Annotated in this window: 48 protein-coding genes and 1 riboswitch (2 of these 49 cut by a window edge); of the genes, 27 read left to right on the top strand and 21 right to left on the bottom strand. The window is 75.5% G+C overall.

All coding sequences use genetic code 11. The annotated features are described in order from the left end of the window. The 3 genes in view from ACQP04_RS20760 to cobG are tightly spaced (each overlapping or abutting the next) and all read right to left on the bottom strand, a layout consistent with a single transcriptional unit that may run on beyond the window. A protein-coding gene (locus ACQP04_RS20760; protein ID WP_433502218.1) for a precorrin-2 C(20)-methyltransferase crosses the window boundary here: on the bottom strand, positions 1–1,076 show its 5' portion. The gene continues 460 nt to the left of window position 1, outside the view; the window shows 1,076 of its 1,536 coding nt (coding positions 1–1,076); the start codon lies at positions 1,074–1,076; the stop codon falls past the left edge of the window. Further along, entirely contained in the window at positions 1,077–1,706 is a 630-nt protein-coding gene (locus tag ACQP04_RS20755) for a precorrin-8X methylmutase (protein ID WP_433502217.1), read from the bottom strand. It lies immediately after the preceding gene. Beyond that, a complete protein-coding gene (cobG, locus tag ACQP04_RS20750) occupies positions 1,703–2,944 on the bottom strand; it encodes a precorrin-3B synthase (protein ID WP_433502216.1) in 1,242 nt (413 codons plus the stop codon). Before cobG ends, ACQP04_RS20755 begins: the two co-directional genes overlap by 4 nt. A 93-nt stretch (positions 2,945–3,037) precedes the next feature. After that, positions 3,038–3,160, top strand: a riboswitch (cobalamin riboswitch). A gap of 60 nt (positions 3,161–3,220) precedes the next feature. On the opposite strand from cobG, the gene cobN reads away from it, so the two are divergent. From cobN to ACQP04_RS20735, 3 genes are all read left to right on the top strand, one after another. Continuing rightward, positions 3,221–6,877, top strand: coding sequence for a cobaltochelatase subunit CobN (cobN, locus tag ACQP04_RS20745; protein ID WP_433502215.1), 3,657 nt, complete (start codon positions 3,221–3,223; stop codon positions 6,875–6,877). A 70-nt stretch (positions 6,878–6,947) separates the two neighbouring features. Further along, entirely contained in the window at positions 6,948–7,142 is a 195-nt protein-coding gene (locus ACQP04_RS20740; protein ID WP_433502214.1) for a hypothetical protein, read from the top strand. Positions 7,143–7,181: 39 nt separating this feature from the next. Continuing rightward, positions 7,182–7,676 (top strand): hypothetical protein, encoded by a 495-nt coding sequence (locus tag ACQP04_RS20735; protein WP_433502213.1) that lies wholly within the window; start codon positions 7,182–7,184, stop codon positions 7,674–7,676. A gap of 55 nt (positions 7,677–7,731) precedes the next feature. On the opposite strand, the gene ACQP04_RS20730 is transcribed toward ACQP04_RS20735, so the two are convergent. Beyond that, the gene (locus ACQP04_RS20730; protein WP_433502212.1) at positions 7,732–8,157 is read right to left on the bottom strand and encodes a MarR family winged helix-turn-helix transcriptional regulator; all 426 of its coding nucleotides are present in this window, start codon (positions 8,155–8,157) and stop codon (positions 7,732–7,734) included. Between the two features lie 102 nt (positions 8,158–8,259). Here ACQP04_RS20730 and ACQP04_RS20725 point away from each other — a divergent pair, with 102 nt between their 5' ends. From ACQP04_RS20725 to ACQP04_RS20710, 4 genes are read left to right on the top strand one after another with little or no spacing between them, the layout of a single operon-like run. Then, positions 8,260–9,348 (top strand): substrate-binding domain-containing protein, encoded by a 1,089-nt coding sequence (locus ACQP04_RS20725; RefSeq protein WP_433502211.1) that lies wholly within the window; start codon positions 8,260–8,262, stop codon positions 9,346–9,348. Between the two features lie 50 nt (positions 9,349–9,398). Then, positions 9,399–9,683, top strand: a complete 285-nt coding sequence (locus tag ACQP04_RS20720; RefSeq protein WP_433502210.1) for an FmdB family zinc ribbon protein — start codon at positions 9,399–9,401, stop codon at positions 9,681–9,683. Positions 9,684–9,727: 44 nt separating this feature from the next. Then, positions 9,728–10,975, top strand: coding sequence for a formamidase (gene fmdA, locus ACQP04_RS20715; RefSeq protein ID WP_433502209.1), 1,248 nt, complete (start codon positions 9,728–9,730; stop codon positions 10,973–10,975). Further along, positions 10,972–12,000 carry an alpha/beta fold hydrolase gene (locus ACQP04_RS20710; RefSeq protein WP_433502208.1) on the top strand — a complete coding sequence of 343 codons (1,029 nt, stop codon included), beginning with the start codon at positions 10,972–10,974 and terminating at the stop codon, positions 11,998–12,000. The genes fmdA and ACQP04_RS20710 overlap by 4 nt, the downstream gene beginning before the upstream one ends. Before the next feature lies 1 nt (position 12,001). Here ACQP04_RS20710 and ACQP04_RS20705 read toward each other — a convergent pair whose 3' ends face one another. Together ACQP04_RS20705 and ACQP04_RS20700 are read right to left on the bottom strand one after the other, a co-directional pair. Further along, complete coding sequence (locus tag ACQP04_RS20705; RefSeq protein ID WP_433502207.1) at positions 12,002–13,633, bottom strand: RecQ family ATP-dependent DNA helicase; 1,632 nt, start codon at positions 13,631–13,633, stop codon at positions 12,002–12,004. Positions 13,634–13,662: 29 nt separating this feature from the next. Next, a complete protein-coding gene (locus ACQP04_RS20700) occupies positions 13,663–15,048 on the bottom strand; it encodes an MFS transporter (protein ID WP_433502206.1) in 1,386 nt (461 codons plus the stop codon). Between the two features lie 171 nt (positions 15,049–15,219). On the opposite strand from ACQP04_RS20700, the gene ACQP04_RS20695 reads away from it, so the two are divergent. The 7 genes from ACQP04_RS20695 (at position 15,220) to ACQP04_RS20665 (ending at position 22,744) form a co-directional block, all read left to right on the top strand. Then, positions 15,220–16,017: a PIG-L deacetylase family protein gene (locus tag ACQP04_RS20695; RefSeq protein WP_433502205.1), complete on the top strand. Its 798-nt coding sequence runs from the start codon at positions 15,220–15,222 to the stop codon at positions 16,015–16,017. Then, positions 16,014–16,772 carry an AzlC family ABC transporter permease gene (locus tag ACQP04_RS20690; protein ID WP_433502204.1) on the top strand — a complete coding sequence of 253 codons (759 nt, stop codon included), beginning with the start codon at positions 16,014–16,016 and terminating at the stop codon, positions 16,770–16,772. The genes ACQP04_RS20695 and ACQP04_RS20690 overlap by 4 nt, the downstream gene beginning before the upstream one ends. Beyond that, on the top strand, positions 16,765–17,076 hold the full coding sequence (locus ACQP04_RS20685) for an AzlD domain-containing protein (protein ID WP_433502203.1): 312 nt from the start codon (positions 16,765–16,767) through the stop codon (positions 17,074–17,076). Before ACQP04_RS20690 ends, ACQP04_RS20685 begins: the two co-directional genes overlap by 8 nt. After that, positions 17,073–17,567: an N-acetyltransferase family protein gene (locus ACQP04_RS20680; RefSeq protein WP_433502202.1), complete on the top strand. Its 495-nt coding sequence runs from the start codon at positions 17,073–17,075 to the stop codon at positions 17,565–17,567. The genes ACQP04_RS20685 and ACQP04_RS20680 overlap by 4 nt, the downstream gene beginning before the upstream one ends. A 175-nt stretch (positions 17,568–17,742) precedes the next feature. Then, positions 17,743–20,829 carry an ATP-binding protein gene (locus ACQP04_RS20675; RefSeq protein ID WP_433502201.1) on the top strand — a complete coding sequence of 1,029 codons (3,087 nt, stop codon included), beginning with the start codon at positions 17,743–17,745 and terminating at the stop codon, positions 20,827–20,829. 101 nt (positions 20,830–20,930) lie between these two features. Then, a complete protein-coding gene (locus tag ACQP04_RS20670; RefSeq protein ID WP_433502200.1) occupies positions 20,931–22,346 on the top strand; it encodes an FAD-binding oxidoreductase in 1,416 nt (471 codons plus the stop codon). A gap of 83 nt (positions 22,347–22,429) precedes the next feature. Continuing rightward, positions 22,430–22,744, top strand: coding sequence for a hypothetical protein (locus tag ACQP04_RS20665; RefSeq protein ID WP_433502199.1), 315 nt, complete (start codon positions 22,430–22,432; stop codon positions 22,742–22,744). 3 nt (positions 22,745–22,747) lie between these two features. Here ACQP04_RS20665 and ACQP04_RS20660 read toward each other — a convergent pair whose 3' ends face one another. Further along, positions 22,748–23,806 carry a tartrate dehydrogenase gene (locus ACQP04_RS20660; protein ID WP_433502198.1) on the bottom strand — a complete coding sequence of 353 codons (1,059 nt, stop codon included), beginning with the start codon at positions 23,804–23,806 and terminating at the stop codon, positions 22,748–22,750. A 388-nt stretch (positions 23,807–24,194) separates the two neighbouring features. Between ACQP04_RS20660 and ACQP04_RS20655 the strand changes: the two genes are divergently transcribed. Further along, positions 24,195–25,817, top strand: a complete 1,623-nt coding sequence (locus ACQP04_RS20655; RefSeq protein WP_433502197.1) for a flavin-containing monooxygenase — start codon at positions 24,195–24,197, stop codon at positions 25,815–25,817. Here the strand turns inward: ACQP04_RS20655 and ACQP04_RS20650 are convergent. The 4 genes from ACQP04_RS20650 to ACQP04_RS20635 form a co-directional block, all read right to left on the bottom strand. Then, positions 25,790–27,046 (bottom strand): MFS transporter, encoded by a 1,257-nt coding sequence (locus tag ACQP04_RS20650; RefSeq protein WP_433502196.1) that lies wholly within the window; start codon positions 27,044–27,046, stop codon positions 25,790–25,792. The two genes, ACQP04_RS20655 and ACQP04_RS20650, sit on opposite strands and share 28 nt — an antisense overlap. A 52-nt stretch (positions 27,047–27,098) precedes the next feature. Continuing rightward, positions 27,099–28,667, bottom strand: coding sequence for an FAD-dependent monooxygenase (locus tag ACQP04_RS20645; RefSeq protein WP_433502195.1), 1,569 nt, complete (start codon positions 28,665–28,667; stop codon positions 27,099–27,101). 45 nt (positions 28,668–28,712) lie between these two features. After that, positions 28,713–31,445 (bottom strand): AAA family ATPase, encoded by a 2,733-nt coding sequence (locus ACQP04_RS20640; protein WP_433502194.1) that lies wholly within the window; start codon positions 31,443–31,445, stop codon positions 28,713–28,715. A 93-nt stretch (positions 31,446–31,538) separates the two neighbouring features. After that, complete coding sequence (locus tag ACQP04_RS20635) at positions 31,539–32,150, bottom strand: TetR/AcrR family transcriptional regulator (protein WP_433502193.1); 612 nt, start codon at positions 32,148–32,150, stop codon at positions 31,539–31,541. A gap of 78 nt (positions 32,151–32,228) precedes the next feature. On the opposite strand from ACQP04_RS20635, the gene ACQP04_RS20630 reads away from it, so the two are divergent. After that, positions 32,229–32,984 (top strand): AfsR/SARP family transcriptional regulator, encoded by a 756-nt coding sequence (locus tag ACQP04_RS20630; protein WP_433502192.1) that lies wholly within the window; start codon positions 32,229–32,231, stop codon positions 32,982–32,984. A gap of 7 nt (positions 32,985–32,991) precedes the next feature. On the opposite strand, the gene ACQP04_RS20625 is transcribed toward ACQP04_RS20630, so the two are convergent. From ACQP04_RS20625 to ACQP04_RS20605, 5 genes are all read right to left on the bottom strand, one after another. After that, positions 32,992–34,152, bottom strand: coding sequence for an FAD-dependent monooxygenase (locus ACQP04_RS20625; protein ID WP_433502191.1), 1,161 nt, complete (start codon positions 34,150–34,152; stop codon positions 32,992–32,994). Next, entirely contained in the window at positions 34,149–35,096 is a 948-nt protein-coding gene (locus tag ACQP04_RS20620; RefSeq protein WP_433502190.1) for an NAD-dependent epimerase/dehydratase family protein, read from the bottom strand. Before ACQP04_RS20620 ends, ACQP04_RS20625 begins: the two co-directional genes overlap by 4 nt. Positions 35,097–35,151: 55 nt before the next feature. Beyond that, positions 35,152–35,991, bottom strand: coding sequence for a class I SAM-dependent methyltransferase (locus ACQP04_RS20615; protein WP_433502189.1), 840 nt, complete (start codon positions 35,989–35,991; stop codon positions 35,152–35,154). Beyond that, on the bottom strand, positions 35,991–37,403 hold the full coding sequence (locus ACQP04_RS20610; RefSeq protein WP_433502188.1) for an FAD-binding oxidoreductase: 1,413 nt from the start codon (positions 37,401–37,403) through the stop codon (positions 35,991–35,993). Before ACQP04_RS20610 ends, ACQP04_RS20615 begins: the two co-directional genes overlap by 1 nt. Before the next feature lie 189 nt (positions 37,404–37,592). Further along, a complete protein-coding gene (locus ACQP04_RS20605) occupies positions 37,593–38,969 on the bottom strand; it encodes an RNA polymerase sigma factor (RefSeq protein ID WP_433502187.1) in 1,377 nt (458 codons plus the stop codon). Positions 38,970–39,293: 324 nt separating this feature from the next. Here ACQP04_RS20605 and ACQP04_RS20600 point away from each other — a divergent pair, with 324 nt between their 5' ends. Next, positions 39,294–40,175 carry an inositol monophosphatase family protein gene (locus tag ACQP04_RS20600; RefSeq protein ID WP_433502186.1) on the top strand — a complete coding sequence of 294 codons (882 nt, stop codon included), beginning with the start codon at positions 39,294–39,296 and terminating at the stop codon, positions 40,173–40,175. 15 nt (positions 40,176–40,190) lie between these two features. On the opposite strand, the gene cei is transcribed toward ACQP04_RS20600, so the two are convergent. Continuing rightward, on the bottom strand, positions 40,191–40,832 hold the full coding sequence (gene cei, locus ACQP04_RS20595; protein WP_433502185.1) for an envelope integrity protein Cei: 642 nt from the start codon (positions 40,830–40,832) through the stop codon (positions 40,191–40,193). Between the two features lie 329 nt (positions 40,833–41,161). On the opposite strand from cei, the gene ACQP04_RS20590 reads away from it, so the two are divergent. Beyond that, complete coding sequence (locus ACQP04_RS20590; RefSeq protein ID WP_232872866.1) at positions 41,162–41,464, top strand: DUF4193 domain-containing protein; 303 nt, start codon at positions 41,162–41,164, stop codon at positions 41,462–41,464. A 93-nt stretch (positions 41,465–41,557) separates the two neighbouring features. Here ACQP04_RS20590 and ACQP04_RS20585 read toward each other — a convergent pair whose 3' ends face one another. Then, positions 41,558–42,046, bottom strand: coding sequence for a DUF3093 domain-containing protein (locus ACQP04_RS20585; protein ID WP_433502184.1), 489 nt, complete (start codon positions 42,044–42,046; stop codon positions 41,558–41,560). A 62-nt stretch (positions 42,047–42,108) separates the two neighbouring features. On the opposite strand from ACQP04_RS20585, the gene dut reads away from it, so the two are divergent. The 4 genes from dut to ACQP04_RS20565 all read left to right on the top strand — a co-directional run bounded on the left by dut (position 42,109) and on the right by ACQP04_RS20565 (position 48,013). Further along, the gene (gene dut, locus ACQP04_RS20580) at positions 42,109–42,585 is read left to right on the top strand and encodes a dUTP diphosphatase (RefSeq protein WP_433508407.1); all 477 of its coding nucleotides are present in this window, start codon (positions 42,109–42,111) and stop codon (positions 42,583–42,585) included. Beyond that, entirely contained in the window at positions 42,582–45,983 is a 3,402-nt protein-coding gene (locus ACQP04_RS20575; protein ID WP_433502183.1) for a DUF3710 domain-containing protein, read from the top strand. Before dut ends, ACQP04_RS20575 begins: the two co-directional genes overlap by 4 nt. An 870-nt stretch (positions 45,984–46,853) precedes the next feature. Next, positions 46,854–47,234, top strand: coding sequence for an OB-fold nucleic acid binding domain-containing protein (locus ACQP04_RS20570; protein ID WP_037051928.1), 381 nt, complete (start codon positions 46,854–46,856; stop codon positions 47,232–47,234). 44 nt (positions 47,235–47,278) lie between these two features. Then, positions 47,279–48,013 carry a DUF3159 domain-containing protein gene (locus ACQP04_RS20565; protein WP_433502182.1) on the top strand — a complete coding sequence of 245 codons (735 nt, stop codon included), beginning with the start codon at positions 47,279–47,281 and terminating at the stop codon, positions 48,011–48,013. A 61-nt stretch (positions 48,014–48,074) separates the two neighbouring features. Here ACQP04_RS20565 and ACQP04_RS20560 read toward each other — a convergent pair whose 3' ends face one another. Next, positions 48,075–48,743 (bottom strand): potassium channel family protein, encoded by a 669-nt coding sequence (locus ACQP04_RS20560; protein WP_433502181.1) that lies wholly within the window; start codon positions 48,741–48,743, stop codon positions 48,075–48,077. Positions 48,744–48,765: 22 nt separating this feature from the next. Next, on the bottom strand, positions 48,766–49,428 hold the full coding sequence (locus ACQP04_RS20555; protein ID WP_037051936.1) for a potassium channel family protein: 663 nt from the start codon (positions 49,426–49,428) through the stop codon (positions 48,766–48,768). Between the two features lie 126 nt (positions 49,429–49,554). Between ACQP04_RS20555 and ACQP04_RS20550 the strand changes: the two genes are divergently transcribed. The 4 genes from ACQP04_RS20550 (at position 49,555) to ACQP04_RS20535 (ending at position 56,439) form a co-directional block, all read left to right on the top strand. Next, positions 49,555–51,663: an APC family permease gene (locus ACQP04_RS20550; protein ID WP_433502180.1), complete on the top strand. Its 2,109-nt coding sequence runs from the start codon at positions 49,555–49,557 to the stop codon at positions 51,661–51,663. Further along, positions 51,647–52,861 carry a class I SAM-dependent RNA methyltransferase gene (locus ACQP04_RS20545; protein WP_433502179.1) on the top strand — a complete coding sequence of 405 codons (1,215 nt, stop codon included), beginning with the start codon at positions 51,647–51,649 and terminating at the stop codon, positions 52,859–52,861. The genes ACQP04_RS20550 and ACQP04_RS20545 overlap by 17 nt, the downstream gene beginning before the upstream one ends. Before the next feature lie 61 nt (positions 52,862–52,922). Beyond that, on the top strand, positions 52,923–53,792 hold the full coding sequence (locus ACQP04_RS20540) for an FAS1-like dehydratase domain-containing protein (RefSeq protein ID WP_433502178.1): 870 nt from the start codon (positions 52,923–52,925) through the stop codon (positions 53,790–53,792). A 214-nt stretch (positions 53,793–54,006) separates the two neighbouring features. Then, entirely contained in the window at positions 54,007–56,439 is a 2,433-nt protein-coding gene (locus tag ACQP04_RS20535; RefSeq protein ID WP_433508406.1) for a Tex family protein, read from the top strand. A 70-nt stretch (positions 56,440–56,509) separates the two neighbouring features. Here ACQP04_RS20535 and ACQP04_RS20530 read toward each other — a convergent pair whose 3' ends face one another. Next, on the bottom strand, positions 56,510–57,223 hold the full coding sequence (locus tag ACQP04_RS20530) for a tyrosine-protein phosphatase (RefSeq protein ID WP_433502177.1): 714 nt from the start codon (positions 57,221–57,223) through the stop codon (positions 56,510–56,512). A gap of 360 nt (positions 57,224–57,583) precedes the next feature. Here ACQP04_RS20530 and ACQP04_RS20525 point away from each other — a divergent pair, with 360 nt between their 5' ends. Then, a protein-coding gene (locus ACQP04_RS20525) for a DEAD/DEAH box helicase (protein ID WP_433502176.1) crosses the window boundary here: on the top strand, positions 57,584–57,671 show its 5' end (the start). It continues 1,724 nt past the right edge of the window; 88 of the gene's 1,812 nt are visible here — the first part of the coding sequence; the start codon lies at positions 57,584–57,586; its stop codon lies beyond the right edge, outside the window.

Here is a 57,671-nt window from a genome sequence, read left to right as displayed (position 1 = left end):
GCCACCTCGAGCACGGCGGTGGCCATCGCGAACACGCCCGGGTCGCCCGCGCTGACCACGGCCACGTTGCGGCCCGACGCAGCCACGTCCAGCGCGTGCGCGGCCCGCTCGGCCTCGACGCGGTTGTCGCTGGCGTGCCGGGTCTGCCGCGGGTTCGGCGGCACCCGGTCGAGGTAGGGGCCGTAGCCGACGAGGTCGTCCGCCGCGGCGAGGGCGGCCGCGACCTGCGGGGTCAGCCAGTCCCGCCCGGCCGGCCCGGTCCCGACGACGACGACCTCGCCGCGCCCGGTGACGCGCTCCTCGGACACGGGTTCGGGCTCCGTCTCGGCCCGCTGCTCGGCGTCGTCGGGGATGCTCGCGGCCACCTCGCCGGGCAGCACCGCGATCGAGAAGTACGGCACCGACTCCGGGTCGATGTCCGCAAGCGCGCCGGTGCGTTGCCCGTCCATCGTGGCCCGCTCGACGAACTGGGCGCGGCCGAGCTTGCCGGCGTCGGCGAAGGCCTCGCGGACCGTGGTGAAGGTCCGCCCCAGCTTCATGACGGCCGCGGAGTCGGTGGCGCACAACCGCTCGGCCAGCACCTCCCGGGGCAGCGTGCCGGGCAGGATCGTCAGGATCTCGTCCCGCTCCACCAACGGCTGCCCGAGCGCGGCCGCGGCGGCGCTCACCGACGTCACGCCGGGCACCACCTCCGCGCGGAACCGGCCGGCCAGCCGCTTGTGCATGTGCATGTAGGAGCCGTAGAAGAGCGGGTCTCCCTCGGCCAGCAGCACGACGTCCCGGCCCGCCGCGAGGTGCGCGGCGAGGCGCTCGGCGGCCTCGGCGTAGAACTCGTCGATCGCGCCCTGGTAGCCGCCCGGGTGGTCGACGGTCTCCGTGGTCACCGGGTAGACCAGCGGCTCCTCGATCTGGCCGCCGCGCAGGTGCGGCTCGGCGATCCGCCGGGCGATCGAGCGGCCGTGCCGGGCCGAGTGATAGGCGATCACGTCCGCGGCGCCGATGAGCCGGGCGGCCTTGATCGTGACGAGGTCGGGGTCGCCGGGGCCGAGGCCCACCCCGTAGAGGGTGCCGGTCATCTACAGCTCCTGCTCGCTGGCCAGGGCGTTCAGCGCCGCCGCGGTGATCGCCGAGCCCCCGCGCCGGCCGTGCACGACGAGGTACTCGAGGTCGGTGCGCGCGGCGAGCGCCTCCTTGGACTCCGCGGCGCCGATGAAGCCCACGGGGATGCCGAGGATCGCGGCCGGGCGGGGCGCGCCCGCGTCGATCATGTCGAGGAGGTGGAACAGCGCGGTCGGGGCGTTGCCGATGGCGACCACGGCGCCGTCGAGCTTGTCCCGCCACAGCTCCAGCGCCGCGGCCGAGCGGGTGTTGCCCAGCTCCCGGGCGAGGTCCGGCACCCGGGGGTCCCGCAGCGTGCAGACGACCTCGTTGTCCTTCGGCAGCCGGGCCCGCGTGACGCCGGAGGCCACCATCATCGCGTCGCACAGGATCGGCGCGCCGTCCTGCAGGGCCTTCCGGGCGGCCGTGACGACGGCGGGGGAGAAGCCGACGTCGCCGGTCAGGTCGACCTGGCCGCAGGCGTGGATCATCCGGACGACCACGTAGGCCACCTCGGGCGGGAGGGCCGACAGGTCGGCCTCGGCCCGGATCGTGGCGAAGCTCCGCCGGTAGATCTCCGCGCCGTCGCGGATGTAGTCGCTGGTCATGCGGGGTGTTCTCCGGTCGGTGCGAGGACGCTGAGCGCGGTGGACAGGTCGGGGACGGTGCGGTCGTCGAGGCGGTAGGTGCCGTCGGGCAGGGCGACGACGTCGAGGTGCGCCTCGTGCGGTGCCCCGCACCGCCGCTCGCACCCGACGACGTGGGCGCGGGGGAGATCGAGCGCCCGGCCCAGCACCTCCCGGACGTCCGCCCGGACGTCCGCGTGCGACTTCGCGCAGCCCGGCCGGCCGGCGCAGGCGCTGAGGGCCAGGGCGGGCGCGTCGGCCGTGAGCACGAAGCCGTGGGCGCGCAGGCGTTGCCGGGCGTCGGGCGCGGGATCGGGCAGCACCAGCGTGCGCCACGGGGTCACGATCGTCTCGGGTGCCGCGGCGGCGAGCCCCCGCAGCTGGGCGGCCGAGATCTCGCCCAGGACGGGGGCGACGCCGAGGGCCTCACCGCCGTCGTCACGGGGGATCGGGCCGATCGGAGCCCGCGACTCGCCGAGCTCGCGACTCGCGGTGCCGGAGCTCGCGATCCGCGGTGCCGGATCTCCCGACCCGCGGGCGAGGGCGGCGGCGATCCGGGCCGGGGCGTCCGGGACCTCGGTGGCGCGCCAGGCCCCGGCACAGCCGGACCGCTCCTCCTCGCGGAGCGTGAGAAACACCTCAGCGGCGGCGACGAGCAGGCCGGGCGCGTCCGCCGGGACGCAGGACACCGCCGTCGGCACCCCGGCGACCTGCAGGAACCCGTGATCCCGCGCCTCCGCGACCCAGCACAGGTCCGGGCGCTCGGCGGCGACGTCACCTCTCCCGTCGTCCAGGGCGAACAGGAACCGGCCGGGCAGCGCGGCGAGCGCCGGGCGGGCGCAGAGGGCCTCGTCGAGCGCACGGGCCAGGCCCCGGACGTCCGCCCGCCCGCCGGTCAGCCCGGACAGCGGTGAGGCCAGGACGTTGCGCACCCGCTCGTGCGACGGCGCCGGGATCAGGCCGACCGCGGCGAGCCGCGAGACGAGCCGCGGGTCCTCCCGGTCCAGGCCCCTGAGCTGCAGGTTCCCCCGCGAGGTGAGGTGCACCGCGCCGTCGCCGAGCTCCTCGGCGCACGCCGCGAGGACCCGCAGCTGGGCCGCCGCGACGACCCCGCCCGGCAGGCGGACGCGGGCCAGGGCGCCGTCCGCCGCGTCGTGCGGCGCGAGCACGCCGGGGCAGGCGTCGGCGCGCGAGCGGGCGGCGGGCGCAGGGGTGGGCACGGCAGCACTGTAAACACGAACCGGACCGCTTGACGCGGAGTGATCCCGTTGCGGAGAGTGGGCCCGGAACAACCGCATACGGCGAGCGGGACCCAGGAAGACCGGTGCGAGTCCGGCGCGGTCCCGCCACTGTCACCGGGGAGCAGACCCCGCACGGACGGCCACGGGGAGACCTGGAAGGCCGGGGCGAGCGCGGATCCGGGAGCCAGGACACTGACCCGCCCGCCGCGCACCACCCACGACCCGGGACGCGGATCCCGCAGGAGAGGACCTTCGATGAGCGCTGCCCCGACCCCCCACGGCCCGGGGCGGATCCTGCTGCTCTCGACCTCGGACACCGACCTCCTGTCCGCCCGGGCCTCCGGCGCCGACTTCCGCCTGGCCAACCCCAACCGCGTGCTGCTCGACGAGCTGCCGGCGATGGTCGCCGAGGCCGCCGTCGTGGTCGTGCGGGTGCTGGGCGGGTACCGGTACTGGGAGGAGGGGCTGGACCTCCTCCGCGCCTCCGGCACCCCGCTCGTCGCGCTCGGCGGCGAGATGGCTCCCGACGCCGAGATGATGGAGCTGTCGACGGTCCCCGCCGGCGTCGCGGCCGAGGCGCACACCTACTTCGCGCAGGGAGGAGCCGGGAACCTCCGCCAGCTGCACGCCTTCCTGTCCGACACCGTGCTGCTCACCGGCGAGGGATTCGCGCCGCCGGTCGCCCTGCCCGAATGGGGAGTACTGGAGCGTTCCGCGGCGCCCGCGCAGGGGCCGACCGTCGCCGTGCTCTACTACCGCGCCCAGCAGCTCGCCGGGAACACCGCGTACGTCGAGGCCCTCTGCCGGGCGATCGAGGCCAAGGGTGCCACCCCGCTGCCGATCTTCTGCGCCTCGCTGCGGCAGGCCCCGGCCGAGCTGCTGAAGACGCTCCGCCAGGCCGACGCCATGATCGTCACGGTCCTCGCGGCCGGGGGGACCAAGCCCGCGTCGGCGCAGGCCGGCGGCGAGGACGAGGAGTGGGACGTCGCGGAGCTCGCCGCGCTCGACGTCCCGATCCTGCAGGGCCTCTGCCTCACCTCCAGCCGCGCCGCCTGGGACGAGAACGACGACGGGCTGTCCCCGCTCGACGTCGCCACCCAGGTCGCCGTGCCCGAGTTCGACGGCCGGCTGATCACGGTGCCGTTCTCGTTCAAGGAGGTCGACGCGGACGGCCTGTCCGTCTACGTCCCGGACGAGGAGCGCGCGGCCCGGGTCGCGGGGATCGCGGTGCGGCACGCCGACCTACGGCGGATCCCCAACGCGGACAAGAAGATCGTGCTCATGCTGAGCGCGTACCCGACCAAGCACGCGCGGATCGGCAACGCGGTCGGGCTGGACACCCCGGCGTCGACGGTCGCGCTGCTGAAGGCCATGGCGGCGGCGGGCTACGACGTCGGGGACTTCCCCGGCGTCGAGGCGGGGGACGGCGACGCACTGATCCACGCCCTGATCGAGGCGGGCGGCCAGGATCCGGACTGGCTCACCGAGGAGAAGCTGGCGGGCAACCCGATCCGCATCTCCGCGGCGCAGTACCAGCGCTGGTTCGACACCCTGCCGGAGGACTTCCGTTCCGGGGTGATCGAGCACTGGGGCGCGGCACCCGGCGAGCACTACGTGCAGAACGGTGACATCGTCGTCGCGGCGCTGCGGTCCGGGAACGTCACGCTGATCGTCCAGCCGCCCCGCGGCTTCGGCGAGAACCCGGTGGCGATCTACCACGACCCGGACCTGCCGCCCTCGCACCACTACCTCGCGGCCTACCGCTGGCTCGCCGCCCCGGTCGCCGACGGGGGCTTCGGCGCCGACGCGGTGGTCCACATCGGCAAGCACGGCAACCTGGAGTGGCTGCCCGGCAAGACGCTCGGCATGTCCGCGTCCTGCGGCACCGACGCGGCGCTCGGCGACCTCCCGCTGGTCTACCCGTTCCTGGTCAACGACCCGGGCGAGGGGACGCAGGCGAAGCGCCGGGCGCACGCCACGCTCGTCGACCACCTGATCCCGCCGATGGCCCGCGCCGAGACCTACGGCGACATCTCCCGCCTCGAGCAGCTGCTCGACGAGCACGCCAACGTCTCCGCGCTCGACCCGGCCAAGCTCCCCGCGATCCGGCAGCAGATCTGGACGCTGATGACCGCGGCGAAGATGGACCACGACCTCGGGCTGGACGAGCGCCCGCACGAGGCCGAGTTCGACGACATGCTCCTGCACGTCGACGGCTGGCTGTGCGAGATCAAGGACGTCCAGATCCGGGACGGCCTGCACGTGCTCTCGGCCGCGCCGGAGGGGGACACGCGGGTCGACCTGGTGCTCGCGATGCTCCGCGCCCGGCAGATGTGGGGCGGCGAGCAGAGCGTCCCCGGCCTGCGCGAGGCGCTGGGTCTGGCCGAGGACGGCAGCGAGGCCCGCGGTGCGGTCGACGAGGTCGAGCAGCTGGCGCACGCGCTGGTCGCCGACATGGAGGCCGCCGGCTGGGACCCCGACGCCGTCCCGGCGGTGGTGAGCGCGCGACTCGCCGGCCCGGAAGTCGGGAGCTCCGACCACCCCGGCGGAACCGACAGGGCGGCGACGGTCGAGCGGATCCTGCGGTTCGCGGCGACCGAGGTGGTGCCGCGGCTCGCGGAGACCGCGCACGAGATCGACCGGGTGCTGCACGCGTTGAACGGCGGATTCATCCCCGCGGGTCCGTCGGGTTCGCCGCTGCGCGGACTGATCAACGTGCTGCCGACCGGCCGGAACTTCTACTCGGTCGACCCCAAGGCCGTGCCCAGCCGGTTGGCGTGGGAGACCGGACAGGCCATGGCGGACTCGCTCGTCGAGCGCTACCGCCGGGACCACGGCGGCGAGTACCCCCGGTCCGTCGGGCTGTCGGTGTGGGGGACCTCCGCCATGCGGACCAGCGGCGACGACGTCGCGGAGGTCTTCGCGCTCCTCGGCGTCCGGCCCGTGTGGGACGAGATGTCCCGGCGCGTCACGACGCTCGAGGTGATCGATCTCGAGGAGCTCGGCCGCCCCCGCATCGACGTGACCGTGCGCATCTCCGGCTTCTTCCGGGACGCGTTCCCGCACGTCCTGGCCCTGCTCGACGACGCCGTCCGGCTCGTCGGCAACCTGGACGAGCCGGCCGAGCAGAACTTCGTGAAAGCCCATGTGCTGCAGGACGAGCAGCGCACCGGCGACCGCCGCCGCGCCACCACGCGGATCTTCGGCTCGAAGCCGGGAACCTACGGGGCGGGCCTGCTCCAGCTCGTCGACTCCAAGAACTGGCGGGACGACGCCGACCTCGCCGAGGTCTACACGACCTGGGGCGGCTACGCCTACGGCCGCGGCCTCGACGGCGCCCCCGCGCGGGACGACATGGAGACGGCCTACCGGCGGATCGCGGTGGCGGCCAAGAACACCGACACCCGCGAGCACGACATCGCCGACTCGGACGACTACTACCAGTACCACGGCGGCATGGTCGCGACCGTCCGCGCCCTGACCGGCGAGGCGCCCGAGGCGTACATCGGCGACTCGACGCGGCCGGACTCGGTGCGGACCCGGACGCTGCACGAGGAGACCGCCCGCGTCTTCCGCGCCCGCGTGGTCAACCCGCGCTGGATCGAGGCCATGCGGCGGCACGGGTACAAGGGCGCGTTCGAGATGGCCGCGACCGTCGACTACCTGTTCGGCTGGGACGCCACGACCGGGGTGGTCGCGGACTGGCAGTACGAGAAGCTCACCGAGTCCTACGTCCTCGACCCGGACAACCGGAAGTTTCTCTCCGAGTCGAACCCGTGGGCGTTGCACGGCATGGCCGAGCGGCTGCTCGAGGCGGTGGAGCGCGGGCTGTGGGAGGCCCCGGAGCAGGCCACGCTCGACGCCCTGCGCCAGGCCTACCTGGAGACCGAGGGCGACCTCGAGGCCGAGTAGGGCCGGAAGCCGGTATCGCCGCGACTCCAGCGGCCGGACACTCGGCTCCCGCACCCGAGGAGGGCCGGCCATGGAGACGACCGTCGACGAGATCGCCCCCGACCTCTACCGGTTGTCCACGTACGTGGAGCCGGTGAACCTCGCGTTCAACCAGTACCTGGTCGCCGGCGAGGATCCGCTGCTCTTCCACTGCGGGCCGCGGCAGATGTTCCCGCTGGTCAGCGGGGCGGTCGCGCGCGTGCTGCCGGTCGAGCGGCTGCGCTGAATCTCCTTCGGGCACGTCGAGTCGGACGAGTGCGGCTCGATGAACGAGTGGCTCGCCGCCGCCCCGCGCGCCGAGGTGGTGCACGGCATCCTCGGCGTGGCCGTCTCGCTGAACGACCTCGCCGACCGTCCGCCCCGCGCCCTCGCCGACGGCGAGACGCTCGAGCTGGGCGGCCGGCGGGTGCGCTGGATCGACACCTCGCACGTGCCGCACGGCTGGGAGTCGGGGTTGCTCTTCGAGGAGACCACCGGGACGTTGCTCTGCGGCGATCTGTTCACCTCGACCGGCCACGGCCCCGCCCTGACCGAGACCGATCCGGTCGGGCCGGCCCTCGCGGCCGAGGCCGTGTTCCACGCGACCGCCCTGACCCCGGGCACCGGACCCGCCGTCCGCGCGTTGGCCGACCTGCGTCCCGAGGCACTGGCCCTGATGCACGGCCCGGTCTTCCGCGGCGACACGACCGCGGCGCTGACCGAGCTGGCCGACGGCTACGACCGCCTGCTCGACGAGGCCCTGGCCGCGCGGGCGGGCTGATCCGCTCGTGAGTGGCGATCGTCGCTCCGGTGACCATCGGCACTGACAGGATGGCTCAGCGGGCGAGCCGGCCGAGGTGCAGCCGCAGGTCGCCCGCGGCGGTCCCGAGCTCCTGCAGCAGCGCCGCCTCGACCTCGCCGACGGCAGGCGCCAGCCGCGCGTGCAGCTCCTGCCCCCGGTCCGACAGCAGGACGAGCACGCGGCGGCGGTCGGTCTCGTCGACGCGCCGGTACACCAGCCCCTGGTCGATCAGCCGGTCCACGATCTTCGTCAGGGTCGGGGCCGGGACGCGCACGGCCGCGGCGATGCCGCTCATCGGGTGCCCCTCGCCGTCGGCGAGCAGGTCGAGGACGCGCCACCGGTCGAGCCCGGGGCCGTCCGGCCCGAGCGCCTCCTCGATCCGCCGCTCCACCCGGTGCGCCGCGCCCGCGAGCGCGTCGAGGAGGCCGGCGTCGGTGACCGACGGTGGTGCACTGCTCACGGCGGGTCCACTTCCTGCGGGGAGGGGTGACGGGGAGGGCTGTCCTGGACAAGACTCTCACGGGGCGGACTCGGACGGCGGACGCGAGCGGGGAGGTCCGCGATGCGCACGGCCGGCAGGGGCGGGGAGCAGGGCTCGCGGATCGGCGACGTCGTGGAGGTCGCCTTCGTGGTGCCGCGCAGCGGCCCGGCGGGGCTGTTCGGGCCCGCCTGCGAGTCCTGCGGAGCCCTGGCGGTGGCCGAGCTGAACGCGGCGGGGGGCGTGCTCGGCCGCGAGGTCCGGCTGCACGCGGTCGACGGCGGCCGCGCACCGGCGCAGGTCGCCGCGGAGGTCGGGGCGCTCGTCGAGGCGGGTGCGGTGCAGGCGGTGTCCGGCTGGCACATCTCGGCCGTCCGGCAGGAGATCGCGCCGCGGGTCAGCGGCCGGGTCCCGTACGTCTACGCCCCGCTCTACGAGGGCGGCGAGCGCACGCCGGGGGTGTTCCTCGCCGGCGAGACCCCGGACCGGCAGGTGCTGCCCGGCCTGCGCTGGATGGCCGCGGAGCTGGGCGTGCGGACCTGGTGCATCGTCGGCGACGACTACGTGTGGCCCCGCGTCTCGGCCCGGGCGGCGCGGCGCTGGGCCCGGACCACGCCGGACGTGCGGATCCTCGACGAGGTCTTCGTCCCCCTCGGCACCGAGGACTTCACCGACGCGCTCGACCGGGTGCTCCGCTCGGGCGCGCAGGGCGTGCTGATGTTCCTGGTGGGCTCGGACGCGGTGCGCTTCAACCGTGCCTTCGCGGCCGCGGGCGGCGACCGCCGGTGCGTGCGGTTCAGCCCGCTGATGGAGGAGAACATGCTGCTCGCGAGCGGACCGTCGCGCGAGCTGTACTCCGCGGCGGCGTGGTTCGAGAGCCTTCCGACCGCGGCCGGCCTGGACTTCTCGCGCCGGTACGTCGAGCGCTTCGGGCCCCGCGCGCCGGTGCCGGGCGCGCTCGCCGAGTCCTGCTTCGAGGGGCTGACCCTGCTGGCCCGGCTGGCCGAGCGGGCCCGCTCGCTCGACGTCGACGCCGTGTCGGGGGCGGGGGAGGGGATCGCCTACGAGAGCCCGCGCGGCGACGTCGTGCTGGTGCACAACCACCTCCGGCAGGACGTCTACCTGGCCCGGGCCGACGGGCTGGAGTTCGACGTGCTCGCCCGCTTGACCTGATTGCTGTCGCTCGACATAGTTTCACATGACAGCAAATCGGGGAGGCGCCCGTGCCCACCTACGCGTTCCGCTGCCCCCACTGCGGGGGATTCGACGTGATCCGGCCGATGCGTGAGGCGGGGGCACCCGCCAGCTGCCCCGAGTGCGGCACCGCGGCCCGCCGGGTCTTCGAGTCACCGGCGTTGCGCGCGGGCGACCCCCGGATGCGCCGCGCCCTCGACGCCTCGGAACGCAGCGCCGACGAGCCCGCCGTCGTCTCCTCCGTGCCCGGCCGCAACCGCAGGGCCACCCCGATCAGCCGGGACCCGCGGCACGCCCGCCTGCCCCGTCCCTGACGCATCTCCGGCTCGATCACCGAAGCTGACCAGGAGGAACCGCCATGCCCGACGTCGTCTTCTCCGTCGACCAGGCGAAGCCCATGCGTGACCAGAAGGCGCCCGGCCACAACCGGTGGCACCCGAGCATCCCGCCGGCGGTGACCGTCGCCCCCGACTCCTCGATCCGCGTCGAGTGCCGGGAGTGGACGGACGCCCAGATCGGCAACAACGACTCGGCGAACGACGTCCGGGACGTCGACCTGACCCGCTGCCACATGCTCTCCGGACCGATCGCGGTCGAGGGCGCCGAGCCGGGGGACCTGCTCGTCGTCGACATCCTCGACCTCGGCCCGGTGCCCCAGGAGACGGGCCCGGCGCCCGGCCAGGGCTGGGGCTACACGGGCATCTTCGCGAAGCAGAACGGCGGCGGCTTCCTCACCGACCGCTTCCCCGACGCCTACAAGGCGATCTGGGACTTCTCCGGGCAGGTCGCCACCTCGCGCCACCTGCCGGGCGTGAGGTACACCGGCATCACCCACCCCGGCCTGTTCGGCACCGCGCCCAGCCACGAGCTGCTGAGCCGGTGGAACGCCCGGGAACGGGCGCTCATCGCCACCGACCCGGACCGCGTGCCGCCGCTGGCCCTGCCTCCGTTGGAGGAAGCGACCCTGGGCGGGAGCGCGACCGGCGACGTCCTCCGCGAGATCGCCCGCGACGGTGCCCGCACCGTGCCCGCCCGCGAGAACGGCGGCAACCACGACATCAAGAACTTCACCCGCGGCAGCCGCGTCTTCTACCCGGTGCACGTGCCGGGCGCCCTGTTCTCCGGCGGCGACCTGCACTTCTCCCAGGGCGACGGCGAGATCACCTTCTGCGGCGCCATCGAGATGGGCGGGTTCATCGACTTCCACGTCGACCTGATCAAGGGCGGCATGGAGACCTACGGCGTGACGACCAACCCGATCCTGATGCCGGGCAACGTCGAGCCGCGGTACTCCGAGTTCCTCACCTTCATCGGCATCGGCGTGCAGCACGAGACCGACACCCAGCTCTACAACGACGCCACCGAGGCCTACCGCAACGCCTGCCTGAACGCCGTCACGTACCTGGAGAAGTTCGGCTACTCCGGCCCCCAGGCCTACCTGCTGCTCGGGTCGGCGCCGATCGAGGGCCGCGTCTCCGGCGTCGTCGACATCCCGAACGCCTGCTGCTCGCTCTACCTGCCGACCGCGATCTTCGACGACGATCTGCGACCGTCGGCGAGCGGCCCGGCGCGTAAGGACCGGGGGAGCTGCGCGGTGAGCTCGTGACGGGTCCGGACGCCTCCTACGAGGTCCACGAGATCCCGGAGTTCACCCTCGAGTGCGGCGCGACGCTGCGGCCGGCCCGGATCGCCTACCAGACCTACGGCGAGCTGAACGCCGCCCGCAGCAACCTGATCCTGTACCCGACGTGGTACTCCGGGCGGCACTGGGACAACGAGTGGCTGATCGGCGAGGGGATGGCGCTCGACCCCTCCCGGTGGTTCATCGTGGTGCCGAACATGCTGGGCAACGGGCTGTCGTCGTCGCCGTCGAACACCCCGCCGCCGTGGGACCGGGCCCGATTCCCCCGGATCAACGTGCGGGACAACGTGGCCTCGCAGCACCGGCTCGTCACCGAGGTGTTCGGTGTCGAGTCGCTGCCGCTGGTGCTCGGCTGGTCGATGGGCGCCGGGCAGACCTACCAGTGGGCGGTGAGCCACCCGGAGATGGTGCAGCGCATGCTGCCCTTCTGCGGGTCGCCGCGGACCGCGCCGCACAACCAGGTCTTCCTGGACTCGCTGCGGGCCGCGCTGACCGCGTCGGTGGGCTTCGACGGCGGCTGGTACCCGCCGGACGACTGGCCCGTCGGCGGGCTGCGGGCCTTCGCCCGGATCTACGCGGGCTGGGGCTTCTCGCAGGCCTTCTACTGGGACGAGGTGTGGCGGGAGCTGGGCCACACCTCGCTCGAGGACTTCGCGGTCGGGTTCTGGGAGGGGTTCTTCCTCGACGGCCGGGACCCGAACAACCTCCTGACCATGCTCGACACCTGGTGGAACGGCGACGTCGGGAAGACGCCGGGGTTCTCCTCCACCGAGGAGGCCCTCGGCTCGATCCGGGCGAAGGCGATCGTGATGCCGGCGGAGAAGGACCTGTACTTCCCGCCGGAGGACGAGGAGTGGGCCGTCTCGCACATGCGGGACGCCGAGCTGCGGGTGATCCCCGGGGTGTGGGGGCACTTCGCGGGCGGCGGTGCGAACCCGGTGGACACGGCGTTCATCGACGCCGCGGTGAAGGAGCTGCTCGCCCGGTGAGTCACGCCTCGCGGACGTCGAGCAGGTCGTTCTCCTCGACCGCCGCGCGGGAGAGCGTGGTGTAGCCGCGCTCGTCGAACAGCACGGTCAGCCGGTCGGCCTCGGTCGCGAGCACCACGCCGTCGCCCCACTCGGGGTGCCGGACGGGGGTGCTGGGCGTGAGCCCGGCATCCTCGTCGCCGACGTCGGCCGGCACGTGCTCGGCGGCCGAGCCCGCCTCGCAGGTGTCGCAGTGGCCGCACGGCCCGCCGAGCTCCTCGCCGAAGTAGCCGAGCAGGTAGCGGCGCCGGCACCCGCCGGTCTCGGCGTACTCGCGGACCAGGTCGATGCGGGAGCGGACGAGCCGGCGGTGGCGTTCGGCGGCGTCGGCGGCCGCGTCGACGGCCTCCGGCACGGACAGGTCGGCCCGGGAGATCCGGCCCTCCTCGACCCGCACCGCCCCGACCTGCTCCAGCAGGTTCACGGCGTTGGTCCGCCGCTGCGCGGAGAGCCCGGAGCGCTCGCCGAGCTCCTTCCCGGTGGCCGGGCCCTCCGCGAGCGCCTCGAGCACCGCGCGCAGCGCCTCCGGCTTGGGGCGGCGGGCGACGAGGAACCGCTGCAGGCGCAGGTCCTCGTGGTGGTGGTGGAGCTCGACGGTGGCGGACCCGCCGTCCCGGCCGGCGCGGCCGATCTGCTGGTAGTAGGCGTCGAGCGAGCCGGGCGAGGCGGCGTGCAGCACGAACCGCACGTCCGGCTTGTCGATCCCCATCCCGAAGGCGGAGGTGGCGACGACGACGTCGAGGTCGCCGGCGAGGAACCCGTCGTGGACCTCCTCGCGCCGCTTCCGGTTGAGCCCCGCGTGGTAGTGCGCGGCCCGGATGTCGAGGCCGGCGAGGGACTCGGCGTAGCGCTCGGCCTCCTTGCGGGTGGCGACGTAGACGAGGCCGGGCGTCGGCAGCTCGCGCACGCGCTCGGCGATCTCGCGGTGGCGCAGGTCGTCGTCGGCGTAGACCTGCACGGTGAGGTGCAGCTCCGGCCGGTCGAAGCTCGCGACGATCTCCCGCGGCTCGCGCAGGCCCAGCCGTTCCACGATGTCCGCCCGCACGGGCGGCGCGGCGGTCGCGGTCAGCGCCACCACCCTCGGGTGGCCGAGGCGCTCGATCGCCGCGCCGACGCGCAGGTAGTCGGGCCGGAAGTCGTGGCCCCACTCCGACACGCAGTGCGCCTCGTCGACCACGAACAGGCCGACGCCGGCCTCCACGAGCCGCTCCACGACCTCGTCCTTGTCCAGCTGCTCCGGGGCGAGGAACAGGTACTCGGCCTCGCCCGCGGCGAGCGCCTCCCAGGCGTGCGTCGTGCGGGCGGCGGCCTGGGCGGAGTTGACCGTGACCGCCTCGGGGACGTCGCGCTCCGCGAGCCCCTGCTGCTGGTCGTGCTGCAGCGCGATGAGCGGCGACACCACGACGGTCGGGCCCTCGAGGAGCACGGCCGGCACCTGGTAGATCGCGGACTTGCCGGCGCCGGTGGGCAGGACGGCGAGGACGTCGCGGCCCTCGAGGAGGTGCTCCATGCCGTCGAGCTGGTCGGGATGCAGTTCGGCGAAGTCGAACCGGTCCGCGGCCGCCCGCTGCAGCCGCTCACGTGCTGTCGTCACAGGGCGCGGGCTACCCACGCACCCCGCCGTCACAACCCCGGTGATTCCAGGGGCCCGTCGTGCGGCGCGGTCCGGGGCGCGATCAGCGCCCCGACCAGGGCGAGGACGACCAGCACGCCCAGGAGCACGGGCAGCGCGACCGCCGGGGTCACCAGGACGGCGAGCAGCGCCCCGCCCAGCCCGACGAACGCGGCCTGGGCGAGCTGGTCGGTGAGCTGGGCGGCGGAGGAGTGATGACCGACGGCGCCCGGGGAGGAGCCGGCCAGCAGCAGCGCGGAGAGCGAGGAGAAGCCCAGCCCCATGCCCACGCCGGCGACCAGCCACAGCGGCAGCGCGGCCCAGGCGACGCCCCAGGCCGGCGCGACCAGCAGCAGCCCCGCGGTCCCGACCGCGATCAGCAGCATCCCGATCCGCAGCAGGCGGGGCCGCGGGAGCTCCGGCTGGCGGCCCTGCCACGCCGCCGCGGCGGACCAGCCCAGCGAGCCGACGATCAGCGGCAGCCCGGCCTCGGACAGTGACCAGCCGTGCGTGGCCGTCAGCATCAGCGGCAGGTACGCGGTGACGGTGAAGAACGCCCCGGCGATCAGCCCCCGCCCGGCGACGACGGCGGCGATCCCGCGCCGCGCCCGGACGGTCCCCGCGGGGAGCAGCCTCCGCAGCGCCGGGACGAGCACGGCGAGCGCGGCCACCGCGAGCACTCCGCCGGCCACCGTCGGGTGCTGCCCGGCCCAGCTCAGCGCGGCCACCCCGAGCGCCGCGGCCCCGGCGGCGAGGACGAGCCCGCGGTGCGGCGGCGCGGGCTCGGCGGGCGGGGTGAGCCCCCGCACGGCCGGCAGCACGAGCAGCACGGCCAGCCCCACCAGCGGGAGCAGCCCGAGGAACACCCAGTGCCAGGACAGGTGCTCGGTGACCACCCCGGCGACGGGCGGCCCGACCAGCGACGGCACCACCCACGCCGACGACACGAGCCCGAACACCGCGGGCCGGGCGCGCACGGAGTAGACCAGCGCGATCAGCACGTACACGGCCACGCCCTGGGCGCCCGCGCCGAGGCCCTGCAGCAGCCGCCCCGCCAGGAGCTGGGGCAGCGACCCGGCGGTCCCCGCCACGAGCAGGCCCAGGCCGAACACGGCCGGGGCGAGCAGCAGGACGAGCCGGGGGCCGCGGGCGTCGCACCAGCGCCCGCCGAGGACGGTGCCGACGACGGTGGTGGCGATGAAGGCGACGAAGGGCCAGGCGTAGTCGGCGACGGTGCCGAGCTCGGCCACGACGGCCGGCATGGCGGTGCCGACGCCCATCTGTTCGAACGCGATGAGGCTGATCAGCAGCACGATCCCGACGGTCACCGCCCGCCGGCGGGGCCCGAACAGCTCGTCGCGGACGGCGCGGTCCCGGTCGGTCGGCGTGGTCGTCACGGCCCGAGCCTCCATGCTGAACCGAGGTTCAGGTCAAGCGGGTTCGCCACGGGCGTTCGGGCGCCTCGGGTGGCCGAACGCGGACCGAACGGGAGCCGAACGGGCCGTTCCTAGCGTCGGGGCCACAGCAGATCCGGATCCGGTCCGGGTCCCCGTCCGCCAGGAGCTCTCATGTCGCACACCACCTTCCGCTTCGGCACCGTCCCACCGATCACCGACGCCGCCGACCTCGGCACCGTGCTGGGCATCTGGGCCCATCCCGACGACGAGGCCTTCCTCTCGGCCGGGTTGATGGCCGGGGCCACGGCGGCCGGCAACCGGGTGGTGTGCGTGACCGCCACCCTCGGCGAACGCGGTACGGACGAGCCGGAGCGCTGGCCCCCGGACCGGCTCGCGGCGCTCCGCGCGCACGAGCTCCGGGCGTCGCTGGCCGTCGTCGGCGTGACCGAGCACCACCTGCTGGGCATCACCGACGGGACGTGTGCGGCCCAGCCGCACGACGCCGTCGTCCGGCGGCTGGCCGGGATCGTCGACGCCGTCGCCCCGGACACGGTGGTGACCTTCGGTCCGGACGGGATGACCGGGCACGAGGACCACCAGACGGTGTCGGCATGGGCGACCGAGGCCCGCGCGATCGCCGCACCCACGGCCCGGCTGCTCTACGCGACCACCACCGAGGAGTTCGTGGCGGGGTGGTTGCCGGCACGCGACGCGTTCGACGTCTTCCTCGCGCACGGGCTTCCGCTGCGCACGCCCGTCTCGGCGCTGGCCGCCGAGCTCCGCCTCACGCGCACGGAGCTCGACCGCAAGATCGTCGCGCTGCGCGCCCAGGCGTCGCAGACCAGCGGGCTCCTCGCCGCCCTCGGCGAGGAGCGGTTCCGGCGCTGGTGGTCGACCGAGTCGTTCGTGGCCGCGGAGTCCGTGGCCTCCCGCGCCCGGAAGTGGGGCACCTGGCGGGTGGCCGCATGAGCACCTGCGGGACCGCCCCCGGCACGCCGCCCACCGAGACGTCCCCGCACCGGCGGGCGATCAAGGACTCGGTCGCGGTGATCGTGGCCTACCTCCCCTTCGGCCTGACGCTCGGCGCCACCCTCGCCTCCACCCGGCTGCCCGGGTGGGTGGCGTGGGCGTCGTCGCCGCTGCTGTTCAACGGCGCGACCCAGCTCGTGGCCGTCACCCTGCTCGACGGCGGTGCGGGGGCCGTCCTCGTCGTCGCGGCGGCGCTGGTCGTCAACGCCCGGATGCTGCTGTACGGCGCGTCGCTCGCCCCGTACGCCGCGGAGTGGCCGCGGCGCTGGCGGTGGATCGGTGGCTACCTGATGACCGATCCGGTGTACGCGCTGGCGGTCGGGCGCTTCCGCGCCCCCGACGGCGGGGGCGGGACGCGCGAGCGGCTCGTCTACTACCTCACCGTCGGCGTCACGCTCTGCCTGGCGTGGCAGGTGCTGACGGGGGCCGGGGTGCTGCTCGCCGGCGTGCTCCCGGACTGGTTCCAGGTCGACCTCGCCGCGCCGCTGACCCTGCTGCTCCTGCTGCTGCCCATGCTCACCGGCCGGGCCGCCTACGCCGCCGCGGCGGCCGGTGGCGCGGTCGCCCTCACCGCGACGGCCCTGCCCCTGGGGCTCGGCCTGGTCGTCGGCGCCGCGGCGGGCATCGCCGCAGGCGTCGCCGTCGACGCGTGGCGCCGGCGGACCCCTCGTCCCGAAGGAGTTCCTGATGCCTGAGCTGCTCGTCCTCGTCGCCGTCGGCGCGGGGACCTACGCGATGCGGGCGGCCTTCCTCGTGCCCGCCCGGCCCGCACCGCCCGCGCTGGCGCGGGTACTGCCGCACGTGGGACCCGCGGTGCTCGGCGCGCTCGTCGCGCCGGCGCTGCTCGCCCCGCACGGCGCGGTCACGGTCGCCGGCACGGTGCCGGGCGTCGTCGCCGCGGCCGGGGCCTGGTTGCTGTGGCGCCGCACCCGCAGCCTGCCGGTCGCCCTGTTCGGCGCCCTCGCGCTGGCCCTGCTGACCACGGCGGTGTTCCGGTGAGCGCCGAGGTCCGGATCCGGGAGCTCGGGCCCGGCCGGTACGACGTGCTCGACGCCGTCGTCGAGGGGCTCTCCCCGACGAGCCGGTACCACCGCTTCCACACGCCGGCCCCGCGGCCGACCCCGCAGGTCCGGGAGGCGCTCGCGGCGGTCGACGGCCGGTCGCACATCGCCGTCGCGGCCTTCACCCCGGACGGCACCCCGGTCGGGATCGCCCGGCTGATCGCCGTCGGCGACGGCCAGTCCGAACTCGCCGTCGAGGTCGTCGACGAGTGGCAGGGCCGGGGGGTCGGCGGCCGGCTCGTCCGGGACGTGGTGGAGCGCGGCCGCGCCGCCGGGCACCGGGCGGTCCGCGCTGCGGTGCTCGCCGAGAACGTCGCCGCCCAGGCCCTGTTCTTCGCGGTCTTCCCGGCGGCGATCGCCCTGCCGGCCGCCCACGAGATCGGTTTCGCGGCAGAGCTGGCGCGCGACGGGGCGCTCTGCGCGGCGTGACGGCGTGTCCGTTCTGTCCGTTCCGGGATCCGGCTGCGCCATTCGGTCCACGGGTCGGCGGCCGGCCGGCCCTGACATCCCGCGCGCCCGGTCGGGACGCTGACGGGGCGCCGCCGGCGCGCCGCCCGGCGCCGCGGGTGTCCGGCCCGGTCGGGCGTGCGGAGGTGACGCCGCGATGCTGCAGGTCACCCTGCTCGGCGAGCAGGTCGTCCGCGACGCCGCCGGCACGGTCCGGGTCCGGTCCTCCCGCAGCCTCCTGCTCGTCGCCTTCCTCGTCGTCCACGCCGGGGCCCCGCAGCCCCGGCAGCGGATCGCCCCGCTGTTCTGGCCGGACTCGACGGACGACCAGGCGCTGACCAACCTGCGGCGCGAGCTGCACCACCTGCGGGCCCTGCTCGACGACGGGTCGTCCCTGCAGGTGACCACCCGGGACCTCTGCTGGCAGGACGCCCCGGACTGCCTGGTGGACGTCCGGGAGTTCGCGCGGTCGCGGGCCACCGCGCTCACGGCGGGGACGCGGGGCGACACGGACGCGTTCCTCGCCCACGCCGGCGCCGCCCTGGACCGCTACCGCGGCGAGTTCCTCCCCGGCGGCACCGAGGACTGGATCCTGGAGGCCCGCGCCGCGCTCGAGGAGCAGTGCGTGGACCTGCTCGACCGCGTCGTCGCGGCCCGGTCGCGCGCCGGCGACCCCGCCGAGGCCGTCGGGCCCGCGCGCCGGCGGGTGCAGCTGCGGCCCCTGGAGGAGGCCGGCTACCGGACGCTCATGGCGCTGCAGGCCGAGGCGGGGGACCGGGCCGGGGCCGTCGGCACCTACCACCGCTGCGCCTCGGTGCTCGAGCGCGAGCTCGGCGTCGCGCCCGACCCGCTCACCCGGAGCACGCTGAACCGGGTGCTCGCCCGCGGCGGCCCCGCGCCGGCCCCGACCACGGCGCCCGCGCGCGCCGGCCGGGCGGGCACCGAGCTCGTCGGGCGGGAGCGGGAGCTGCGCGTCCTGCAGGACCGCTGGCGTGCGGCGGCGGCCGGGCACCCGGGCCTGGTCCTGCTGCGCGGCGACGCCGGGGTGGGCAAGTCCCGCCTGATGACCGAGCTGTCCGACGGCGTCCGGCGCGGCGGCGCGGTGGTGGCGGACGCCCAGTGCTTCGGCACCGCGGGCCGGCTGGCGCTGGCGCCGGTGGCGGACTGGCTGCGCACGCCCGCGATCCGCTCGGCGCTGACCGGCCTCGACGACGTCTGGCGGACGGAGGTCGAACGCCTGGTCCCCGCGTCGCGGACGCGGCCCGACGCGGGCTCGCCGGCCATGGTCGACGCCTGGCAACGGCACCGCTTCCACGAGGGCATCACCCGCGCCCTGCTGCACCTCGGCCGCCCGGTCCTGCTGACGATCGACAACCTCCACTGGTGCGACCCGGAGACGCTCGCGTTCGTCACCTTCTGCCTCGCGCTGACCCCGGACGCCCCGATCCTGCTGATCGCGACCGTGCGCGACGACCCGGACGACCACGAGCCCGGCCTCGCGCAGTGGATCACCCGCATGCACGCGACCGGGCTCCTCACCGAGGTCCCGGTGTCGCCGTTCGACGCGACCGACACCGCGACGCTCGTCGAGGCGCTCACCGGGCGGGCCCCGGAGCCCGGCGAGGCCGCGCTGCTGCAGGCCACCACCGGCGGGTTCCCGCTCTACATCGTCGAGACGGCCCGTGCGGGCGACGGGTCCGGCGCGGTCCCGGACGGCCGGGTGACCGCCGTGCTCGTCCGGCGGCTCACGCAGACGAGCCCGGCCGCCCGCGAGATCGCCGGGCTGGGGGCGGCGGTCGGCCGGGACTTCACCCTCGACCTGCTGACCGAGGCCGCCGACCTCGACGCCGACGCCGTCGTCGGGGCCGTCGACGAGCTGTGGCGCGCCCGGATCCTGCGCGAGACCGCCGACGGGTACGACTTCTCCCACGACCTGCTGCGCGACGCGGCGTACGCGCAGGTCAGCCCACCCCGACGGTGGCTGCTGCACCGCCGGGTCGCGCAGGGCCTGGAGATCCTGCACGCCGCGGACCCCGACGGCATCTCGGCCCAGCTCGCCGAGCAGTACGCGCGCAGCGGCAACGCCGACAAGGCCGTCGCCGCCTACCGGCGGGCCGCGGACGTCGCCGCCGGGATGTTCGCGCACGGCGAGGCCGTCCGGCTGCTGGAGGAGGCCCTGGCGATCGTGCGCACACTCCCCGAGGGCGGCGACCGCACCCGCCGCGAGCTGGCCCTGCTGGAGGCCGTCGCCGCACCGCTCAACGCGCAGTCCGGGTACACGTCGCCGCGGCTGCGCGAGACCCTGGAGGGCGCGGTGGCCCGGGCCGAGGCGCTCGGGCGCCGGGAGTCACTGCTCAACGGGCTGGTGGGGCTGTGGGCGTCGCTGTTCGTGCACGGCGACACCGAGGAGGCGCACCGCGCGGCGGGGCGGGCGCTGTCCCTCGTCGAGCCCGACTCCGATCTGAGCGGGCCCGCGCACTTCGCCTACGGCGGCTCGGCGCTCAGCCTGGGCCGGCCCGCCGAGGCGCTCGAGCACCTCGACCTCGCCGCGGGGTTCGGCGGCTTCCACCCGCTGAGCATCGGCACCCGGTCCGACGTGCACGGGCGGGCGTTCGCGGCGCACGCCCACTGGCTCCTCGGCGACCCCGGCGCGGCGCTGACCAGCAGCACGGACGCGATCGCCCTGGCCCGCAAGTCCGGCAACGCCTACGCCCTCGCCGTCGCGCTGGCGTACGGGGCCATCACCCACCAGCTCCGCGGGGACCGGGCCGAGCTCGGCGCGGTCGTCGAGGAGCTGCGGGGACTCTGCGACCGGTACGCGTTCGCCTACTACGGCGACTGGGGCCTGGTGCTGGACGGCTGGTCGCGGGCCGACGCCTCCGGCACCGAGCTCGTCCGGGCCGGGATCGCGAGCCTGGAGGCCGCCGACGCCTTCGCGCGGATGCCGTACTGGCTGGCGCTGCTCACCGACCGGTACGACCGGGACGGCCGCCGCGACGACGCCGTGGCCACGCTCGACGCCGCCCTCGCCGCCGGCCGCGCCCACGACGACCTCTGGTGGATCCCCGAGGTGATGCGGCGGCGGGCCGCCTACGACGACGCCGTGCGCGCCGTCGAGCGGCTCCGGGCGGCGGCCGGCCTGGCCGGGGAGCACGGGAGCGTCGCCCTGCTCGTCCGGTGCGTCGCCGACCTCGAGGCGCGCGGCGTTCCGGCCCCGGCGTTCGGCGTTCGCCCCGCGCCCTGAGCCCGGGCCCCGGACCCGAACGGCTGCTGAACGGTCCGTCCGCAGCATGGGCGGGTGTCGCGTCCGAGCACCTCGGAGGCACCGACCGAGAAGGAGCGAGCGTGACCACCACGCCTGCGCGCACCACCTCCAGCACGCCCTTCACCGACCTCGCGGCCGCCCTGCGCGGCGACCTGATCCTCCCGGGCGACGCCGGCTACGACGACGCCCGGGCCGTCTACAACGGGATGATCGACCAGCGGCCCGCGGCGGTCGCCCGCTGCCGCGACACCGCCGACGTGGTCGCGGCGGTGCGGTTCGCCCGCGCCCACGACCTCGAGATCGCGGTACGCAGCGGCGGGCACCACGCCGCCGGCCTCGGCGTCCGGGACGACGCCCTGGTCGTCGACCTGTCGTCGATGCGGAGCACCACCGTCGACCCCGCCGGGCGCACCGTCCGGGTCGACGCCGGGTGCACGTGGGGCGACGTCGACCACGCCACGGTGGCGTTCGGGACGGCCACGCCCTCGGGGTTCATCGCCTCGACCGGCGTCGCGGGCCTGGCCCTCGGCGGCGGCATCGGCTACCTCACGCGCCGGTTCGGCCTGACGGTCGACAACCTCGTCTCCGCCGACGTCGTGCTCGCCGACGGCCACGTGGTGACCGCGAGCGCGACGTCGCACCCGGACCTGTTCTGGGCGCTGCGCGGGGGCGGCGGCAACTTCGGGATCGTCACCTCGTTCACCTTCCGCTGCCACGAGATCGGCGACCGCGGGACCGTCGTCGCCGGCCCGGTGCTCTACGACCTGGCGGACACCGGCGAGGTCCTGCGCTGGTACCGCTCGGTGGTGCCGTCGCTGCCGGAGGAGCTCAGCGGGTGGTTCGCGCTGCTCACCATCCCGCCGGCGCCGACCTTCCCCGAGGAGCTGTGGGGCCGCAAGGCCTGCGGCATCGTCTGGTGCTACACCGGCCCGCACGACCGGGCCGACGAGGTGCTGGCCCCGGTCCGCGAGTTCGGCTCGCCGCTGCTCGTCGGGGTGCAGCCGATGCCGTTCACGGCGTTGCAGAGCGCCTTCGACGGCCTCTACCCGGCCGGCCTGCAGTGGTACTGGCGGGCGGACTTCTTCGACGAGATCTCCGACGCCGGCATCGCGGTGCACGAGAAGTTCGGGCCCCTGCTGCCCAGCGGGCACTCGACGATGCACCTGTACCCGATCGACGGCGCGGCGGCGCGGGTGGGCGAGGACGAGACCGCGTTCGCCTACCGCGACGGCGGCTGGGCCGGCGTGATCGTCGGGGTCGACCCGGACCCGGCCAACGCCGGGGCGATCACCCGGTGGACCAGGGACTACTGGGACGAGCTGCACCCGACCTCGGCGGGCGGGGCCTACGTCAACTTCCTCATGGACGAGGGCGAGGACCGGGTGCGTGCCTCCTACCGCGGCAACCACGACCGGCTCGCGCGGGTCAAGCGGCGCTACGACCCGGACAACGTCTTCCACCTCAACCAGAACATCAGGCCGTCCGCGGACGGCTGACGGCACCGGACGGTCGGGGGCGGGCGGGGCGCGGGGTCCCGCCCGCTGGACCCCGCCGTCCTGCCGGGATCGGAGATCGGACCATGACTCGACTCGTCGCACTACCGGCCGCCCTCGTGGTCGCCGCCCTGGTCGTCGCCCACGGGGCACCCGGCTCGGGGATCGCCGCGTCCTGCCTGGTCCTCGTCGCCCTCGGCGTCGCGGGCCGGGGCCTCGTGCAGCAGCACCGCCGGGGCCGGCTGCGGTTCCGGCTCGTCCAGTTCCGGCCGGCCGCGCCGTTCGCGGGGGTGCTGCCCGCGGGCCGGGACCGGGACCGGCTGGCCGAGGAGCTGCAGGCCCGGGCGGATGCCCCGGCCCACCTGGTGGACGGGCTGCGGCGGCCCGCGCCGGGACGTTAGGGATCAGAAGCGCTCGAGCAGGGCGCGGGTGAACTCGGCCGTGCCCGCCGTGCCGCCCATGTCCCGGGTCCGGACCTGCCCCTCGGCGAGCTGGGCCCGGACCGCGTCGAGCACCTCGGCGCCGGCCTCGGGGTGCCCGAGGTGGTCGAGCAGCATCGAGGCGGACCAGATGGCGCCCAACGGGTTCGCCACGTCCTTGCCCGCGATGTCCGGCGCGGAGCCGTGCACCGGCTCGAACATCGACGGGAACTCCCGCTCCGGGTTGAGGTTGCCCGACGGTGCGATGCCGATCGAGCCCGCGACCGCGGCGGCGAGGTCGGACAGGATGTCGCCGAACAGGTTCGAGGCCACGATCACGTCGAAGTTCTGCGGCTGCAGCACGAGCTTGGCCGCGAGGGCGTCGATGTGCTCGCTGCGCAGCTCGACGCCGGGGTGCGCCGCCGCCCGCTCGCTGACGACCTCGTCCCAGAACGGCATGGTGTGCACGATGCCGTTGGACTTGGTGGCGCTCGTGACGTGCTTGCGCCGGGACTCCGCGAGGGTGAAGGCGTAGTCGGCGATCCGGGCGACCCCGGCCCGGGTGAACACCGCCTCCTGCACGGCCAGCTCCGACGGGAGGCCGCGGTTCATCCGGCCGCCGATCTCGGAGTACTCGCCCTCGGCGTTCTCCCGGACGACGACGAAGTCCACCTCGCCCGGCCTCGCCCCGGACAGCGGGGACGGCACGCCCTCCAGCACCGCGATCGGCCGGAGATTGACGTACTGGGCGAACGCGCGGCGGATCGGGATCAGCAGCCCCCACAGCGACACGTGGTCCGGGACGCCGGGCCAGCCGACCGCGCCGAGCAGGATCGCGTCGTGCGTCCGGATCCGGTCGAGACCGTCGGCCGGCATCATCGCGTCCTCGTGCGCGTGGCGCTCGCAGGACCAGTCGAACTCGTCGTAGGCGAAGGAGATCCCGTGGCGCCGGCCGACGGCGTCGAGCACGGCGGTGGCCGGCGGGATCACCTCCTGCCCGATGCCGTCTCCGGGGATGAGGGCGATCCGGTGTGTCGTGCTCATACGCCCACCTTCCCCGTGAGCGGCGATCGTCGCCACGGCGACCATCGCCGCTCACGACCCTCAGACGGAGATGTCGACGCTCGGGCGCAGCGCGGGCGCGGCGGCGAGCGCCTCGTGCACCGGGTTGTCGAGGAAGGCCTGCACCAGCTTGGGGTCCGCGGGGGCGGCGAGCGCGGGCAGGGCTCGCGCCCTTCCCGATCGGCCTCTGCGTGCGGCGGGCCGACCTGCGCCGCCCGGTCGTCGCGGCGCTGTGGGAGATCACCGCAGGTCAGCCGAGGTCGTGAGTGCCGACTGCCCCTGTAGGGGCAGTTGCCGCTCACGGGGTTGAGGCAGGTGCATCTGGCGGATCACGGCGGTGTCGCGCAGAGTGGGGTGGCAGGAGGGAACGATGACGTTTCGCAACGGTCCGGACAGCGACCGGGACACGCAGCTCGACGTGGTGGTGATCGGCGCGGGGTTCTCCGGCCTGTACGCCCTGCAGCGGCTGCGCTCCGAGGGCTTCCGCGTGCGGGTGCTCGAGCAGGGCGACGGGGTCGGCGGCACGTGGTACTGGAACCGGTACCCGGGCGCGCGCTGCGACTCCGAGAGCTACTACTACTCGTACTCGTTCGACGAGGAGCTCCAGCACGAGTGGGAGTGGACCGAGCGCTACCCGGAGCACTTCGAGATCCGCGCCTACCTGGAGCACGTGGCCGAGCGGTTCGACCTCCACCGGGACATCGACCTCGGCACCCGGGTCGAGTCCGCGACCTTCGACGACGCCACCTCCACCTGGGCGGTGCGCACGGCCGACCGCACGCTGACCTGCCGGTTCCTCGTCACGGCCGTCGGCTGCCTGTCGACCGCCAACGTCCCGGACATCCCCGGACTCGACACCTTCGCCGGCGAGTGGTTCCACACCGGGCGCTGGCCGCACGAGGGCGTGGACCTCGCGCGGAAGCGGGTCGGGATCGTCGGGACCGGCTCGACGGGGATCCAGGCGGTGCCGGTGGTCGCGAAGGAGGCCGCCCACCTGACCGTCTTCCAGCGCACCGCGAACTACAGCATCCCCGCGCGCAACGGCCCCGTGTCCGCCGCCGAGCGCGCCGAGGTCAAGGCGCGCTACGACGAGATCCGGCGGATCCAGCGGGCGTCGACGAACGGCCACCCGTTCCTGATCAGCGAGGTCTCGGCGCTCGCCGTGGACGAGGCGGAGCGCACCGCGATCTACGAGAAGGCGTGGGAGCGGGGGAGCCTGAAGTTCCGCGCGTCCTTCGCCGACCTGCTGACCAGCCGGGAGGCCAACGACACGGCGTCGGACTTCATCCGGGACAAGATCCGGGCGGTCGTCCGGGACCCCGCGACGGCGGAGAAGCTGACCCCGCGCGACCACGGCTTCGCCACCAAGCGCCCGCCGATCGACACGGACTACTTCGAGGCCTACAACCGGCCGAACGTGTCTCTGGTCGACGTGCGCGCCGACCCGATCCGCGAGATCACCCCGGCCGGGATCCGGACCGGCGAGGAGCACCCGCTCGACGTGATCATCTTCGCGACCGGGTTCGACGCGATGACCGGCCCGCTGCTCGGCTTCGACATCCGCGGCGCTGGCGGGGTCCCGCTGCGGGACAAGTGGGCCGCGGGCCCGGTGACGCACCTCGGGCTGCAGGTCGCAGGCTTCCCGAACCTGTTCACGATCACCGGGCCGGGCAGCCCCTCGGTGCTGTGCAACATGCCGACGGCGATCGAGCAGCACGTGGAGTGGATCGCGGACTGCCTCGTCCACCTGCGGGAGAAGGGCGTGTCGCGGATGGAGACCACGGAGGAGGCCGAGCGGGCCTGGGTGGCGCACGTCAACGAGGTGGCGCACCGGACGCTGCTGCCGCAGGCCTCGACGTCCTGGTACCTGGGGGCGAACGTGCCGGGCAAGCCGCGGGTGTTCATGCCGTACGCGGGCGGGATGGCCACCTACGCGAAGACCTGCGCGGAGGTCGCGGAGAAGGGTTACGAGGGCTTCGTGCTCTCCGCGTGAGTCCTGCGGCGGGGCAGCACCTGTGCGCCCGCGAGGATCACCAGCCCGGCGAGCGGGACGACGAGCAGGCCCGCCCGCAGCGAGGTCGCGTCGGCCACCAGCCCGACGACGGGCGGCGCCACCAGGAACCCGACCCGCAGCAGCCAGCTGACGACCGTCAGGCCCGCCCCGGTGGGCAGCCCCGGCAGCTCGTCGGCGGCGTGCATGGCGGCGGGGATCAGCGTCGCCACCCCGAGCCCGGCCAGGCCGAACCCGACGATGGTGCCCGGGACCGTCGGGAAGGCCAGGGCCAGCCCCATCGCGACGACCACGATCGCCGCGCCGGCCCGCGCCACCGCCCGCTGCCCGAACCGGTCGACCAGCCGGTCACCGACCACCCGGCCCAGGAACTCCAGCGCCTGCAGGGCCACGAAACCGAGGCCGGCGACCGCCGCGGCGGCGCCGAGGCTGCCGGACAGGTAGACGGCCGCCCAGGAGGCGCCGGAGTCCTCGACCAGGGCGCCGGCCGAGGCGATCACGCCGAGGACCAGCACGACGAGCAGGGCGCGCCCGCCGGCGCGGGAACGCCCGCGCGCCGGCGAGGCGGTGGGTTCGCGCTCGGAGTCCTCCGGGCCGGGCAGCAGGAAGCGGTACGCGACCAGCGCGACCGTCACGAAGATCCCGGCCGAGACGCCCAGGTGCAGGCCGAGGGGGAGCGCCAGCCCGGCGGCGGCGGAGCCCATCAGCCCGCCCAGCACCGATCCGGCGCTCCACGTGGCGTGGAAGGAGTTGAAGATCGAGCGGCCGTAGCGGCGCTGGACGCGCAGGGCGTGGGCGTTCTGCCCGACGTCGACCACCGCGTCCGCGGCCCCCGCCACGAACAGCGCCCCGGCCAGCAGGCCCCAGTTCGGGGCCAGCCCGGCGAGCAGGATGCCGACGGCGACCACGACCATGCCGAAGGTCGCGACACGCGACGAGCGGAACCGCCGGACCAGCGTCGATGCGGTCAACCCGGCCAGGAGGGCCCCGAACGGGAAGGCCGCCACCGCGGTGCCCAGCTGCGCGTTGCTCAGCTCCAGCGAGGCCTTGATCTCGGGGTAGCGGGGGAGCAGGTTCGCGAACATCGCCCCGTTGGTGAGGAAGACCGCGGCGACCGCGATCCGCGCCCGCCGCTCCGTCCGCCCCGGTCCCGGTGCCCCACCCGCCGACCGACCCGTCGTGCCGGTCTCCCCGGTCGTGCCGCTCGCCATCACCGTGCAGCGTACGGAACGCACCGGGGACACCGCCGGGTGTTCGCCCCCGTCAGGCGGCGAAGGCCACGGCGGGCTCCAGGCCCACGGCCGTCCCGACGGCCCGGGCGAGCGCCCGGGCGTGGTCGGCCGCGGTCTCCCGCGCGCCGGCGTCGTGCCGCCAGGCGATCACGCCGTCCGGCCGCACCAGCAGGGCCGAGCGCGGCCCCAGCCCGCAGCGGCGGGCGACCCGGTCGCCGACCGCCGGGACCTCGACCGGCACCGGCAGGTGCGCGGCCGCGGTGCGCCAGTCCGCGTCCACCGCGCCGGTGAACAGGGTGAACCCGGGGCCGAGCAGGTCGAGGACGGCCCGGCGGCCGCCGTCGGTCCGGACCCAGACGTGCGGGATGCGCTCGCCGGGCCGTGCGGTCCCGGTCCCGAGGCGCAGCTCTCCGTCGGCGGGCCCGGTGGCGACCGTGCAGGACCGGTAGGCCGTCCCGAGGTCGCCGGCCAGCCCGTCGATCGGGTCGGTGCCGCCGGGGCGCAGCGAGCGCAGCGCCCGCGCCCGGCCGATCGGCTCACGCTCCTCGACGTACGAGTCGAGCAGCGCCGGACCCGCCCAGCCGCGGACCGTCCAGCCCAGCCGCCAGCCCAGCTCGTGGCCGTCGTGGATCGCGGTGTTCATGCCGTTGCCGCCGACCGGGGTCATCCGGTGCGCGGCGTCGCCGACGAGGAACCCGGGGCCGGAGCGCACCGCCGTGGCGACCGCGGCGGCCATCGTGAAGGCCTGCATGCCCAGCAGCTGCGGCTCGAGGTCGGGCAGGCCGGTCGCCGTGCGCAGCAGCCACCGCCAGAACTCCGGCGTGTGGGCCGCGATGCCCTCGGCGCCGGTGCAGTCACGTCCGTCGTGGAGCTGCCGGGCGTAGCACCAGCGGCCCCCGCCCACGGGCAGGAGCACCCCGGCCGCCTCCGGGTGCTCGATGCTCCACAGCACGTTCGGCTCGCGGGCGAAGAGCGCCTCGACCCCCGACGCCGCGTCCGGGCGGAACAGCACCTGGGCGTAGTCGCCGAGGGTGCCCAGGTCCCGCAGACCGATGCCGAGCGCGGAGCGGACACGGCTGCGCGGGCCGTCGGCCCCGACGACGAACCGGGCCCGCACCCGCTCGCCGCCGGCCAGCCGCGCCTCCACCCCGTCCGCGACGGTCAGGTCGATGAGCGCGCTGTCGAAGCGGACCTCGCCCCCGCGGCGGCGCAGCTCCGCGACGAGCAGCGGTTCCAGGTGGTCCTGCGGGCACAGCAGCGGGTGCGTCGGGCTGGCCCGCAGCGCCTCGCGCCGCGAGGGGTACCCGACGTCGCGGTACTCGCGGACGGGACCGGCGAGGGTGTCGGCGACCGCGATCCGGGGCGGGACGTCGCCGACCGCGCCGGCCAGCACCGCCTCGGTGAGGCCCCACTCGCGCAGGATCTCCATGGTCCGGGTGCTCACGCCGGTGGCGCGCGGGATGGTCGAGGTGGTGCCGCGCCGCTCGACGACGAGGACGCGCGCCCCGTGCGTCACGGCGGCCAGGGCCGTGGCGAGCCCGGCGGGGCCGGCCCCGACCACCAGGACGTCGGTCTCGATCGGGCTGGGGTTCGTCTGCATGGCCGGAACTGTCCGCCGCGGCGGCGCCCGGCGGATCCGTGAGAACTACCGAGTTTGGCCCCCGGCCCACCGGTGCAGCTCCGTGCGCCGGGCCGCGCCCGTCTTGGCCAGCAGGTTCGCGACGTGCGTCTCCACCGTCCGCCGGGACAGCACCAGCCGCTGCGCGATCTCGGGGTTGGTGAGCCCGCGCCCGACCAGCGCCAGCACCTCGTACTCGCGGCGGGTCACACCCTTCTCCCGCAGCCCGGCCGGCACCGTCGTCCCGTGCCGGCCGCGGGTGGGCGCCCCGGCGGCCCGCAGCAGGTCGCGGCAGGTGCGGGCCTGCAGTTCCGCACCGGCCGCCTCGTGGGCGGCGAGATCGGCGCGCAGGAGGGGGACGGGGTCGTCCCAGCCGTCGCGCACCGCGCACCCGAGGACCATCGGGTGGAGCAGGCGCCGCCACCACGCCCGCCGCCCGAGCAGCTCGTCGCCGCGGGCGCGGGCCCGGGCCGCCTCCGCCGCCCGCCCGGCGCGCCCGGCGGCGACCGCGTCGGCGTACGCGAGCGCGGCGCGGATCGACCGGGACAGCCCGGACGGATGGGTGGTCAGCTGCGCGCGTGCCCGCTCGCCGCCGTCGAGGACGGCGTGGACCAGCAGCCAGGCGCCGACCGGGGCGAGCAGGGGCGTCGCCCGGTGCTCCAGCACCCGGTCGATCTCCGCGTCGAACTCCCGGGCGGCGCGCGGCAGGTCGTGCTCGACCAGTGCACCCACGCCCCGGGCCAGCGCCATCGTGGCGCGGTTGCCCGGGCTCGGTTCGAGGACCTCGGCGAGGAGGGCCTCGGCGCCGACCGCGTCGCCGCGGGCGGCGAGGGCGGCCGCGGTCTGGATCCGGCCGATGTCCGCGAGGGCCGGCAGGTGCAGGCGCAACGCCGTGTCCAGGGCGCGCCGGGAGTGCGCCTCACCCGCGGCCGGACCGTCGGTCATGAGCGCGACGTCGGCCAGGATGATCTCCGCCGAGGCCAGGTGGGCGAGCATTCCCACGTCCCGGGTCAGACTGCGGGCGAGCTCGAGGGTGGGGTGCTCGTCCCCGTCGAGAGCCTCCATCATCCCGGCACCGAACAGCGCGGTGACCCGCCACGGCACCAGCCCGTGCTCGGCGGCGACCTGCGCGGCGCGGCGGAAGGCGGCGGAGGTCGCGGCCAGGTCGGTGCGCCAGCGGGTGCGGGCGAGCACGCCGAGCGCCTCGCACAGGCTCTCCGGCGCCGCCGCGGCCTCCGCCCGCTCCACGGCCCGGGCCGCGAGGTCCGCGGCCTCGTCGACCCGGCCCGCGCCGAAGGCGGCGTCGGCGCGCAGCACCGCCGAGCGCGGGTCGTCGGGCCGCCCGGCCCGCTCGACGAAGTCGTCCGCCACGGCCCACCGCCCGGCGACGACCGCGGTGCGCGCCAGGTCGAGACACAGGTCGGCGTGCCGGTCCCCGGTGACGCCGGGCAGCCGGGCCGCGCCGAGGTCCAGCGCCTCGTGGGCGCGGCCGGTCAGGGTGAGCACCCGGATGCGCTCCCGCAGCACCTCGGTGTCGAGGGGCGGGCCGGGCCCGGCGCGCTCGGCCGCGTCGAGGTGGTCGGCTGCCGCGCGCAGCGCGCCCCGCGCGGCCTCGGCCCGCGCCTCGCGCAGGTAGAGCCCGGCCGCGCGATCGGGCCGCCCGGCCTCGGCGAACAGCGCGGCCGCGGCCGGGCCCGCCCCGGCCGCGGCGAGCGCCTCCGCGGCCCGGGCCGCGAGGCGGGCCCGCTCGGGCGGGAGCAGCGCGGCGAGGACCGCCTCCCGGGTCAGGGCGTGCGGCCAGCGCAGCTCCGCCCGGCCCGATCCGGCCTCGCGCGCCAGCAGACCCTCGCGGACCCCGCCGCGCAGCGCCTCGCCGACCTCGTCCTCGCCGAGCCCGGCCACGGGCCCGAGGACCTGCCAGTCCGGCGCCGGGCCGAGCACCGCGGCGGCCTCCACCGCCCGGCGGGCCGCCGGTGCCAGCGCGTCGAGCCGGCCCTCGACCAGCGCCGCGAACGTCGGCGGGACCGCCCGCCCGGGCGCCGCCAGCATCTCCTCGACCACGAACGGCAGGCCCTCCGAGCGGGCGTGCAGGGCCGCGACCTCGTCGTCGGACGGGGGAGTGCCGTCCCGGCAGGCCGCGACCAGCGCCGCGACCCCGGCCGGATCGAGCGGCCGCAGCGGCAGGACCCGCAGGCCCGGGGCCGCGGCGAGCCGTGTGGCGGCGGGACCGGGGCGGCACGACACCGCGACGAGCAGCCCGGGGCCGGCACCGGTCAGGGACGCGACCGTCGCGAGGGTGTCCCGGTCCGCCCAGTGCAGGTCCTCGAGCCGCAGCACACAGCCGCCCGGCGCGGTCGCCCGCAGCAGCCGGCGCAGCCCCTCGCCGAGGACCACGGCCTGGTCGGGGGCACCGGGTCCGGACTCGGGCCCGGTGCCGGAGCGCAGCCGCTCCAGCGCCGCGCGGTACGGCCGGACCGCGTCGCCGTCGCCCGCCGGGTCGTCGAGCCGGGGGAGGACGGCCTCGGCGAGCGGCCGGAACACGCCGCCGCCGGGCACCGCGCGCCCGGTGAGGACGGTGAGCCCGGCGGTCGCCGCCGCGGAGGCGATCTCGTCGAGCAGGCGGGTCTTGCCGATCCCGGCCTCGCCGACGACGGCGACCGACCCGCCGCCGCCCGCCGCCGTCGCCGCGACGAGCCGGCGCACCTCGGCCAGCTCGGCCGCCCGTCCGACCAGGACGGGGCTGCGGACGACGGTCTGCACCCGGTCAGTGAAGCGCGGTCGGGCGACGTCGGGAAGCCGTTATGCAGGGGCGTCGATCAGGGGCGTTGATCCGGGGCCTTGCCCAGGCCTTGCTCAGGGACGCGGCTGCGGGCGGGCGGCCACGAACGGCATCACGATCTCGTCGACGATGCGGACCACGACCTCGTCGTCGATCGGGTCGCCGGTGATGAGGAAACGGTGCCAGAGCACGCCCTGGCCCAGCTCGCGGGCGAACTCGACCGGGACGTCCGGGCGCAGCTCGCCCCGCTCGACGCCGCGCCGGATCAGCCGGGCCATCTCGGCCTTCCGCCAGCCGATCACGCTCTCCCGGAAGGCCTCGCGCAGCTCGGCGTCCTGCTGCATCGCGCCGACGATCGCCGCCACCACAGGGGCGGACGCCGGGCTGGTCAGGGTGGCCGCCCAGCCGCGGAGGACGGCGAGCAGGTCGCCCCGGTAGGTGCCGGTGTCCGGTGTCGGGATGGAGCGGCCGGCCGCGTGCAGGAGCGTGTCGCGCAGCAGTGCCGAGCGGTCCGGCCAGCGCCGGTACAGCACGGGTTTCGACGTTCCGGCGTGCGCGGCGACCGCCTCCATCGTCACCCCCGCAGGCCCGCGCGCCGTGACCAGCGCGAGGACGGCGCGGCGGATCGCCCGCTCCAGCTCGGCCCCCCGGCGCCGGCGGACCGGGGTCGTCACGACCCGACCCATGAAGAAACGCTTGCGTATCTCACGAGCGGCACTCTAGCGTCCCTTACAAGAAACGGGAACGTATCTTCGGAGGTCGTCGTGGACGTCGCCATCACGGTCCTGGGCCCCGTCGGAGCGACGGTCGACGGCCGGCCGGCAGCCCTCGGCGGGCCCCGGCGACGGGCCCTGCTCGCCACCCTCGTGGCGGCGGCCGGCGAGACGGTCGAGGCGGAGCGGCTGCTCGACGAGGTGTGGGCGGGTCGGCGCACGCCCGGCGTCGGCACCCTGCACTTCTACGTCTCCACGTTGCGGTCGGCCCTCGAACCCGCCCGCGGGCCCGGCGAGGCGCCCCGGGTCGTCGTGCGACGGGCATCCGGCTACGCGCTGGACCTCCCGCCCGGCGCGGTCGACGCCGAGCGGTTCACCGTGCTCGCGGCCGACGGCGCCGCGGCGCTGACCGGGCGGCGGGCGGAGCAGGCACTGCCGCTGCTCGACGCCGCCCTCGCCCTGTGGCACGGCCCGGCGTACGCCGACGTCGCGGACCTCGGCGTGCTCGCTCCCGAGGTCGCCCGGCTCACCGAGCTGCGGCTCGGGGCGCAGGAGGACCGGCTCGCGGCCCTGCTGGAGCGCGGCCGTGCAGGGGAGGCCGCGGCGGCCGCCGGGGCGCACGTCCGGCGGCACCCGCTGCGCGAGCGCGGCTGGGAGCTGCGGATCCGCGCGCTGCACCGGCAGGGCCGCCGCGCCGAGGCGCTCGCCGACCTGAAGGCGGTGCGGGCCCTGCTTGCCGGCGAGCTCGGCCTCGATCCCGGGCCTGCGCTGCAGGCGGCGGAGCGGGAGGTCCTGACCGCGGTGTGACACGCGCTCAGGTGCCCGTCGCGGCCGGGTGCCGCTCCGGCGGGGGTCGCCAGGCCTGCACCCGCCGCAACGGTCCGCCGGCGAGCGCGCCCGGAGTCAGCCGCAGCGCCAGGTCGCGCAGGCCCGCACCCAGCGGAGAGCCGGCCTGCGCCACCGCACCCACCCGCCGCGCCGCCTTCATCAGGCGTGCGGTGCGGGGCCGGCGGAGCGCGTCGTAGCGGGCCAGCGCGGCGTCGAGCTCCCCGGCGGACCACGCGGCCGGCGGGCCGACGAGGCGGACCAGGGTCGCGGCGTCCTCGAGCGCCTGCCCGCCGCCCTGCCCGAGATCCGGCGTCATGGCGTGCGCGGCGTCGCCGAGCAGCACACAGCGTCCCCGGCGGAAGGTCGGCGGGGCCTCGGCGAGGTCCATGATGTCGCCGCGGTGCACGGCGTCGGACGGGGTCGCCGCGAGCACCGCCGGAATCGGCGCGTGCCATCCCGCGAACGCCTCCCGTGCGGCGGCGTGCTCGTCGGGCGCGGTGCACCCGGGCGGACCGGACGTCACGCCGAACCAGTACACCCGGCCGTCGCGCAGCGGGACCAGACCGAACCGCAGCCCGCGCCCCCACGTCTCCCCGGCCGCGCCGAGCAGATCAACGGGTCTGCTCGTGACGCCCCGCCAGGCCGAGTACCCGGCGTAGCGCAGGCCGGGATCGCCCGGCCAGGACGCCCGCACCCCGCTGTGGATCCCGTCGGCGGCCACCACGAGATCGGCCTCCTCGCGGCCGCCGGAGTGCACCACGTGGCGGCCGTCGGGCGACACCGCCGTGACCTCCACTCCGAGCCACACCTCGCCCGCTGCAGCGAGCAGGACCTCCTGCAGCTCCGCGCGGTGCAGCACGCCGAGCCCGGCGACGGCTGCGGCCGGGGTCCGGGACAGCCGCCGTCCGTCGGGGGACCGCTGGCCGGCCTGCAGTGCCGCAGCCGCCGGACCGGTACGCGCGCGGACCGCGCGGCCGAGGCCGAGGGCGTCGAGCGCGGTGAAGGCGTTGGCCCACAGGGAGATCCCTGCGCCGACCGGCCGCAGCTCGCGCGAGCGCTCCAGCACCACGACGTCGACCCCCGCCCGGCGCAGGCCCGCCGCGGCGGCGAGCCCGCCGATGCCGGCCCCGATCACCACCGCCCTCATGCCGGCACCGCCACCGGACTGTCGGCCGCGAGCCCGAGCGTGCGCGCGATGCCCTCGGCACAGGGCGTCGGGGTGAACCCGAACCGCGCGGCGAAGGCGGAACCGTCGACCACGAACGGCATCTCGAACTGGTAGACGAGCTCGGCGCCCTCGCGGGCCAGCGGCCACACCAGGCCGAGCGACCGGGCCGCCCGCGACCCGACGCGCACGAGCGGGGCCCGGCAGCCGGTGCGCCGCCGGATCTCCGCCACGAACTCGCGGCCGGTCGTCGGCGCCGGGTGGGGCACGTGCCAGACCCGGCCCAGGTCGTCGGCGGGTGCTTCGCCGAGGGTGGCGAGCACCCGGGCGAAGTCCTCGACGAACGACGGCGTGAGCGGGCGGTCCAGCGCCCCGATCCACCGCGGCGGGCGGCCGGCGGCGGCCGCGCCGAACAGTGCCGGGCCGAGCACCGAGTCGACGCCCGGCCCGTACAGCTCGCCGGCCCGGGCGACGACGGTCGGACAGTCGCCGCGGGCGTGCGCCGCCAGCACCATCTCCGCCAGCCACGCGCGCAGCACGCCCTTGGCGGACACCGGTCGTACCGGCGTCGCCTCGGTCATGGGGGCGTGCACGCGGCCGTACATCCACGTGTCGTCGGCGAAGACGAGGCGCGCACCGGCGGCGGCCGCACCGGCGAGCGTGCCGCGCACCGCCGCCGGGAAGGCCTCCCGCCAGCGGTCGAAGGGCGGGTTGACGCAGTTGTAGACGGCCGCGGCCCCCGCGCACACCTCCCGCATCCGGCCGGCGTCGGTCGCGTCGCCGGTCACGGCCTCGACGCCGTTCTGGTCGCCACCGCCCCCGCGGCTCACCGCCCGGACGCGGTGCCCGCGCCGCACCAGCTCCCGGGCGAGCGCGGCGCCCGTCCCTCCGGTCGCGCCCACCACGACGTGCAGGTCGGACTCCATCACCCCTCCTCGAAGATACGTAGGCGTATCTTCGACCGGACCGCTTCGAGTTCGCTTAGAGCGCGCGCCCCGTCAGCAGCCAGGCCGCCGAGCCGAGCGCGACGCCGTCGGGTCCCGCCCCCTCCGCCAGGACCGCGCGCAGGGCCACGATCGCCCGTTCCCGGTCGACCGGGCCCAGGCCGTCGAGTCCCCCTGCCAGGATCTGCCGGACCAGCCCGAACGCCTCCTCGACGTCCCGGCCCAGCACCACGGGCGCCGCGCACGGCTCCACCCCGACCTCGGCGAGCCCCGCCCCCTCCAGGAGGGCCCGGGCCCGCTCCGGATCGGCGAGGCCGAAGGCGCCCGGCCCGGGCGGCGGCTCCGGGGGCATGCGGCCCGTCAGCGCGCGCATCAGCCGGTGCATCCAGGCGTTCTCGGCGACCGAGCGCCACACGACGAACGCCACCCGGCCACCCGGCCGCAGCGCCCGCGCCAGGTTGGCGAAGGCGGCGGGCGGGTCGCCGAAGAACATCACGCCCGAGCGGCTGATCACCCGGTCGTACCGGCCGGCGAAGTCGTGCACCTGGGCGTCGGCCTCGAGGAACGTGACGCCACCCAGTCCGGCGCTGCGGTCCCACGCGACCTGCAGCATCGGGCCCGAGATGTCGACACCGGTCGCGGTGCCGTCGGGCGCCACGGCGGCGGCCGCCTTGCGGGTGACCGACCCGGTCCCGCAGCCGACGTCGAGCACCTGCAGGCCCGGCGCGAGCTCGGCGGCCTCGAGCAGCAGCGCGTCGTAGCCCGCGGCGGACGCCTCGAACTGCGCGGCGCGCGTCGCCCAGAGCAGTCCGAGGTCCCCGCCCCACTGCGCCCGCTGCTCGGCGTTCGGGGCGGCCCCCGACGGGCCGACCGCCATCAGACGCCCTGGGCGGGCAGCAGCGGCGGGCTGGTCCAACGGGCGGCCGGGTCGAGCAGGCCGTCCGGGTCGACCTCGGCCCGCAGCGCGTCGAGCCGGGCGACGGTCTCCGGACCGAACCCGGCCCGCAGCCGCTCGACCGCCTCCGGGTCGACGCCGCCGGCGATGTTCGTGGTCGTGCCACCGGTCGACCAGGGCAGCAGCCGCTCGACGATCGTGGCGAGGGCACCGGGCACGTGCTCGGCGATCGGCGGCACCAGCATCCCGACGGAGTCCACGAAGTACGGCGCGGTCCGACCGGCCACCGCGTTGGGCACCGCCGGCGGCCGGGCGAAGGCCGCGCCCAGCAGCCGGATCTCGCTCAGCACGAACGGCAGCCCGGCGGCGGGCGAGGTGACGTCGGCGAACGCGTCGAGCGCCGCGTCGGGCAGCTCCGCGAGCATGACGCCGCGGTCCACGAACGGCATCGGGTCGACCGGGTCGGCGTGGATGGCGGCGAACGCGGGCACCGGCAGCGGGCCGACCGTGTCGAGCAGGGGCCCGGGCAGCGCGGCGCGCAAGGGTGCGATCAGCCGCTCGCCCTCGGCGGCGTCGCCGACGAACGCGAACCGGATGTGCACCACGGCCTTGCCGCGCAACGGCTCCGGCAGCATCGGCAGGTCCGGCAGGTTGAGCCGGGCGACGGAGGGACCGGCGGTCTCGGGCAGCGCCTCCGCCCAGTTCCGCCAGGTGCGCAGGAGGCCGGGGACATCGGCCGTCGTGGCGTCGACGAAGATCCCGCCCGCGTAGAGCTCCGGCACCTCCACGAGGTCGATGGTCATCGCGGTGACGATCCCGAACGCCGCGCCGCCGCCGCGCAGGGCCCAGAACAGGTCGGGATCGTGGTCGGCGTCGACGGTGCGCAGCACGCCGTCGGGCGTCACGACGTCGATCGACCGCACGTTGTCCGCCGCCCATCCGAAGGTCCGGCCGATCGGGCTGAGGCCGCCGCCGAGGGTGTAGCCGACGACACCGGCGCCCGGCGAGGAGCCGCACAGCCCGCCGAGACCGTGTTGGGCCGCCGCGTCGAGGACCTGCTGCCAGCGCACCCCGGCGCCGAGCGTCGCGGTGCGGGCCGCGGGGTCGACCGTGAGGGCGTCGAGGTCCGCGGTCACCAGCAGCACCGTCCCGGGGCCCGCCGGTGCGGCGCCGTGCCCGGTCGCCTGCACGGCCACCCGCCGCCCGGTCTCCCGGGCGTACCCCACGGTCGCCACGACGTCCTGCGCGTCCGCGGCCCGGACCACGTGGTCCGGCCGGTGCTCGGTCGCGAGGTTGTAGCCGGCGGCGGCGTCGGCGTACCCCGGGTCGCCGGGGGCGAGGACCGCGCCCGTGACCAGGGAGCCGAGCTCCGGGGTGTCGGTGGTGAGGCTCATGCGCTGCTCCTGTGCGTGATCGAGAAGTACGTCTCCGAGCACGTGTGGATCAGCGGCGGCGTTAACGCCCGTCGTCGACTCCGGGGACGGCTGCCGCGCCGGGAGGTGCGTACGTACCTCCGTGCGGGGCGCGCCCGGGAACGACGACGGCCCCGGGCCGGGAGCCCGGGGCCGCGCGTCGGATTCGACTCAGTCCAGGTAGTCCCGCAGGACCTGCGACCGCGACGGGTGGCGCAGCTTGGACATGGTCTTCGACTCGATCTGGCGGATCCGCTCGCGGGTCACGCCGTAGACCTGGCCGATCTCGTCGAGCGTGCGGGGCTGGCCGTCCGTGAGGCCGAACCGCAGCCGGACGACGCCCGCCTCGCGCTCGGACAGCGTGGCCAGCACCGACTGGAGCTGGTCCTGCAGCAGCGTGAAGCTCACCGCGTCGACCGCGACGACCGCCTCGGAGTCCTCGATGAAGTCCCCGAGCTGCGAGTCGCCCTCGTCGCCGATGGTCTGGTCCAGCGAGATGGGCTCCCGGGCGTACTGCTGGATCTCCAGCACCTTCTCCGGGGTGATGTCCATCTCCTTGGCCAGCTCCTCCGGGGTGGGCTCGCGGCCCAGGTCCTGGAGCAGCTCGCGCTGGATGCGGCCGAGCTTGTTGATGACCTCGACCATGTGCACCGGGATGCGGATGGTGCGGGCCTGGTCGGCCATCGCGCGGGTGATGGCCTGGCGGATCCACCACGTCGCGTAGGTCGAGAACTTGTAGCCCTTGGTGTAGTCGAACTTCTCGACCGCACGGATCAGGCCCAGGTTGCCCTCCTGGATCAGGTCCAGGAACGCCATCCCGCGGCCGGTGTAGCGCTTGGCCAGCGAGACGACGAGGCGCAGGTTCGCCTCGAGCAGGTGGTTCTTGGCCCGCTCGCCGTCCCGGACGATCCAGCGCAGGTCGCGGCGCAGCTGCGGCGAGAGCTTCTCCGAGGCCTCGATGGCCCGGCGCAGCCGCTCGGCGGCGTAGAGGCCGGCCTCGATCCGCTTGGCGAGCTCGACCTCCTCCTCCGCGTTGAGCAGCGCGACCTTGCCGATCTGCTTGAGGTAGGCGCGGACCGAGTCGGCCGAGGCGGTGAGCTCGGCGTCCTTGCGCGCCTGGCGCAGGGCCTCGGACTCCTCCTCGTCCCAGACGAACTCGGTCGACTTCTGCTGGGAGGAGCGGGTGGTCGGGGCGCGACGGTTGGCGCCGGTGTTGGCCGGCTCCTCCTCCTCGTCGTCCTCGTCCTCCTCGTCGGCGGAGTCCTCGGCCACCTCGGCCGTGTCCTCCTCGACGTCCTCGATCTCGACGTCCTCGAGCTCGACGTCCTCACCGAGCTCGGCGTCGTCGAGGTCGACGGCCTCCTCGTCGCCCTCGGGCGAGGTCGCCTTCTTCTTGGCCGACGTCTTGGGACCGGTCTTCGCACCCCCACGTGGGCGCGCCGGCCGGGACTTCGTCGAGGTACCCGCCTCGCGGCCACGACGGGCGGGTGCGGCCGCCGTCTCGTCCACGGTCGAGTCGGTTCGGGTTGCGGAGTCTGCGGCTGCCACCTAGGCCCTCTCGCTGCGTGCGCTTGCGGTCCGCCGGAGCTGCCGAGAACGCGGCGGGCGCTCCGGTCCGGCTGGCTTCGAGTGACTTCGCCTCGCCGGTCGCCGCCGTTTCTCGTGGGGTCGGCGCGCGTCCCGGGGGTGAAGTTCTCCGCCATTGTAACTACGCCTGCGCCCGGTGCTTGCCGGTCGCGCCCTCCTCAGAGCACCCGCATCGGTTCAGAGAGGGCCCGGACGGGCCGGACGGACGTCCCGCTGCGCCGGGCGGCACCCCACGTGCGGGGCCGAACCCCTCGCCGACCTGCGGGCTGTGGTCGGATGGGTGACATGACCACGAGCAGTGCCCCGGCCGGCGCCGGAGTACCCGGCACGGACGCGACCACACTTCCGGAGGCCGCGGAGCTCGCCGAGCTCCGGCGTGTCGCGGTCCAGGTGGCGGGGGAGGCGGCCGCCCACCTGCGCACCCTGCCCGCACCCCGGGAGACCGGGGCGGTCGGGACCAAGAGCACGCCGACCGACGTCGTCACGGAGTCGGACCGGGCCCTCGAACGCCTCGTCCGGGAGCGGCTCGCGGAGCTGCGGCCGGGCGAGCCGGTGTACGGCGAGGAGGCGGCGGGCGACGCGGGGGCCGCGCGCTGGGTCGTGGACCCCATCGACGGCACCGTGAACTACCTCTACGGGCTGCCCTGGTACGCGGTGTCGGTCGCGGCGGTGCGGGACGGGGTGTCGCTGGCGGGCGCGGTCGTCGAGCCGGCGTCGGGCGTGGTGTGGAGCGCGGCGGCCGGGGCGGGCGCGACCCGCGACGGCGTGCCGCTGCGGGTCACCACCGAGACCGAGCTCTCCCAGTCGCTGGTGGCGTGCGGCTTCTCCTACGACGCGGGCCGCCGCGCGCGGCAGGCCGCGATGATGGCGGCCGTGCTCCCGCGGGTCCGTGACCTGCGGCGGACCGGATCGGCGGCGCTCGACCTGTGCGCCCTCGCCGCCGGCCGGTTCGACGCCTACGTGGAGCACGGCATCAACTGGTGGGACTGGGCGGCCGCGGCGCTCGTCGCGCAGGAGGCCGGGGCCCTCGTGCGCGTGCGGCCCGCGCCCGGGCGCGCCCGCGCGGACGGCGCCGAGCTGGGGGAGGACGTCACGCTCGCGGCCACCCCCGGCGTCGCCGAGGCGTTCGAGGAGCTCCTGCGGGAGGCGGGCGCCGCGGACGTCTGACCTCGTCCGCCGGAGTCAGCAGCGGGCGGCCTCGCGCGCCTCGGCCAGCACCTGCGGGTCGAGCTGGGGCGCGGCCACCTGCTGGCCCTCGCCCGTCTCGCCGGAACCGGGGGCGCCGAGCTGCTCCAGGGCGTCTCGGACGGCGCGGTTGGGGTTGACGTCGGTGAACGCGGTCCCGACGGCGACGTCGACCGAGTCGTCGCCCCGCTCGTCGCGGACCAGCTCAAGGCAGGGGAGGACCAGCTGCAGCGTCGCCGCCGAGCCCTCGCCGGACTGCCCGAACCGCAGCTGGCCGTGGCACTCCAGGTCGCCCCCGGGGTAGAGCGGGTCGTTGTCCGGCTGCCGGGCCTCCCCGAAGCCCAGGTCGCCGAGCTGGGCGGCCACGAGGTTGGCCTGCCCGCGCTGGCCGCCGGCGTTGAGCACGGTCGTCCGGATGTCCGCCGGTGGCGTCGGGGCGGCCGAGGCCAGCGCGTCGGAGTCGAGCACCTCGCCGGCGGCGCCCGAGGCGGAGGTGTTGCACGCGGCGAGGCCGGACTCGGCGGCCGCGTTGAAGAACACGATCGTCCAGGTCACCAGGGCGGCCACGGCGAGCGCGCCCACGGTGATCGCGACCGGCCGGGACCGGCGCCGCCGGTAGGGACGCAGCCCCGCGCTCACGCGTCCACCCCACCCGAACACACCCCGCGGATCAGCACGGCGGAACCCTAACGCCCCCACCGGTCCCCGGCGGGCGGGCGACACGGGTGGGCCCGGTGCCGGGGGCTTGACCGCTCGGCTACCCTCTGCGCGCCGACGGGGGAGCAACGACGTTTCGCGGGGCCCGGTCACGGGCCGCGCCGGCGGGTCCCTGCCCTGGTCCCGGCAAGGGCTGCGCCGTTCCGCAAACGGGTGAGACCGGCGTCACTCCGATGCCGGGCACAAACGCCTGCGGCCGGGACGTTGTGCAGCGGCACGACAGAAGACGAAGAGTACTGAGGGTGGGAACGATGGCTACCGACTACGACGCACCGCGGCGCAACGAGGCCGACGACATGGCGGAGGACTCGCTCGACGAGCTCAAGGCCCGTCGGAACGAGGCGCAGTCGTCCGTGGTCGACGTCGACGAGTCGGACACGGCGGAGAGCTTCGAGCTCCCGGGGGCGGACCTCTCGGGCGAGGAGCTCACGGTCAAGGTCCTGCCGAAGCAGGCGGACGAGTTCACCTGTGGCAGCTGCTTCCTGGTGCACCACCGCAGCCGGCTGGCCGAGACCCGCGGCAACCTGTTCATCTGCCGCGACTGCGCGGCCTGACGGACCGCCGCCGGACCGACCCGGCGTCGAACGACGCGGACACCGACGAGGGCGTCCCGGATCCCCGGGACGCCCCTTTCGGCGTTCTCGGGGCTAGGCGCGGGTGGCGCTCAGCGCGGCAACCAGCTCCTCCGGGCGGCGGGTGCTGACGACCCAGTACGGCACCGGGCTCGCGGGGTCGCGCGTCTCGATCCGCACGACCGGGCCGATCCAGCCCCGGTGCAGCACGTGGGCGATCGGGTCCAGCTCCGGGCCCAGCGCCTGCTGCTTGTCCTTCCTGGACACGATCTGGGTGCGGCCGACGTGTTCCAGCGCGATCCGCTCGTCGCCGGCCACCAGCTCGGTATCGGTCACCTGGACCCGCACGCTGCCCAGGCGCCACACCACCAGCAGCGCCAGCGGGATCAGCACGGCATAGCCGATCCAGGAGCGCACGCCCGGATAACCCATGTGGATCTCGGCGCCCAGCAGCACGGCGACGCCGCCGGCGAACAGGAACCACCAGAGCGGTGTACTCAACCGCTCGTCGAACCCAGGACGGCCGGACGTCGCAGGACCGGCGCTGGACGGGTGCTCGCTCACGACGACCCACTGTAACGTCGCCCGTTGTGCCCGGCCCGATCGATGCTCCCCCGCACGAGCCGATGGTCACGCCGCTCGTCGACGTGCTGCTGACCCGCCTCGACCCCGACATGCCGCTGCCCGCGTACGCCCGACCCGGCGACGCGGGGGCGGACCTCGCGACCACGTCCGACGTCGTCCTCGCCCCCGGTGAGCGCGCCGTCGTCGGCACGGGCGTCGCGATCGCCCTGCCCATGGGCTACGCCGGCTTCGTGCACCCGCGCTCCGGGCTGGCCGCCCGCGCGGGGCTGTCGGTCGTCAACACGCCGGGCACGATCGACGCCGGATACCGCGGCGAGATCGAGGTGTGTCTGATCAATCACGACCCCCGCGAGGAGATCGTGCTCCGCAGGGGTGACCGGATCGCCCAGTTGGTCGTTCAGAAGGTGGAGTACGCGCGCTTCGTCGAGGTGCCCGAGCTCCCGGCCTCCGACCGGGGGCCGGGCGGGTACGGCTCGACGGGTGGGCACGACCGGCTGGCGGGAGGGGACGGACCGTGAGCGTCCGCTACGGCGAGGACCTCGAGGACCTGGAGGCCGACGACTCGGTGGAGACCGGGTACGACGGCGAGTACGACGAGGAGTACGACAGCGAGTACGACGGGCCGGACTTCGGCCCGTTCGACGTCGCCAAGCTCGACCCCGAGATGACCGACGCGCTCACGCGCATGGACTTCGGCGCCGTGCAGGTGCCGATCCCGCCGCAGGGCAGCGTCGTCGAGCCGGAGGACGGCGCGCGGCTGTCCGCGGTGCACATCACGATGCCGGGCGGTGGGCGGCTGTCGCTGTCCGCGCTGGCCGCGCCGCGCTCGGGCGGGCTGTGGAAGGACCTCTGCGAGGAGATCGCGCAGTCGCTGCGCGAGGGCGGCGCCACCGTGCGCTCGTACACCGGCGAATGGGGCCGGGAGCTGCGCGCGACCACGCAGGTCGCCTCGTCGGTGTTCGTGGGCATCGACGGCGAGCGGTGGATGGTCTACGGCGTTGCCGCGGGCCCCGAGGAGCAGGCCGAGCGCCTCGACGCCGAGATGCGGCGGATGCTGCGCGGCACGATCGTGGTGCGCGGCAAGTCGCCGTACCCGCCCCGGACCGTGCTGCCGCTGACGCTCCCCTCGGCGGTCGACGAGACCCCCGACCCCGACGCCGAGGCCCCGCAGCCCAAAGCCACGCTCACCCTGCGGACCCGGTCGGTCACCCCGGCCGACGAGGCGGGGGAGTCGACGGAGGCTGTCGCGGAGGCTCCTGCGGGTCCGGCCGGGGCCGGGACCGGGCAGGTCGGGGTCGGACAGGCCGGCGCCCCGGGCGGTGGGGTGCCGGGCGGTGCCGCTCCGCTCGCGCCCGCGGCGTCCGCGGACCCCGGGCCCGGCGGTGCTGGTGTCGGCGGTGCTGGTGTCGGCGGTGCTGGTGTCGGCGGTGCTGATGTCGGTGGTCCTGGTGCCGGTGCTCCCGGGGCCGGTGCTCTCGGGGCCGGTGGGCCCGGGGCGCCGCAGCACGGCCCTGCTGGGCCGCGACCTGGTCAGCCCCAGTTCGGCGGTCCTCAGGTCGGTGGTCCGGAGTTCGGTGGCCCGGCCGGCGGACGGCCGGCGGGCGGCGGGTTCGGTAGGCCCTCGGTCGGCGGTCCCGGCTTCGGTGGTCCGGGTGCCGGTGGACCCGGCTTCGGTGGCCGGCCGGGTGGTCCTGCCTCCGGTGGCCCTGCTTCCGCTGGCGCGAGCGGTGCCGGGTTCGGCGCTCCGGCCACGCAGAGCGGGTACACGCCTGGCCCGGGGGTCGGCGGTCAGGCACCGTTCGGCGGCCCGACCGGTGGGTACGCGCAGGGTCCGGGCACCGGTGGCCCGGTCGGCCAGGCCCCGTTCGGCGGCCCGGCCACGCAGAGCGGGTACCAGGGTCCGGGCACCGGTGGCCCGGTCGGCCGGGCGCCGTTCGGCGGCCCGGCCACCCAGAGCGGCTACACGCCCGCTCCGGGCCTCGGCGGTCCGGCGGGCGCTCCGTCCTCGGGCCCGCGTTCGTTCGGTGACCCCGTCGACGCCCCGAGCGGTCCGTACGCCGCGGCCGGTCCCGGTCCGTACGGCCCCGGCACGGGGAACACCCCCGCCGGGTCCCCGTCGGAGGCCGAGGGCGCGGGGTTCGCGCCGACCGGCCCGGCCGGGACCGGATACCCGGCGGCCGGTCAGGACCCGCGCTTCGGTGGTCCCGCCGCGCCCTCGACCGGCGCGCACACCGGATCCGGCGGATTCCCGCGCGCCACCCCGGGCGCCCGGGGTGGCGCGACCGGCGCGGGCGAGACGCGCGCCCTGCCCGTCGTCGGGCGGGGTGCGGGTGGTCCCGGGTCCTGGGGCGACCAGCCCGTCGAGCCCGCTCCGCAGGCCGCCGATCCGCACAGCGGCGGCTGGGCGACCGCGAACCGGCCCGACCGGTCCGCCGAGGACCGTGCGGGCCGCGACCCGGCCTCCGGTGAGTTCGGCGGGAGCGGCTGGAGCGGCGGCCCGCGTCATTCCGGACCGACGGCCGACCAGGCGAGCGGTGGCTTCGCGACCGGCGGTCGTCACGGCGACCCCGCGCTCTCCCGCTGGGCCGAGCAGCAGTCGTCGGAGCCCGGGCGGGACCCGCGGTTCGCGGCTCCGGACGACGTGGAGCGCCCCGGCCGGGCCACCGAGCAGGCCGACGGCCCGCGGCACTCCGGCTGGGCGGCCGAGCCGCAGGACGACGGTCGGACCGGCCGCTCCCCGCAGTTCGGCCCTGGTGCGAACGTGAACCCCTCCAGCTGGGCACCGGACCAGCAGGGCGGCAGTTCCGCGCAGCCGAGTGCCGGCGCGGCGTCCGCACCGGGCTGGGGCAGCGAGCAGCAGGACCCCTGGGCCGGCGGCTCGTCGCAGTCGCCGGCTGCGTCCGCGTGGGGCACGGAGCAGGGCGGCCGGTTCGGTGGGCCGCAGCACTCCGGCCCGACGGTGGGCGGTCAGCGCGCCGAGATCCCGTCGTGGCAGGACCGGCCCTCGGAGCAGCCGAGCGGTGGTCGGGCCGGCGCACCGGCGTGGGGGAGCGGGGACCCGTCCGCGAACGGCGGTCTGCCCGGCGAGCAGCCGAGCGGCCGCCGCCGCGCCGCCCCGGAGCCCACCCAGGGCGACCGCGGAACCCGCGGCGGCCTCTACGACGCGCCCTCGCACGGCGGTCACGCCGCGGAGGGCCGTCCGGACGGCTGGACGCCGACCGTGCACCAGCCGCCGGGCCCGGGCTACGAGACCGTCGACCGGGACTCCGGCCGGCTGCCGCAGTACGGCTACACCGCGTCCGGCTGGTCGTCGCAGGGCGGCGGCCGCGAGGTGACCGGGTTCGCGGGCGTCCGGACGGGTCCCGGCTCGCCGGCGGACGTCCCGACCAGCCTGTTCGACGCCCTCATGGCCGAGTCCGCCGACCGCGCCGCCGACCACCGTCCCGCCGCTCGCAACGGCTACGGCCCGGTGAACGGGCACGCCGGCCCCGGGGTGAACGGCCACGGCGGCCGCAACGGCTGGGCCGGCCCGAACGGCTACGGCGGCTCGCCCGCCCACGGCGGCCCGAACGGCGGCGGGAGCCCGGAGGGCCACGGCGTTCCGAACGGATACGGAGCACCGAACGGCCACGGCCCGTCGGACCGCTTGCGGGACCAGAACGGCCACGGCCCGTCGGACGGCGTCCGCGGCCAGCGTGACCAGAACGGCTATGGCGGGTTCGGGCACGATGCCGCGAACGGACACGGCGGGCCGAACGGCCACGGCTCCCAGGAACCCGGCCCCGGCGAACCCGAGCCGGGCGGAAACCGCCGCCACGGCGAGGGCCCGGGCTCCCGACCGGCGCTGTCGTTCCTCGACGCCGACCCGCTCAACGGTGCCGACCCGGACCGCGGCCGCCACCGCCGACCCGAATAGGCCGGCCACACCCGCGGCGATCGACCCGGCACACCGCCGAGGAGCGCGGCAGACCCCGCCAACGGGGTGTGCCGCGCGCCTTCGTTTCGTGGGGCCTCGGTCGCCCACCTTCCGGCCCCACGGCCGCCTCCGGCTCGGAAGTGGTGAGCTCCGGACTCGCACACCCGTTCTGGCGGCTGCCACACCCAGGAGGAGAGCGGCACACCCCGGCGACGAGTTGTGTCGTGCCCTTCCGGGTGTGCTGCGCTCCGTCGGTTGCGTCGCCCCGCGGGTGGTGCCGCGCTCTTCCACCAGCGCCCGTCGCCCCGCGCCCGGCGTTCATGCGGCGGTCCGCCCATTGAGCGGCTGCTCTCGCGGCCTCGCGTCGGTCCTGCCGTCTCCCGACTTCGCACAACCACTCGACGACCCCTGCTGGCGGACGGGGCCGATGGGCGCGTCGGGGAAGCACCCCACGCCCGGCCCGGCACAACCGACGCAGCGCGCCACACGCCGTCGACAGCCTGTGCCGTGCTCACTCGAGGTGTGAGAGCCGACCAAACCGGGTGTGCGAGACCCACCCCGCGCCCACCGGCACGCCGAACGGCACGAGACCAGCGTCACACCCACCCACCGTGACGACGAACGGGAACTCCACCGCCGCGAATCCGCCCATACCGACACAATTCGGGCACGCTGAGCCGCATCACCCGTCCGGGGAGCCGCGCGTCGTCGCGATGATCTGGCCGCTCACCGACGAAGGAGATCGGGATCGCGTCCGGGGGCGGGATGCCGCCCGTTCCGGGCACACATCCCGTTTCTCCCGCGTTACCCTTGCACGGGCAGCGGCCGGATCAAGGGAGACGGCCCGCGCCCGAGCAGCCGAGGAGAGAGATGGGCAGCACGGACGGTGGGGCGTTCCGCCGCATGCTTCGCAAGCTCACCAGCGACGTCGACGTCCTGGACGCGGACGACCTGTCCGAGGATTCCGAACGTTCCGGCGCGCAGCGCGCGAGCGAGTGTGCGTGCGGACAGGAGGTGACCATGCTGGGTCGCCTCCGGAGTGTGGAGTTCTGCCCCGAGGACGACAGCAGCGCGCAGCTCCAGGCGGAGCTGTACGACGGCACCGAGGGAGTGACGCTGGTCTGGATGGGTCGACGCCGGATCCCGGGCATCGAGCCGGGCCGGACGATGCGGGTGCGCGGCCGGATCTCGGTCCGGGACGGCCGGAAGGTCCTGTACAACCCGTACTACGAGATCTGCCAGGCGCAGTGACGCCGGGTCCCGTAGGGGACCAGCCGACCACCCGGATCCCGCGGGTGACCCGCGAGCCGGCGGACCACGACTCGGCCACGGGCCCGATCCCGCGCGTCCCGGCCGAGGAACCGGTCGGTGCGCCGGGGGAGATCCGGGAGATCTCCGAGACCGACGGCACCGACGACAGCGACGACTCGGAGCGCCGGCCCACGCTCCTCGAACAGATGGGCGGCATCCCGGGCATCATCGCCTCGACGGTGCCGGTGGCGGTCTTCGTGGTCGCCAACGTCCTGTTCGAGCTGAAGCCGGCCCTGATCGCCGCCGTCGTGGCCGGTGTGCTGGTGGCGCTGTTCCGCATCGCCCGCAGGCAACCGCTCCAGCCGGCGGTCTCCGGGCTGTTCGGTGTGGCCGTGTGTGCCTTCATCGCCTACCGCACCGGCGAGGCCCGCGGCTTCTACCTGCCGGGCCTGCTGTACAGCGCGGCGCTGGGGCTCGCCTTCCTCGTCTCGATCATCGTGCGGTGGCCGCTCGCCGGGGTGATCTGGCACGCCGTCAACGGGCACGGCCAGGGCTGGCGCCGCAACCCGCGCATGCTCCGGGCGTACAGCTGGGCCAGCGCGCTGTGGGCGCTGGTGTTCGCCGCCCGCCTCGTGGTCCAGGGTTGGCTGTACAACGCCGACGAGGAGACCTGGCTCGGCATCGCCCGGCTGGCCATGGGCTACCCGCTGCTCGGCCTCGCGATCGTCGGGACGGTCGTCGCCGTCCGCCGCGCCGAGCGCACCCCGGCCGCCGGCTGAGCAGCCCCCCGGAGCACGACCGCCGGCCCGCCGTCGACGAGTCGGTGCACGCCCCGGAGCCTCAGCCCCTCGCGGAGTCGACGACCGCCGCCCGGATCTCCTCCTCGACGGCGGTGGTGGCGACGAAGAGCAGCTCGTCGCCCGGCTCCAGCGCATCGTCCGCCTGCGGGACGATCACCCGGCCGCCCCGCAGGATCGTGACGAGCGCGGAGTCCGGGGGCAGCGCCAGGTCCCGCACCGGCCGCCCGGCCAGCGGGGTGTGCGTGGGCAGCGTGACCTCGACGAGGTTCGCCTGACCCTGCCGCAGCGTGAGCAGCCGGACCAGGTCGCCGACGGCCACGGCCTCCTCGACCAGCGCCGCGAGCAGCCGCGGGGTGGAGACCGAGACGTCGACGCCCCAGTTCTCCCCGAACAGCCACTCGTTGCGGGGGTCGTTGACCCGCGCGACCACCCGGCGCACCGCGAACTCCGTCTTGGCGAGCAGCGAGACGACCAGGTTGACCTTGTCGTCGCCGGTCGCGGCGATCACGACGTCGCAGCTCTCGATCCCGGCGTCCTCGAGCGTCGTGAGCTCGCAGGCGTCGGCGTGCACCCACTCCGCCTCCTCCACGGCGGCGGGGTCGATCTGGCCGAGGTCGCGCTCGATGAGCATGACCTGGTGCTTGTTCTCCACGAGCTCGCGCGCGATGGAGCGGCCGACGGCGCCGGCCCCCGCGATGGCGACCCTCATGACCTCACGCCCTCTCGGGTTCTCAGGAGTCGGCGGGCGGTGCGGCCGCCGCGGCCGTGACGTCGGAGACCGTGCCCGAGACCGCCGCCACGTAGACGACGTCGTCGGCCTGCACGGCCGTCTCGCGCGTGGGCAGCACGCCGCTGCCGAACCGGACGACGAACGCCACCCGGGAGTTGGTGGCCTCCTCCAGCTCGCGGATCGGGCGCCCGACCCAGTCCTCGTGCAGCGGCAGGGGCAGGATCGCGACGGTGCCGGCGGGCTCGCGCCACGCCGTCGCGACGCCGTCGGGCAGGACCATGCGCATGAACCGGTCCGTGGTCCACGGCACGGTCGCGACGGTCGGGATGCCGAGCCGCTCGTAGACGGCGGCGCGCTTGGCGTCGTAGATCCGCGCGACGACCCGCTCCACGCCGAAGGTCTCCCGGGCGACCCGGGCGGACAGGATGTTGGAGTTGTCGCCGGAGGAGACGGCGGCGAAGGCGTCCGCCTTCTCGATCCCGGCCTCGATGAGCACCTCGCGGTGGAACCCGAACCCGACGACCTGGCGGCCGCGGAAGTCCGTCCCGAGCCGGCGGAAGGCCTGCACGTCCCGGTCGATGACGGCGACCTCGTGACCGAGGCGTTCGAGCCCGGCGGCGAGGGACGCGCCGACGCGGCCGCATCCCATGATCACGACGTACATCGGATGGGCCCTCCCGGGCTCGCTCGGTCTCACGTGTCGACGGGCCGGCTCCTCCGATCGGGCCCCGGGCGCGTCGTCGGCGCACGCTATCGCGTCCGTCCGCCGTCGAGAGCATAGGCTTCCGACGTGTCCAAGCTCGGCGTCGCCGTCAAGCGCATCCTGGTCGGTCGCCCGCAACGCAGCGACCGCCTGCACAGCACGCTGCTGCCGAAGCGGATCGCGCTGCCGGTGTTCGCCTCCGATGCCATGTCCTCGGTCGCCTACGCGCCCGAGGAGATCTTCCTGACCCTGTCGGTCGCCGGGGTCACCTCGTACGCGCTGTCCCCGTGGATCGGCCTCGCGGTCGTGGTCGTGCTGCTCACGGTGGTCACCAGCTACCGGCAGAACGTGCACGCCTACCCGTCGGGCGGCGGCGACTACGAGGTGGCCACGGTCAACCTCGGTCGCAAGGCCGGGCTCACCGTGGCGAGCGCCCTGCTCGTCGACTACACGCTGACCGTCGCGGTGTCGATCTCGGCGGCCGCGGCGAACATCGGTGCGCTGATCCCGTTCGTGGCCGAGCACAAGGTGCTGTTCGCGGTGCTCGCCATCGCGCTGCTCACCGCGATCAACCTGCGCGGCATCCGGGAGGCCGGGGCGGCGTTCGCCGTGCCGGTCTACCTGTTCATGCTCGGCATCGGCACCATGATCGTCTGGGGTCTGACACGGGTGCTGCTCCTGGGCCAGGACGTCGAGACGGCCAGCACGAACCTGCACCTCGTGGCCGAGGGCGACACCTTCACGGGGCTCGCGCTCGTGCTGCTGATCCTGCGTTCGTTCACCCAGGGCGCGGCGGCGCTGACCGGCGTCGAGGCGATCTCGAACGGCGTGCCGGCCTTCCGCAAGCCGAAGTCGCGCAACGCCGCGACCACGCTGCTGATCATGGGTCTGATCTCGGTCAGCATGTTCATGGGCCTGATCGCGCTGGGCCGGCTCACCGGCGTGCAGATCGCGGAGGACCCGGCCCGCCAGTTCCCCGACGCCCCGCCGGGCTACCAGCAGCAGACGATGGTCGCCCAGCTGGCCGACGCCGTGTTCTCCGGCTTCCGGCCCGGGTTCTTCTTCGTGGTGATCATGACGGCGCTGATCCTGGCGCTGGCCGCGAACACCGCGTTCAACGGCTTCCCGGTGCTGGGCTCGATCCTCTCCCAGGACCGCTACCTGCCCCGGCAGCTGCACACCCGCGGCGACCGGCTGGCCTTCTCCAACGGCATCCTGATCCTCGCGGCCTTCGCGATCGTGCTGGTGGTCGGCTTCCAGGCGGAGGTCACCCGGCTGATCCCGCTGTACACGGTGGGCGTGTTCGTGTCGTTCACGCTGAGCCAGGCGGGCATGGTCCGGCACTGGAACCGCGAGCTCGCCTCGACGACGGACACGCGCGAGCGGGCCCGGATGCGCCGCTCCCAGACGATCAACGGCTTCGGCGCGATCATGACCGGGCTCGTGCTGCTCACCGTCCTGATCACCAAGTTCACGCTCGGCGCGTGGATCACCATCGTGGCGATGGCCGGCTTCTTCGTGCTGATGGTCGCGATCCAGAAGCACTACGACCGGGTCTCGGCCGAGCTCGTCGCGGGCGAGTCCGACGGGGTGCTGCCGAGCCGCAACCACGCCGTCGTCCTGGTGTCGACGCTGCACAAGCCCACGCTGCGGGCGCTCGCCTACGCCCGCGCGACGCGGCCGGACGTCCTCGAGGCGGTCACGGTCAACGTCGACGACGCCGACACCAAGCGGCTCGTCGCGGACTGGGGCAAGCGGAAGATCCCGGTCAAGCTGAAGGTCGTCGAGTCGCCGTACCGGGAGATCACCCGGCCGGTCCTGGAGTACGTGAAGCGGCTGCGCACGAACAACCCGCGCGACGTCGTCACGGTCTACATCCCCGAGTACGTCGTGGGCCACTGGTGGGAACAGCTGCTGCACAACCAGTCCGCACTGCGGCTGAAGAGCCGGCTGCTGTTCCAGCCGGGCGTGATGGTCACGAGCGTGCCCTGGCAGCTGGACTCCTCGGCCGCCGCGCAACCGCTCTCGCCGCTCTTCGCGCCGGGCGCCTCGCGCCGCGGCTACCCCTCGATGGAGCAGCTGCCCGGCGAGCAGGTCACGAGCGCCGCCGCCTCGCGCGCCACCGCGCTCCGCAAGGACGCCGCGGCCGGCAAGGAGACCCCACCCCGGAAGGACACCGGTGACCCGGTCCGCTGAACGCACCCTCGACTGGACCGACCGGGTCCTCGACCTGGAGGTCGGACCGGTCGCCCACGGCGGGCACTGCGTGGCCCGGCACGAGGGCCGCGTGCTCTTCGTGCGGCACGCGCTGCCCGGCGAGCGGGTCCGGGCGGTGGTGACCGAGGACCAGGGCGGGTCGTTCTGCCTGGCCGACACGATCTCGGTGCTCGACGCGTCGCCGGACCGGGTCCCGGCGCCGTGCCCGTGGGCGCGCGCCGGCGGCTGCGGGGGCTGCGACTTCCAGCACGTCGCCCCGCCCGCGCAGCGCGCGCTCAAGACGGCCGTGCTGCGCGAGCAGCTCACCCGGCTCGGCGGGCTGACCGGCGGGCTCGCCGGGACGGTCGAGGTGGAGGAGCTGCCCGGCGGCCCGCTCGGCTGGCGGCAGCGGCTGCGCCTCGCGGTCGACGACGAGGGCCGGGCCGGCCTGCGCGCCCACCACAGCCACGAGGTCGTCCCGATCTCGGACTGCCTGCTCGCACCCGCCGGGCTGCTCGAGGACCTGCTGGAGCGGCACTGGCGGCCCGGCGACGAGCTCGAGGTGGCCGTCGACGCCCTCGGCGAGCGGCACCTCGGCGCGGGCGTGCCGCCCGCAGAGCGCAGCGCGTCCGTGCAGCACGCCGCCGGCCGGGACTGGGAGCTCTCCCCGGGCGCCTTCTGGCAGGTGCACCCGGAGCTGGCGGACACGCTCGTCGAGATCGTGGGGGAGTGGGCGGCGGCGCCCGCCGGCGGCACGGCCTGGGACCTGTACGGCGGCGTCGGGCTGTTCGCCGCGGTGCTGGCCGGGCAGGTGGGGCCGGAGGGCTCGGTGTCGGTCGTCGAGTCGGCGCGGCAGGCCGTGGCCGACGGCGAGCGCGCCCTGCGGGACCTGCCGCAGGTCTCCTTCCGGTCCGGCCGCGTCGAGCGGGTGATCACCGAGCTGCCCGACCCCGACGTCGTCGTCGCCGATCCGCCGCGCAAGGGGCTGGGCCGGACGATGGTCGAGGAGCTGTGCGCGCGGGCGCCGGAGCGGATCGTCTACGTGGCCTGCGACCCGGCCGCGCTCGGCCGCGACGTGAAGCTCTTCGCCGCGCAGGGCTACGCGCTCACCGCCCTGCGCTCCTTCGACGCCTTCCCGATGACGCACCACATGGAGTCGGTCGCGCTCTTCCACCCCGTGAGCGCCGAACGCCCCTAGCGGGGCAGTCGGCACTCACGACCCCGGCTGACCAGCCGACACGACGGCAGACAGGAGGACCATGGGCATCGCCGAGTACGTCGAGGGCTGGGAGCCCGGACCCGTCGAGGTGCGGGAGGTCCTGGACCGCGTCCCGTCGGATTCCTTCGCGGGGCTCCTGGACCAGACCTCGCCGATCGACGCCACGGGCCAGGGCTCGACCGCGATCCCGCCGCTGTGGACCGCGTTCCACTTCCTCGACCGGCCCGCCACCGCCGAGCTGGGCGAGGACGGGCATCCCCGCGAGGGGCACTTCCTGCCGCCGATCCCGAACCGCCGGCGGATGTTCGCCGGTGGGCGGCTCATCGTGCACTCGCCGCTGCGGGTCGGCGACGAGGTGACCCGGCGAAGCGCCCTGAGCTCGATCACGCCGAAGTCCGGGCGCTCCGGGGACATGCTGTTCGTGACCCTGACCCACGAGTACCTGCGGGCGGGCGAGGTGGCCCAGGTCGAGGAACATGACGTCGTCTACCGGGAGCAGGAGCCCGGGGCGGCGCGCGCGGCGGCCCCGGCGGCCCCGGAACCGCGCGAGCCCGAGCCGCCGGCGCCGGGGGAGTGGCAGGCCGTGCTGCGCCCCGACGAGGTGCTGCTGTTCCGGATGAGCGCGCTGACCTACAACGCCCACCGCATCCACCACGACCTGCCCTACACCCGGGACGTCGAGGGCTTCCCGGGGCTCGTGGTGCACGGGCCGCTGCTCGCGTTGATGCTGCTCGAGCTGCCCCGCCGGTTCGCCCCGGACCGCCAGGTCGCGGAGTTCTCCTACCGGTTGCGCCGCCCCGCCTTCGCCGGCGCGCCGGTGGTGGCGACGGGCAAGCCGGACGGCTCCGACCTCGTCTGCGGGGTCCCGGGCGCCGACCCGAGCATCACCGGCCAGGTCACCTTCGCCTGAGAACCCATGGCCCCCGGAGCCGAGGCCACTTCGAACGAGGGGCAGTCCGCCGGCCGCCTGCACAGCCGACCCCGCACCGAACCGACCCCGCCCGCACCCGTCCGGGGGCGGCCCGGGGAGGATGGGGGGCGTGACAGGTTCGGTTCCCGCAGCGGCCTCCGCGGCCCCCACCGGGGCGTCGGCTCCGCAGTCCCAGACCACCGTCCAGCCGTCGATCGAGCAGCGCATCGCCGACGAGCTGGGCGTGCGCCGGCACCAGGTCGCCTCGGCCGTCGACCTCCTCGACGAGGGGTCGACCGTGCCGTTCGTGGCCCGCTACCGGAAGGAGGCGACGGGCGGGCTCGACGACGCCCAGCTCCGCACCCTCGAGGAGCGGCTGCGCTACCTGCGCGAGCTGGAGGAGCGGCGGACCGCCGTGCTCGAGGAGATCCACAAGCAGGGCAAGCTCACCCCCGAGCTGGAGCAGCAGGTCCTCGCCGCCGAGTCGAAGGCCCGGCTCGAGGACGTCTACCTGCCCTACAAGCCCAAGCGCCGCACCAAGGCCATGATCGCCCGGGAGAACGGTCTCGAGCCGCTCGCCGACGCCCTGCTCGCCGACCCCTCGCTGACCCCCGAGGACGAGGCGGCGAAGTACCTCGGCGAGGACGTCGCCGACGCCGCCGCCGCGCTCGAGGGCGCCCGCGCGATCCTCGTCGAGCGCTTCTCCGAGGAGCCCGACCTCATCGGCGGCCTGCGCGAGCGGATGTGGAGCCGCGGCCTGCTGGTGTCGAAGGTCCGCCCGGGCAAGGAGGCCGAGGGCGCCAAGTTCTCGGACTACTTCGACTTCTCCGAGCCGTTCACCTCGCTGCCGAGCCACCGCATCCTCGCCGTGTTCCGCGGCGAGAAGGAGGAGGTGCTCGACGTTTCGCTGGAGCCCGACGCCGAGCCCGCCGAGCCGGGCGTCCGCACCGACTGGGAGACCCTGATCGCCGCGCACGTCGGCATCTCCGACCAGGGCCGGCCCGCGGACCGGTGGCTCAACGACGTCGTGCGCTGGACCTGGCGCACGCGCATCCTGCTGCACCTGGGCATCGACATCCGGGTGCGGCTGCGCACCGCCGCGGAGGAGGGCGCGATCGGGGTCTTCGCCTCCAACCTGCGCGACCTGCTGCTCGCCGCGCCCGCCGGGACCCGGGCGACGATGGGCCTCGACCCGGGCCTGCGCACCGGCGTGAAGGTCGCCGTGGTCGACGGGACCGGCAAGGTCGTCGCCACCGACACGATCTACCCGCACGAGCCGCGCAAGGACTGGAACGGCGCGCTGGTCACGCTGACCAAGCTGGCCACCGAGCACGCCGTGGACCTGATCGCGATCGGCAACGGCACCGCGTCCCGCGAGACGGACAAGCTCGCCGGCGAGCTCGTGGCGATGAACCCCGGCCTGAAGATGACCAAGGTGATGGTCAGCGAGGCCGGCGCGTCGGTCTACTCGGCCTCGGCGTACGCGTCGGCCGAGCTGCCGGACCTCGACGTGTCGCTGCGCGGCGCGGTCTCCATCGCGCGCCGGCTGCAGGACCCGCTCGCCGAGCTGGTCAAGATCGACCCCAAGTCGATCGGCGTCGGGCAGTACCAGCACGACCTGCCCGAGGCCTCGCTGTCCCGCTCGCTCGACGCCGTCGTCGAGGACTGTGTGAACGCCGTCGGCGTCGACCTCAACAGCGCCTCCGCGCCGCTGCTGCGGCGGGTGTCGGGCATCAGCGAGTCGCTGGCCGCGGCGATCGTGTCCCACCGGGACGCCAACGGGCCCTTCCGCACCCGGGCCGCGCTCGTCGACGTCCCGCGGCTGGGTCCGAAGGCCTTCGAGCAGTGCGCCGGCTTCCTCCGCATCCGCGGCGGCCACGAGCCGCTCGACGTCTCGGGCGTGCACCCCGAGGCCTACCCGGTCGTCCGGAAGATGGTCGACGCGGCCAAGGTCGGCATCGACGAGCTCATCGGCAACACCGCGAAGCTGAAGAACCTGCAGCCGCAGCGGTTCGTCGACGACCGGTTCGGGCTCCCGACCGTCTCCGACATCCTCGTCGAGCTGGAGAAGCCGGGCCGCGACCCGCGCCCCGCCTTCCGCACCGCGACCTTCGCCGAGGGCGTCCACAAGATCGCGGACCTCCGGCCGGGCATGGTGCTGGAGGGCGTGGTCACGAACGTGGCCGCGTTCGGCGCGTTCGTCGACGTCGGCGTGCACCAGGACGGCCTCGTGCACGTCTCGGCGATGTCCAGCCAGTTCGTGTCGGACCCGCGCGAGGTCGTCAAGTCCGGCGACGTCGTCAGGGTCAAGGTGCTCGACGTCGACGAGGACCGGAAGCGGATCTCGCTCACCCTGCGTCTCGACGACGAGCCGGGCAAGGGCGGCGCCGGCGGCCGGCAGCGCGGCGGCGGGGACCGCCCGCGCGGCGACCGCGACCAGCAGGGCGGCGGTAAGGGCCAGGGTGGCCGCGGCGGCCAGGGTGACCGCGGGGGCAAGGGCGGTCAGGGCCGGCAGGGCCAGGGCGGCGGCCGGCAGGGCCAGGGCGGCGGCCGACAGGGCCAGGGCGGCCAGCGGAACCGCCAGGAGAAGCCCGCCCCGCTGAACAACGCGATGGCCGACGCCCTCAAGCGCGCCGGCTTCAAGTGACCCGGGCTTGAGCAGGACGATCGGCGCTCTCGTTCACAAGGAGTGAGCGAGGGCGCCGTTCGTGCGTCGGTCAGCCGACGAGCCGGCGGGTGAGCAGATCGAGGTCGTCCGGGTCGGTGCCGTGCGCCAGCAGGTGCCCGCGCAGGCCGGACGGGTGCGCCTCCATCTCGTCGAGCACCGCCTCCAGGGCCGCGCGGTCGACGCCGAGCAGGCCCCGGACGTCGGCCGGCAGGGGAGCGCCGGCCGCCTCCAGCCGCGCCCACAGGCGGTCGAGGTTCTCGTTGGTGCGCAGGTAGTCCGCCACGACGTGCTCGCGCGACACCCCGACCACGCCGAGCACCACGGCCGTGACGATCCCGGTGCGGTCCTTGCCCGCGGCGCAGTGCACCAGCACCGGCCCGCGGGAGCGCGCGACGATCCGCACGATCCGCGCCAGCTCGGCGGAGGCCTCCGTGACGAGCAGCCGGTAGACCCAGGCGAGGTCGCGCTCGTCGGCCGGGGTGGCGGCCACGACGTCGGGCGCGAGCGCGGCCCCGAGCGGCACCGCGTGCACGTCCGCGACCCCGGTCAGCGGGTGCGCGAGGCCGCGGGTCTCGGCGGTCGAGCGCAGGTCGACGACGGTGCCGGGGACGACGGTCGTGAGGTCGCCGGGCTGCGGGGCGTCGCTGCGCAGGTACTCGCCGGCGCGGACGTGGCGCCCGTCGGCGGTCGGCAGGCCGCCGACGTCGCGGAGGTTGGCCGGGATGCGCAGGTCGGAGGTCGGGGCGGTCGGCGAGAGGCTCACCCGTCCGAGGGTCCCGGCGCTCGGTGAACGCCGGGTGGAATGGTGACCGGACCCACGGCCCGGCCCGCACGGGATCACAGTCGGGTCGCGATCACGGCGCTGAACAGGGCGGGAACGGGCGGGAACAGGTCGGTGCCTACGGGTGTTGATCCCTGTGTCGGCGGGCAGGACCCCGGCCCGCCGCGATCTCCCGCGACCCACGTGTGACAATGGGTGCCGTCGGCTGTCAGCGATGACGTCAGCCGAGAGCCCCATGGTCCTTGTCAGGCGGTACCGAGCCGCTCCGGGCCCGCGGGCTTCCCCGCGGGTGCGTCGTCCGTCCGGATGTCGGTCGGCCACCCCGCTGCGACGAGGACATGAGTGAGCACTCTGCTGGACCTGCCCGAGAACGACTTCGACGACTTCGAGAACGACCTCGCCTCCGAGCGTGAGGACGGCGAGGACACCG

This window comes from Pseudonocardia halophobica, assembly GCF_050948485.1.
GTDB lineage: Bacteria > Actinomycetota > Actinomycetes > Mycobacteriales > Pseudonocardiaceae > Pseudonocardia > Pseudonocardia halophobica.
This window is presented reverse-complemented; position numbering and strand designations above follow the sequence as displayed.

Coding starts and splice junctions, on each gene's coding strand:
- ACQP04_RS20755 (WP_433502217.1), bottom strand. CDS start 1,706: ATGACCAGCGACTACATCCGCGACGGCGCGGAGATCTACCGGCGGAGC.
- cobN (WP_433502215.1), top strand. CDS start 3,221: ATGAGCGCTGCCCCGACCCCCCACGGCCCGGGGCGGATCCTGCTGCTC.
- ACQP04_RS20740 (WP_433502214.1), top strand. CDS start 6,948: ATGGAGACGACCGTCGACGAGATCGCCCCCGACCTCTACCGGTTGTCC.
- ACQP04_RS20735 (WP_433502213.1), top strand. CDS start 7,182: ATGAACGAGTGGCTCGCCGCCGCCCCGCGCGCCGAGGTGGTGCACGGC.
- ACQP04_RS20725 (WP_433502211.1), top strand. CDS start 8,260: ATGCGCACGGCCGGCAGGGGCGGGGAGCAGGGCTCGCGGATCGGCGAC.
- fmdA (WP_433502209.1), top strand. CDS start 9,728: ATGCCCGACGTCGTCTTCTCCGTCGACCAGGCGAAGCCCATGCGTGAC.
- ACQP04_RS20695 (WP_433502205.1), top strand. CDS start 15,220: ATGTCGCACACCACCTTCCGCTTCGGCACCGTCCCACCGATCACCGAC.
- ACQP04_RS20690 (WP_433502204.1), top strand. CDS start 16,014: ATGAGCACCTGCGGGACCGCCCCCGGCACGCCGCCCACCGAGACGTCC.
- ACQP04_RS20685 (WP_433502203.1), top strand. CDS start 16,765: ATGCCTGAGCTGCTCGTCCTCGTCGCCGTCGGCGCGGGGACCTACGCG.
- ACQP04_RS20675 (WP_433502201.1), top strand. CDS start 17,743: ATGCTGCAGGTCACCCTGCTCGGCGAGCAGGTCGTCCGCGACGCCGCC.
- ACQP04_RS20665 (WP_433502199.1), top strand. CDS start 22,430: ATGACTCGACTCGTCGCACTACCGGCCGCCCTCGTGGTCGCCGCCCTG.
- ACQP04_RS20660 (WP_433502198.1), bottom strand. CDS start 23,806: ATGAGCACGACACACCGGATCGCCCTCATCCCCGGAGACGGCATCGGG.
- ACQP04_RS20655 (WP_433502197.1), top strand. CDS start 24,195: ATGACGTTTCGCAACGGTCCGGACAGCGACCGGGACACGCAGCTCGAC.
- ACQP04_RS20650 (WP_433502196.1), bottom strand. CDS start 27,046: ATGGCGAGCGGCACGACCGGGGAGACCGGCACGACGGGTCGGTCGGCG.
- ACQP04_RS20645 (WP_433502195.1), bottom strand. CDS start 28,667: ATGCAGACGAACCCCAGCCCGATCGAGACCGACGTCCTGGTGGTCGGG.
- ACQP04_RS20635 (WP_433502193.1), bottom strand. CDS start 32,150: ATGGGTCGGGTCGTGACGACCCCGGTCCGCCGGCGCCGGGGGGCCGAG.
- ACQP04_RS20625 (WP_433502191.1), bottom strand. CDS start 34,152: ATGAGGGCGGTGGTGATCGGGGCCGGCATCGGCGGGCTCGCCGCCGCG.
- ACQP04_RS20620 (WP_433502190.1), bottom strand. CDS start 35,096: ATGGAGTCCGACCTGCACGTCGTGGTGGGCGCGACCGGAGGGACGGGC.
- ACQP04_RS20615 (WP_433502189.1), bottom strand. CDS start 35,991: ATGGCGGTCGGCCCGTCGGGGGCCGCCCCGAACGCCGAGCAGCGGGCG.
- ACQP04_RS20610 (WP_433502188.1), bottom strand. CDS start 37,403: ATGAGCCTCACCACCGACACCCCGGAGCTCGGCTCCCTGGTCACGGGC.
- ACQP04_RS20600 (WP_433502186.1), top strand. CDS start 39,294: ATGACCACGAGCAGTGCCCCGGCCGGCGCCGGAGTACCCGGCACGGAC.
- ACQP04_RS20590 (WP_232872866.1), top strand. CDS start 41,162: ATGGCTACCGACTACGACGCACCGCGGCGCAACGAGGCCGACGACATG.
- dut (WP_433508407.1), top strand. CDS start 42,109: ATGGTCACGCCGCTCGTCGACGTGCTGCTGACCCGCCTCGACCCCGAC.
- ACQP04_RS20570 (WP_037051928.1), top strand. CDS start 46,854: ATGGGCAGCACGGACGGTGGGGCGTTCCGCCGCATGCTTCGCAAGCTC.
- ACQP04_RS20560 (WP_433502181.1), bottom strand. CDS start 48,743: ATGAGGGTCGCCATCGCGGGGGCCGGCGCCGTCGGCCGCTCCATCGCG.
- ACQP04_RS20555 (WP_037051936.1), bottom strand. CDS start 49,428: ATGTACGTCGTGATCATGGGATGCGGCCGCGTCGGCGCGTCCCTCGCC.
- ACQP04_RS20540 (WP_433502178.1), top strand. CDS start 52,923: ATGGGCATCGCCGAGTACGTCGAGGGCTGGGAGCCCGGACCCGTCGAG.